This is a genomic window from Corynebacterium poyangense (assembly GCF_014522205.1).
In the GTDB taxonomy this organism is placed as follows: Bacteria; Actinomycetota; Actinomycetes; order Mycobacteriales; family Mycobacteriaceae; genus Corynebacterium; species Corynebacterium poyangense.
Window position 1 is genome coordinate 1,267,741 of sequence record NZ_CP046884.1, and the last position, 57,671, is coordinate 1,325,411.

The 57,671-nt window shown below is 52.1% G+C and carries 52 protein-coding genes, 1 tRNA gene, 2 pseudogenes and 1 riboswitch (2 of these 56 only partly in view); of the genes and pseudogenes, 25 read left to right on the top strand and 30 right to left on the bottom strand.

The window, feature by feature from the left end; translation table 11 throughout:
• From aspA to GP475_RS05970, 7 genes are all read right to left on the bottom strand, one after another.
• On the bottom strand, positions 1-947 hold the 5' portion of the coding sequence (gene aspA / locus GP475_RS05940; RefSeq protein ID WP_187975685.1) for an aspartate ammonia-lyase. It extends 607 nt beyond the left edge of the window; only the first 947 of its 1,554 coding nucleotides appear in the window; the start codon lies at positions 945-947; the stop codon falls past the left edge of the window.
• A gap of 80 nt (positions 948-1,027) precedes the next feature.
• Positions 1,028-1,873, bottom strand: coding sequence for an ATP phosphoribosyltransferase (gene hisG / locus GP475_RS05945; RefSeq protein ID WP_187975686.1), 846 nt, complete (start codon positions 1,871-1,873; stop codon positions 1,028-1,030).
• 53 nt (positions 1,874-1,926) lie between these two features.
• On the bottom strand, positions 1,927-2,199 hold the full coding sequence (locus GP475_RS05950; protein WP_187975687.1) for a phosphoribosyl-ATP diphosphatase: 273 nt from the start codon (positions 2,197-2,199) through the stop codon (positions 1,927-1,929).
• A 26-nt stretch (positions 2,200-2,225) separates the two neighbouring features.
• Positions 2,226-2,936 carry an HAD family hydrolase gene (locus GP475_RS05955; RefSeq protein WP_187975688.1) on the bottom strand — a complete coding sequence of 237 codons (711 nt, stop codon included), beginning with the start codon at positions 2,934-2,936 and terminating at the stop codon, positions 2,226-2,228.
• 47 nt (positions 2,937-2,983) lie between these two features.
• Positions 2,984-3,367 (bottom strand): hypothetical protein, encoded by a 384-nt coding sequence (locus tag GP475_RS05960; RefSeq protein ID WP_187975689.1) that lies wholly within the window; start codon positions 3,365-3,367, stop codon positions 2,984-2,986.
• Between the two features lie 43 nt (positions 3,368-3,410).
• Positions 3,411-4,652: a cysteine--1-D-myo-inosityl 2-amino-2-deoxy-alpha-D-glucopyranoside ligase gene (gene mshC / locus GP475_RS05965; RefSeq protein ID WP_187975690.1), complete on the bottom strand. Its 1,242-nt coding sequence runs from the start codon at positions 4,650-4,652 to the stop codon at positions 3,411-3,413.
• 70 nt (positions 4,653-4,722) lie between these two features.
• Positions 4,723-5,568 (bottom strand): undecaprenyl-diphosphate phosphatase, encoded by an 846-nt coding sequence (locus GP475_RS05970; protein ID WP_262485247.1) that lies wholly within the window; start codon positions 5,566-5,568, stop codon positions 4,723-4,725.
• Between the two features lie 18 nt (positions 5,569-5,586).
• On the opposite strand from GP475_RS05970, the gene GP475_RS05975 reads away from it, so the two are divergent.
• Genes GP475_RS05975 through GP475_RS05985 form a run of 3 tightly spaced genes read left to right on the top strand, consistent with a single transcriptional unit; the run spans position 5,587 to position 8,674 of the window.
• A complete protein-coding gene (locus GP475_RS05975) occupies positions 5,587-6,489 on the top strand; it encodes an aldo/keto reductase (RefSeq protein WP_224400365.1) in 903 nt (300 codons plus the stop codon).
• 19 nt (positions 6,490-6,508) lie between these two features.
• Complete coding sequence (locus GP475_RS05980) at positions 6,509-7,564, top strand: NHL repeat-containing protein (protein ID WP_187975693.1); 1,056 nt, start codon at positions 6,509-6,511, stop codon at positions 7,562-7,564.
• 12 nt (positions 7,565-7,576) lie between these two features.
• Positions 7,577-8,674 carry a quinone-dependent dihydroorotate dehydrogenase gene (locus GP475_RS05985; RefSeq protein WP_187975694.1) on the top strand — a complete coding sequence of 366 codons (1,098 nt, stop codon included), beginning with the start codon at positions 7,577-7,579 and terminating at the stop codon, positions 8,672-8,674.
• 4 nt (positions 8,675-8,678) lie between these two features.
• Here the strand turns inward: GP475_RS05985 and GP475_RS05990 are convergent, their stop codons facing one another.
• Genes GP475_RS05990 through GP475_RS12615 form a run of 4 tightly spaced genes read right to left on the bottom strand, consistent with a single transcriptional unit; the run spans position 8,679 to position 13,053 of the window.
• Entirely contained in the window at positions 8,679-9,074 is a 396-nt protein-coding gene (locus tag GP475_RS05990) for a YfhO family protein (RefSeq protein WP_224400367.1), read from the bottom strand.
• A gap of 39 nt (positions 9,075-9,113) precedes the next feature.
• Positions 9,114-9,653: a YbhB/YbcL family Raf kinase inhibitor-like protein gene (locus GP475_RS05995; protein WP_187975695.1), complete on the bottom strand. Its 540-nt coding sequence runs from the start codon at positions 9,651-9,653 to the stop codon at positions 9,114-9,116.
• 19 nt (positions 9,654-9,672) lie between these two features.
• Positions 9,673-11,475: an ABC transporter ATP-binding protein gene (locus GP475_RS06000; protein WP_187975696.1), complete on the bottom strand. Its 1,803-nt coding sequence runs from the start codon at positions 11,473-11,475 to the stop codon at positions 9,673-9,675.
• A 3-nt stretch (positions 11,476-11,478) separates the two neighbouring features.
• Positions 11,479-13,053 (bottom strand): ABC transporter transmembrane domain-containing protein, encoded by a 1,575-nt coding sequence (locus GP475_RS12615; protein WP_187975697.1) that lies wholly within the window; start codon positions 13,051-13,053, stop codon positions 11,479-11,481.
• Between the two features lie 191 nt (positions 13,054-13,244).
• Between GP475_RS12615 and GP475_RS06010 the strand changes: the two genes are divergently transcribed.
• Positions 13,245-13,334: transfer RNA gene (locus GP475_RS06010), tRNA-Leu, on the top strand.
• Positions 13,335-13,491: 157 nt separating this feature from the next.
• Here GP475_RS06010 and GP475_RS06015 read toward each other — a convergent pair.
• A complete protein-coding gene (locus tag GP475_RS06015; RefSeq protein WP_187975698.1) occupies positions 13,492-13,929 on the bottom strand; it encodes a cupin domain-containing protein in 438 nt (145 codons plus the stop codon).
• Between the two features lie 97 nt (positions 13,930-14,026).
• Here GP475_RS06015 and GP475_RS06020 point away from each other — a divergent pair, with 97 nt between their 5' ends.
• Positions 14,027-14,734, top strand: coding sequence for a TVP38/TMEM64 family protein (locus GP475_RS06020; protein WP_187975699.1), 708 nt, complete (start codon positions 14,027-14,029; stop codon positions 14,732-14,734).
• A gap of 43 nt (positions 14,735-14,777) precedes the next feature.
• Positions 14,778-15,350 (top strand): MarR family transcriptional regulator, encoded by a 573-nt coding sequence (locus GP475_RS06025; protein WP_187975818.1) that lies wholly within the window; start codon positions 14,778-14,780, stop codon positions 15,348-15,350.
• Here the strand turns inward: GP475_RS06025 and GP475_RS06030 are convergent.
• The 6 genes from GP475_RS06030 to GP475_RS06055 all read right to left on the bottom strand — a co-directional run bounded on the left by GP475_RS06030 (position 15,322) and on the right by GP475_RS06055 (position 21,687).
• The gene (locus GP475_RS06030) at positions 15,322-16,557 is read right to left on the bottom strand and encodes an SPFH domain-containing protein (RefSeq protein WP_187975700.1); all 1,236 of its coding nucleotides are present in this window, start codon (positions 16,555-16,557) and stop codon (positions 15,322-15,324) included. The genes GP475_RS06025 and GP475_RS06030 overlap by 29 nt on opposite strands.
• 3 nt (positions 16,558-16,560) lie before the next feature.
• Positions 16,561-16,986 (bottom strand): NfeD family protein, encoded by a 426-nt coding sequence (locus GP475_RS06035; protein WP_187975701.1) that lies wholly within the window; start codon positions 16,984-16,986, stop codon positions 16,561-16,563.
• A 22-nt stretch (positions 16,987-17,008) separates the two neighbouring features.
• Entirely contained in the window at positions 17,009-17,854 is an 846-nt protein-coding gene (locus GP475_RS06040; RefSeq protein ID WP_187975702.1) for a DUF3097 domain-containing protein, read from the bottom strand.
• A gap of 21 nt (positions 17,855-17,875) precedes the next feature.
• Entirely contained in the window at positions 17,876-18,961 is a 1,086-nt protein-coding gene (locus GP475_RS06045; RefSeq protein WP_187975703.1) for a ferrochelatase, read from the bottom strand.
• A 118-nt stretch (positions 18,962-19,079) separates the two neighbouring features.
• Complete coding sequence (locus tag GP475_RS06050) at positions 19,080-20,738, bottom strand: DIP1281 family NlpC/P60 protein (protein WP_187975704.1); 1,659 nt, start codon at positions 20,736-20,738, stop codon at positions 19,080-19,082.
• A 454-nt stretch (positions 20,739-21,192) separates the two neighbouring features.
• Positions 21,193-21,687, bottom strand: a complete 495-nt coding sequence (locus GP475_RS06055; RefSeq protein ID WP_187975705.1) for an Rv1476 family membrane protein — start codon at positions 21,685-21,687, stop codon at positions 21,193-21,195.
• Positions 21,688-21,979: 292 nt separating this feature from the next.
• Here GP475_RS06055 and can point away from each other — a divergent pair, with 292 nt between their 5' ends.
• The 5 genes from can to GP475_RS06080 all read left to right on the top strand — a co-directional run bounded on the left by can (position 21,980) and on the right by GP475_RS06080 (position 27,953).
• Positions 21,980-24,799, top strand: a complete 2,820-nt coding sequence (gene can / locus GP475_RS06060; RefSeq protein WP_223144682.1) for an aconitate hydratase — start codon at positions 21,980-21,982, stop codon at positions 24,797-24,799.
• A gap of 99 nt (positions 24,800-24,898) precedes the next feature.
• A complete protein-coding gene (locus GP475_RS06065; protein WP_187975707.1) occupies positions 24,899-25,468 on the top strand; it encodes a TetR/AcrR family transcriptional regulator in 570 nt (189 codons plus the stop codon).
• Positions 25,469-25,509: 41 nt separating this feature from the next.
• On the top strand, positions 25,510-26,274 hold the full coding sequence (locus GP475_RS06070; protein WP_187975708.1) for a glutamine amidotransferase: 765 nt from the start codon (positions 25,510-25,512) through the stop codon (positions 26,272-26,274).
• 36 nt (positions 26,275-26,310) lie between these two features.
• Positions 26,311-26,580 (top strand): ACT domain-containing protein, encoded by a 270-nt coding sequence (locus tag GP475_RS06075; RefSeq protein WP_187975709.1) that lies wholly within the window; start codon positions 26,311-26,313, stop codon positions 26,578-26,580.
• 8 nt (positions 26,581-26,588) lie between these two features.
• Complete coding sequence (locus GP475_RS06080) at positions 26,589-27,953, top strand: PFL family protein (protein WP_187975710.1); 1,365 nt, start codon at positions 26,589-26,591, stop codon at positions 27,951-27,953.
• Positions 27,954-27,971: 18 nt separating this feature from the next.
• Here GP475_RS06080 and GP475_RS06085 read toward each other — a convergent pair whose 3' ends face one another.
• Positions 27,972-28,781: a GDSL-type esterase/lipase family protein gene (locus GP475_RS06085; RefSeq protein WP_187975711.1), complete on the bottom strand. Its 810-nt coding sequence runs from the start codon at positions 28,779-28,781 to the stop codon at positions 27,972-27,974.
• A gap of 305 nt (positions 28,782-29,086) precedes the next feature.
• Positions 29,087-29,179: riboswitch (SAM riboswitch) on the top strand.
• A 5-nt stretch (positions 29,180-29,184) separates the two neighbouring features.
• On the opposite strand from GP475_RS06085, the gene GP475_RS06090 reads away from it, so the two are divergent.
• Complete coding sequence (locus GP475_RS06090; RefSeq protein ID WP_187975712.1) at positions 29,185-30,216, top strand: methylenetetrahydrofolate reductase; 1,032 nt, start codon at positions 29,185-29,187, stop codon at positions 30,214-30,216.
• Between the two features lie 43 nt (positions 30,217-30,259).
• Entirely contained in the window at positions 30,260-32,629 is a 2,370-nt protein-coding gene (gene metE, locus GP475_RS06095; RefSeq protein ID WP_223144683.1) for a 5-methyltetrahydropteroyltriglutamate--homocysteine S-methyltransferase, read from the top strand.
• On the opposite strand, the gene GP475_RS06100 is transcribed toward metE, so the two are convergent.
• A complete protein-coding gene (locus tag GP475_RS06100; RefSeq protein ID WP_187975713.1) occupies positions 32,602-34,233 on the bottom strand; it encodes an ABC-F family ATP-binding cassette domain-containing protein in 1,632 nt (543 codons plus the stop codon). The genes metE and GP475_RS06100 overlap by 28 nt on opposite strands.
• Before the next feature lie 175 nt (positions 34,234-34,408).
• On the opposite strand from GP475_RS06100, the gene GP475_RS06105 reads away from it, so the two are divergent.
• Entirely contained in the window at positions 34,409-35,818 is a 1,410-nt protein-coding gene (locus GP475_RS06105; protein ID WP_187975820.1) for an amino acid permease, read from the top strand.
• A gap of 100 nt (positions 35,819-35,918) precedes the next feature.
• On the opposite strand, the gene GP475_RS06110 is transcribed toward GP475_RS06105, so the two are convergent.
• Genes GP475_RS06110 through GP475_RS06140 form a run of 7 tightly spaced genes read right to left on the bottom strand, consistent with a single transcriptional unit; the run spans position 35,919 to position 42,194 of the window.
• On the bottom strand, positions 35,919-36,314 hold the full coding sequence (locus tag GP475_RS06110; RefSeq protein ID WP_187975714.1) for a metal-sulfur cluster assembly factor: 396 nt from the start codon (positions 36,312-36,314) through the stop codon (positions 35,919-35,921).
• A 4-nt stretch (positions 36,315-36,318) separates the two neighbouring features.
• Positions 36,319-36,771 carry a Fe-S cluster assembly sulfur transfer protein SufU gene (gene sufU, locus GP475_RS06115; protein WP_187975715.1) on the bottom strand — a complete coding sequence of 151 codons (453 nt, stop codon included), beginning with the start codon at positions 36,769-36,771 and terminating at the stop codon, positions 36,319-36,321.
• Complete coding sequence (locus GP475_RS06120) at positions 36,768-38,027, bottom strand: cysteine desulfurase (protein WP_224400375.1); 1,260 nt, start codon at positions 38,025-38,027, stop codon at positions 36,768-36,770. The genes sufU and GP475_RS06120 overlap by 4 nt, the downstream gene beginning before the upstream one ends.
• Positions 38,028-38,035: 8 nt before the next feature.
• Positions 38,036-38,791, bottom strand: a complete 756-nt coding sequence (sufC, locus tag GP475_RS06125; protein WP_187975717.1) for a Fe-S cluster assembly ATPase SufC — start codon at positions 38,789-38,791, stop codon at positions 38,036-38,038.
• Positions 38,792-38,840: 49 nt separating this feature from the next.
• Entirely contained in the window at positions 38,841-40,025 is a 1,185-nt protein-coding gene (gene sufD, locus GP475_RS06130; RefSeq protein WP_187975718.1) for a Fe-S cluster assembly protein SufD, read from the bottom strand.
• Positions 40,026-40,030: 5 nt separating this feature from the next.
• Complete coding sequence (gene sufB / locus GP475_RS06135; RefSeq protein ID WP_187975719.1) at positions 40,031-41,473, bottom strand: Fe-S cluster assembly protein SufB; 1,443 nt, start codon at positions 41,471-41,473, stop codon at positions 40,031-40,033.
• Between the two features lies 1 nt (position 41,474).
• A complete protein-coding gene (locus GP475_RS06140) occupies positions 41,475-42,194 on the bottom strand; it encodes a helix-turn-helix transcriptional regulator (RefSeq protein WP_187973581.1) in 720 nt (239 codons plus the stop codon).
• A gap of 159 nt (positions 42,195-42,353) precedes the next feature.
• On the opposite strand from GP475_RS06140, the gene mptB reads away from it, so the two are divergent.
• From mptB to GP475_RS06165, 5 genes are all read left to right on the top strand, one after another.
• On the top strand, positions 42,354-44,045 hold the full coding sequence (mptB, locus tag GP475_RS06145; RefSeq protein ID WP_187973582.1) for a polyprenol phosphomannose-dependent alpha 1,6 mannosyltransferase MptB: 1,692 nt from the start codon (positions 42,354-42,356) through the stop codon (positions 44,043-44,045).
• On the top strand, positions 44,017-45,000 hold the full coding sequence (locus GP475_RS06150) for an ABC transporter ATP-binding protein (RefSeq protein WP_187973583.1): 984 nt from the start codon (positions 44,017-44,019) through the stop codon (positions 44,998-45,000). The genes mptB and GP475_RS06150 overlap by 29 nt, the downstream gene beginning before the upstream one ends.
• Before the next feature lies 1 nt (position 45,001).
• Entirely contained in the window at positions 45,002-45,796 is a 795-nt protein-coding gene (locus GP475_RS06155) for an ABC transporter permease (protein WP_187973584.1), read from the top strand.
• Positions 45,797-45,938: 142 nt separating this feature from the next.
• Complete coding sequence (locus GP475_RS06160) at positions 45,939-46,919, top strand: COX15/CtaA family protein (protein WP_262485258.1); 981 nt, start codon at positions 45,939-45,941, stop codon at positions 46,917-46,919.
• A 21-nt stretch (positions 46,920-46,940) separates the two neighbouring features.
• Positions 46,941-47,924 carry a quinone oxidoreductase family protein gene (locus tag GP475_RS06165; protein WP_187973586.1) on the top strand — a complete coding sequence of 328 codons (984 nt, stop codon included), beginning with the start codon at positions 46,941-46,943 and terminating at the stop codon, positions 47,922-47,924.
• Here the strand turns inward: GP475_RS06165 and GP475_RS06170 are convergent.
• Complete coding sequence (locus tag GP475_RS06170) at positions 47,921-48,856, bottom strand: heme o synthase (RefSeq protein WP_187975821.1); 936 nt, start codon at positions 48,854-48,856, stop codon at positions 47,921-47,923. The genes GP475_RS06165 and GP475_RS06170 overlap by 4 nt on opposite strands.
• Before the next feature lie 281 nt (positions 48,857-49,137).
• Between GP475_RS06170 and tkt the strand changes: the two genes are divergently transcribed.
• The 6 genes and pseudogenes from tkt to GP475_RS06200 all read left to right on the top strand — a co-directional run bounded on the left by tkt (position 49,138) and on the right by GP475_RS06200 (position 56,557).
• Positions 49,138-51,231 carry a transketolase gene (gene tkt, locus GP475_RS06175; RefSeq protein ID WP_187973587.1) on the top strand — a complete coding sequence of 698 codons (2,094 nt, stop codon included), beginning with the start codon at positions 49,138-49,140 and terminating at the stop codon, positions 51,229-51,231.
• A 31-nt stretch (positions 51,232-51,262) separates the two neighbouring features.
• On the top strand, positions 51,263-52,345 hold the full coding sequence (gene tal / locus GP475_RS06180) for a transaldolase (protein WP_187973588.1): 1,083 nt from the start codon (positions 51,263-51,265) through the stop codon (positions 52,343-52,345).
• A gap of 151 nt (positions 52,346-52,496) precedes the next feature.
• On the top strand, positions 52,497-54,041 hold the full coding sequence (zwf, locus tag GP475_RS06185) for a glucose-6-phosphate dehydrogenase (RefSeq protein ID WP_262485143.1): 1,545 nt from the start codon (positions 52,497-52,499) through the stop codon (positions 54,039-54,041).
• 24 nt (positions 54,042-54,065) lie between these two features.
• Positions 54,066-54,992, top strand: a pseudogene (locus GP475_RS06190) (glucose-6-phosphate dehydrogenase assembly protein OpcA); the annotation flags it as partial.
• Positions 54,993-55,076: 84 nt separating this feature from the next.
• Positions 55,077-55,772: pseudogene (gene pgl / locus GP475_RS06195) on the top strand (6-phosphogluconolactonase); the annotation flags it as partial.
• A 71-nt stretch (positions 55,773-55,843) separates the two neighbouring features.
• The gene (locus GP475_RS06200) at positions 55,844-56,557 is read left to right on the top strand and encodes a hypothetical protein (protein ID WP_187973589.1); all 714 of its coding nucleotides are present in this window, start codon (positions 55,844-55,846) and stop codon (positions 56,555-56,557) included.
• Positions 56,558-56,575: 18 nt separating this feature from the next.
• On the opposite strand, the gene secG is transcribed toward GP475_RS06200, so the two are convergent.
• Together secG and ppc are read right to left on the bottom strand one after the other, a co-directional pair.
• On the bottom strand, positions 56,576-56,812 hold the full coding sequence (gene secG, locus GP475_RS06205; RefSeq protein WP_187973590.1) for a preprotein translocase subunit SecG: 237 nt from the start codon (positions 56,810-56,812) through the stop codon (positions 56,576-56,578).
• 89 nt (positions 56,813-56,901) lie between these two features.
• On the bottom strand, positions 56,902-57,671 hold the 3' portion of the coding sequence (gene ppc / locus GP475_RS06210; protein WP_187973591.1) for a phosphoenolpyruvate carboxylase. 1,996 nt of this gene lie beyond the right edge of the window; 770 of the gene's 2,766 nt are visible here — the last part of the coding sequence; its start codon lies beyond the right edge, outside the window — the gene reads right to left on this strand; its stop codon occupies positions 56,902-56,904.

Here is a 57,671-nt window from a genome sequence, read left to right on the forward strand (position 1 = left end):
GTATCGGAGGTTGCTTCGATGAGATCCCGGGCAGACTTAATTTCCAAACCAGTGACTTCACTCAACGCTGCGGTCACTTGATGACGGTAACCCGAGGGAGTGTTGACGCCGGTGCCAATGGCTGTGGCACCCAAATTAACCTCTAATAGCCGGTCACTGGCATTCCTGAGAACAGCTTGTTCTTCAGCCAAGTTGTGGGCGAAAGCAAGAAACTCATCCCCTAAGGACATGGGGACTGCATCTTGAAGCTGAGTCCGGCCCATCTTCAAAATGTCAACGAATTCATTCCCCTTTTCGCGGAAAGCCGACTGCAAGGCGTCGATTTCTTCAATCAGCACCTCCATTGCGGCATATAGCCCCAATCTAAAGCCGGTTGGGTAGGCGTCATTAGTGGATTGGCTCATGTTGACATCATCATTGGGGTTGATGACGTCATAATCGCCTTTCTCCTTCCTCAAATACTCCAACGCGAGGTTGGCAACCACCTCATTGGTATTCATATTTAAACTGGTGCCAGCGCCTCCTTGAAACACATCTAAGGGGAACTGGTCCATGCACCGGCCCTCTTCCAGAATCTGATCACACGCCCACGCAATAGCCTCCGCCTTTTCAGCCGGAAGGGTATGCAAGCGTCGATTCGCCAGCGCAGCGGCCTTCTTCACTTGAACCATGCCCCGGATAAACTCCGGGACCTGATTAATTGTTGTTCGAGAAATCTGGAAATTCTCAATCGCCCGCAAAGTATGGATACCGTAATAAGCATCCATTGGGACTTCTCGTTTACCGAGTAAATCCACTTCTACCCTCACATTGGGCTTTGTTGATTTTTCGGCAGCGCCGGCGGACTTCTTCGTGCGATCTTCCTGTGCGGACACCGGTTGTGCAGCCGGTTTTGTCTCTCGCTGGGAAGCGCCTTTCTTACCTTGGCTCTTCTTGGTCTTAGCCATGGAAACGGTCACCTCATTCTTGGAGATGGGTTAGTGGTTGTTACCGCCGCCCATATTAGTGTTGCCGTTTCCCCCGTGAATTAAATTCTGGCAATTCTTAGATCTGAGGCCAAAATAGCTTCTGCACCGATTTCTGAAAGCTGATCCATCACCGCATTAGCCTGCCCTTTTGGCACCATCACTCGCACGGCTACCCAACCATCAAGCGCTAGAGGCGACACCGTTGGACCGGACAAGCCGGGGGTAATAGTGGATGCTTCCGCCAATTTCTCACGAGCAATGTTGTAATCCAACATCAAGTAATGATGGGCATGAAGGATTCCCTCAATTCGACGCAGCAGAACTTTTTGCTCGTGATTGATCGTCATGCCTACCCGTCCAATAACAACCGCCTCTGAGGTGCACAGCGGTTCACCAAAGGGAGCTAGCCCCTGCTTTTTTAGAGTCCGGCCAGTAGAAACAACGTCTGCGATAGCATCAGCAACACCCAGGCGAATAGAAATCTCTACTGCCCCGTCCAGCCGAATCACCGTGGCCTCAATACCATTTTCACGCAGGTGGTCCCGCACCAGATTGGGGTACGACGTAGCGATCCGCTTGCCGGCAAGCTTCGCGACATCCCACTGTTCATCGTGTGGCGCAGCATAGCGGAAAGTAGAAGTCCCGAAATTCAGAGTCAATAACTCTTCGACCTGAGCCCGAGAATCAAGCGCCAAATCTCGACCGGTAATTCCCATATCTAAGTGGCCTTGAGCAACATAAATAGCGATGTCTTTGGGCCTTAAAAAGAAAAATTCGACGCCATTTTTCTCATCCACAACGTTCAAAGCCTTGGAATCACCGCGGCCGGTGTAGCCGGCTTCACGCAGAATCATGGTGGCGGTCTCGGACAATGAACCCTTATTCGGCACGGCAACGCGCAGCATAGCTAGTAAATTACCTCGTCAATAATGTGGGGTGATTGCTTCTTAAATACGTCTTATAGATAACGGTAAATATCTTCTGGTCGAAGATCCCTAGACACCATGAGCACCTGGGACCAGTAGATCAGTTGGGAAATTTCCTCAGCTAGGGCTTCCTTTGACTCATATTCGGCGGCCAGCCACACTTCCCCGGCTTCTTCGATGACCTTCTTACCTATATGGTGAATCCCTGAATCTAGGGCAGCCACAGTTCCAGAACCTTCTGGCCGGTTCTTGGCGCGTTCGGATAGTTCAGCAAAAAGGGAATCGAAGTTCTTCACCTGAAACATTATGACATGTCTGCCGCAAGCTCGCTCTAGTTGGTCGAGATTTGGGTAAACCAGCGAATGACGTCGGAGGCTGTGACTCCCTGAAACCCTCCGGCACGATCAGCGGGACACCCGTCGGCAATTCGGAGTTTTTCCAGTGAAACAGCACCCTGAGGTAGTTTCTCCACGCTGTCGCTGGGAACCGCAATGACTCGACATCCAGCTTCGAGTGCTGCAGTTATCCCAGTGAGCGAGTCTTCAAAAACCAAACACTGCTCAGGGTTCGCCTCAGCTAAATCCGCAGCTTTGAGATACATATCCGGATAAGGTTTTTGACGGGGAACTTCATCGCCGACAATGGAATCCACAAAGAAATGCTCACCTACGGCGGCGATAGAAGAATCCGCTATTGCTCGTTCGGTATTGGTGGTGACATACATTTTTATGTCCTGAGCCGCCAAATCCTCAAGCAGCTCCACTACTCCTGGCTGAGGTTCTAGGTCTGAGTGAAATAATTCTTGAACTCGGTGAAATAAGATTGTGCGTTGCTCGCGATAATCTGATTCCTGCAGGTCATACCCGGCATGTTCGGCGCAGATTTCCAAGGTGTTGTTGAAACTGCCACCGACAGTTTGTGCTCGTAGTTCTGGAGTAAGCCGTCGGCCTAGACGTTCACTTAACTCATAGGTAGCCACTCCCCATAGCGGCTCTGAGTCCACCATTGTCCCATCCATGTCCCAGAAAATTGCGGCAAGCATGGTTATTGATGGTAGCGGGAAAGGGTGGTTAGTCCCTAATCTGTTTTTTATTCATCAAAAAGGGGTAGCTGGCCAAGCGCGTCGCTATCTAATCCCGCCTCAAGAGCGGAATTCTTAAAGAAATCATTGAGCTGTTCAATTTCTTCTGGCTCAATAATCGCATTGGCATAATCTTCATTTATCCGTACGAGTTTATTAACCGCGGTGTTTATAGCACCACAAATAGCGTCGACGTCCGGCCGTCCTGCCAATGATTCCAAAGAAGATAGATATTCTTCTAAGGCTGAGCGCACCAGGGGTATCGCAGCAGGATCAAAGGGCTGATCCCAGTGTGTTTTTTCTTCTTCCCGCAGGTAACTCCCGGTAGCAAAAGTCGTGAGATCGCTAATAAATTCATCAACTGTCGGCTGGAAAGATTCTCGAATACTCATAAAGCTTTGTTGTCTCCGATCTTTAGCCCTTATGAGTAAAACACTACAGGTTGACACCCAATAATGCATCGACTGCGGAAGTTAACAATTCCTGGGCTTTGGGATTACTTTGACCGTCAGTTTGATGGCGTGCAGCCCAATCGTCGATCACCTGAAGAGCACCGGGAGAATCCAAGTCATCAGCAAGCCGGGTACGAACCTCGTGAATTACCTGTGCTATTTCAGAAGTGTCCCCAGGATGTTGAAGAGCGTTCCGCCAGGTCGATAACCTCTGTTCCGCCTCGGCAAGAACCTGAGCAGACCAATCCCGATCTCCACGATAGTGACGTGCATAGACTCCGAGCCGGATCGCGTTAGCTTCATGCCCAGCCTGGGTGAGCTTATGAACAAACACCAGGTTTCCCAGGGATTTGGACATTTTTACCCCATCTAGTGAGATCATTCCGGCATGAACGTAGTGTCCGGCCATTCGGGGTGTCCCTAGAGCAGATTCGGCATGTGCCGCAGAGAATTCATGGTGCGGGAATATCAAATCACTGCCGCCGCCTTGAATGGCGAAGTGAGGCCCCAGGCGGTTGGTGGCTATTGCGGAGCATTCCACATGCCAGCCTGGTCTACCTGCTCCGAAAGGAGCCTCCCAGGCCGGTTCCCCTGGGCGGTGAGCTCGCCACACCAACGCGTCTAAGGAATCTTTTTTCCCTGGCCGGTCTGGATCTCCGCCCCGCTCGGCAAAAAACTTTTCCATGAGTTCTCGGCTATAGCCGGATTCATATCCAAATTGACGAGTGGCGGAAATAGAGGCGTAAATATCGGGGTATGTAACATCATCGACGATGTACGCAGCACCACAATCCAGCAATTGTTGAACCATAGTGATTACTTCGTCAATAGCCTCCATCGCTCCGATGTAATGCTGGGGCGGAAGAACCCGGAGTTCCTCCATATCGGAACGGAAGAGATCTATTTGGCTGGTGCCTAATTCTTTCCAATCAACGCCATCTCTGGCTGCCCGCTCGAAAAGAGGGTCATCTACGTCGGTGATATTTTGGACATAATGAACGTCATGCCCATTATCGAGTAATTGTCGATAGATCAGGTCAAAAGCTAAATAGGTGGCAGCGTGACCAAGATGGGTGGAGTCATAAGGGGTAATCCCACAGACATACATTCCGGTAGGGTTACCACGTTCTACTTCTCTTTTTTCGTTATCCGCGGTATCAAAAAGCACCAGAGGAACAGGAGACCCAGGAACCTTGGGAACCGAAGGATAAGGCCAGGATTTCATGGCACCTACTTTAACTGTTGAGGAGGACACACAATTTCATAGCGGAAACTTGAGGCTAGTCATGCCTGTTTTAGATGGGATTGAGTGTTCCGGCGGCCAGCAAAATCATCACGATTATTCCAACTGGAATGCGATAGGCAGCAAACCAGGCGAAAGAATGATGAGAGACAAAGCGCAAGAGCCAGGCAATAGATGCATAACCAATCAGGAAAGCAATTATGGTTCCAACAGCCAATTGGGCCCCACTGGCTGCTTGACCGGCTTCGGGGGCAAGGGCGTCGGGTAAGGAAAATAGCCCAGATCCTAAGACTGCCGGGATGGCCAATAAGAAACTAAACCGAGCAGCAACTTCTCGATTTAGACCGCACAGTAACCCGGCTGAAATTGTTCCGCCGGACCGGGAGACTCCTGGGATAAGCGCTAGGCATTGCGCCAATCCCATGAGGACAGCATCTTTCATGGTCAGATCGTCGAAGTTTCGTTTCTTGGAACCCCAACGTTCTGCAATGATGAAAACCAGAGAGAAGAGGATGAGAACGGTAGCAGTAAGCCAGAGGTTACGCAGTGAATTGCGGATGATTTCTTTGAGAAGAACCCCGGCAACCACCACAGGAATGGTTCCGACAATGACCATCCACCCCATGCGATAGTCCAAGCCGCGTCGACTTTTATCAGTCAGGCCGGCAAACCACCTGACCATGATCCGCCAAATATCTTTAGCGAAGTACACCAGTACCGCTAACTCGGTACCCAGTTGAACCACCGCGGTAAAAGAAGCTCCGGCGTCGTGCCCCCATATCAATTCAGAGACAATTCGCAGATGCCCGGAGGAACTTACCGGTAGAAACTCAGTAAGTCCTTGAACTATAGAAAGAACAATCGTCTGTAGCCAGCTAACCTCGATCACCTTAGACACCCTACTACTCTGGAGACAATGGAGCGACGACAACTCGGCAACACCGGCCTCAGAGTCCCGGTTTTCGGTGTGGACACCTCGGCTTGGCCCCACCACATGACAGATGAGGAAGCCCGGAAAATAATTCATGGTTTTCTTGATATGGGTAGCGGCCTGGTCGATCTACCCAATAGAAACCCTGATTATCATTCAGAGACGCTTATCGGGGAGGAGCTTCGTCGTCGAACTTATTCCCGAGATGACCTGATTCTTTCTCTTGCTTCTGGTTACCGGCCGCACGCGCCCGCCGGATTCCGGATTGATTGCTCTCGACGTTCTCTTTTACAGCAACTCGATACTTCATTGCGTTGTTTGGGCACCGATTTCGTCGATATATGGACTATCGCCTATTGGGATGAACATACGCCCCTAACCGAATTGTGGGCGACGATGCACTACGTGCTTAACTCCGGACGGGCAAGATACGTCGCTGTCCACGGATTTCACGGTTGGCAACTGGCTCTTATCTCGGCTCAGACCTCAGAAAGTATTGCCTGCCAGTCGGAATACTCGTTGCTCCAACGCAATGCTGAAGCAGAGCTGTGGCCAGCAGCCCATTATTTACAGTCGGGAATGATCGCTACTCGTCCCCTAGCTCTGGGTGCGCTTGCCCAGCCCTGGAGAAAGCTATCTCCTCAGCCAGAAGCACATCCCTATCTCAATGACCGGGCCCACACCATCCTCGATGCCTTAGAAACGGCGGCCGAAGGACTTGGTTCTACCCTCGCTACAACCGCGTTAAGTTGGGTCAAGGATCAACCAGGAATGAGTACTTGCCTAGTTGGCGTCAGCAAAGAAGATCAGTTGATCTCAGTGCAAGAAGCAGGAGAGCAAAAACTGCCCAGACAAATCCTCGCCGCACTGGATGACGTGTCACAGTAGGCTGGTAGGCTCAACAAGCGTGAGTGTGGCTGGGATTCGTCGTCGGCGCCGCTACCTGGCGCCCCTTGTTTTATTTGCTGCCTGTGGGCTGGCTATGTCCGGTTGCCAACACCAAGCAGCGCAAGAGCTATCCGGGAAGATGGGCAATGCTACGGCAGTGGAGTCTCCACCTAATCCCCATCCCAGCGGAGAAGTTCTTCCTCTCCCTGAGGAATTAAAAGAAGTTCACGCTATGGACTACGCCGGGAATGTTCTTGCTGTCCAGGGACCACATCATGTGGGAATAGGTACCGTTGAACAATTCCGCCAAAATGACGCGGTGATTCTGCCCCTAGATAATTCCTGTGGAACTCTTCGCGGGTCCAGCGACCATCAAGTGTGGACCCTCGGGTGTGGAAATAGCGTGTGGAGTATCAATCCACAAGAACCGAACCGCGTCGATAAAATGCCGGTTGAGCATTCCACCACCACGGCTGTACAACTCAGTGACGGGACCATCGCTACGGGCAGTAATGATTCTCAGGACCTGTGGTTGTATCAGCGCGGGCAGAAAGCTCGAAAGATTTCCATGGATGGCAGTGCAGATTCATTAGTCGCCGTCACGGTTCCTGGTCATAGTGACGCGCTGGTTCGAGTGAATCGGCAGGAAACGACTATTCAAGATGTGCATTTTGCCGACAATGCTCAAGGTGGAACGCTGCGAGTAGGTCTTGGTGTGGGCCAGGTAGCAGCTGGGGAAAAGGGACTGTTGCTTGCCTCAGATACCACCGGGAACCGGTTGATGATTTACACCGGCGATGACGTAATCCGTTTACATCAAAGCTATCCCGTGGATGCTAGCCCGTGGGCCGTCGCCTGGGATAAAAGCCGTAATCTTGCGTGGATTGGGTCTACATCTGCTAATTCTGCCGTCGGATATGACATCCGTACCGGAGTTCCGGTAGCAAAAGCCCACATCTCCACCCTCCCCGATTCTCGTTCCTTAGTTGTGCTCGACGACGGCACCGTGGTTGCTGCTTCAGCCAGTGGACATGGATTGCAAGTTATTCATCAACCCCAACCCGCAGATCAGTAAAGGAGCCACCGCATGGTTTCGTTGCGTCGACAGGTTTACAACCTTGCGCTTAAAGGGATGTTTCGGATTCCGCCGGAGAGAATCCACGGCATGATTAGTGACTCTTTGCGGATTCTTCAGTTGATGCGTCCCGTTCATCGAGTTTTTAACCACATTGTTCCGGTTCGTGATCCTATTCTGAGCCAAGAGGTTTTTGGGGTCACGTTCCCCCGCCCCTTAGGGCTAGCTGCAGGGTTTGATAAAAATGCGGATTCTCCGGATGTCTGGTCTCCGGTGGGATTTGGTTATGCAGAACTAGGGACGGTGACTGCTTCTCCCCAGCCTGGTAACCCAGCGCCGCGGCTATTTCGGCTGCCAAAGGACAAAGCAATATTAAACCGAATGGGGTTTAATAATGATGGTGCTGCTGAGGTAGCTATGAACCTTCGACGACGCACCACTGAGGATGTTATCGGTATTAATATCGGTAAAACTAAGGTGGTCGATCCCGATGGTGCCGCTGATGATTATCGACGCTCGGCCATGCTCTTGGGTAGTCTTGCAGATTATCTCGTTATCAACGTATCTTCACCGAATACTCCCGGCCTCCGAGACCTCCAGGCGGTAGATTCTTTAAGGCCGATTATTCAAGCGGTCCAATCAGCGACCACCACCCCAATTTTGGTGAAAATAGCTCCTGATTTAGCAGATGAAGATATTGATGATATTGCGGACTTGGCTGTGGAACGAGGATTAGCTGGGATTGTTGCTACCAACACCACTATTTCTCGAGAAAATTTGCTGACTGATGCTAAAAAAGTCTCCAAGATGGGCGACGGAGGTATCTCTGGTCCACCGGTTGCGCAACGGTCCCTTGACGTCCTGAAACGCCTCTATGAGCGGGTAGGTGACCACCTGGTTCTCATCAGCGTCGGGGGGATTTCCACTCCCCAACAGGCGTGGGAAAGAATTGCGCATGGGGCGACGCTTCTACAGGGCTATACCGGACTTATCTACGGTGGTCCAGATTGGATTCGGTGGATCCACCAAGGAATCGCGCATCAACTGCGCGTGCACGGATTTGGCAATATCAGTGATGCCGTAGGTTGTGGTTTGGACTGGCGAGATTAATAAGCTAGCGCCGATGCACACTGCGCCGCAGGATTACGGCACACATCAAAGCCAATATCGCCCAGCCCAGCATCCACGTTTGGGCCGTTATGAACAAGGTGGATGACGGCAGAAAACGGCTGAGAATAACTAGCACCACCGCCCCGGTCAAGGCAATAACCTGGCTAACCCCCGGACGCTGATTACGTCGCACAGTGGCAAAAGCCCCTACTAAAGCGGCAGCGCACAAAATTAGCACCATCCGCGAGGTTATCTCTACTGGCGCTAACCACCCATGTTGAGCAATTTCCAGGACCAGGAAAATAACTAGGGCAAGCGCTATGGCAATAAAGGCCCCTCCCACTCGCAACGGGAGGGGAATGGACAGCTCAGATTCTTCGCCTCGACGTGGTCGTGTCATGGCTGAAAATCCTAACAGTCCCACGCTCATTTCTAAGAACTAGTTTTCATCCCACGCCCACAACACTGCTCTGCCCAGAGAATGGAAGTACAGATTAAAACCAAGAACAGTGGGTGTAGCATCCTCTGGGATGTCTAGTTCTTCGACGTCAACAGCGTGGACAGCATAGAGATAACGGTGTGGGCCATGTCCCTCAGGCGGTAAAGAACCATAATAGGCGCGTTCCCCGGAATCTCCTTTCAAAGTAACGACGCCTTCAATACCCAAATTCTCTTGGGATCCAGCTCCGGTAGGAAGCTCCGAAATATCAGCGGGAATATTAAACGCTGCCCAATGCCAATAGCCCGAAGTCGTCGGAGCATCAGGATCAAAACACGTGATGGCTAGGGATTTCGTTCCTTCGGGAAGATCAGACCATGATAACTGCGGAGATACTGACTCGGGTGCCCGCTGCGCTGGTGGTAGCTGTTCACCCTCGGTGATATCTGTGGAACTGAGCGGGAAAGAAGGCAAGTCCTTCAACGGAGCATAAGGGTCAGGACCAGGGAAACGGGAATCTTGTGCATAGGAATAACTCATGGTCCCGTTTTACCTGAATTTAGTGCCTCATGTCACCCTTCTGCCATCGACTAAAGAGCTCAGCATAGCGTCCCTGTGCATTAATTAACTCTTCATGACTTCCATCTTCGATGATTCGGCCTGCCTCCATAACCAAAATTCGGTCAGCCTCACGTGCCTGATCAAGACGATGAGCTACCACCAAACTTGTCCTACCATGGGCAGCCTTGCTGGCGGCTGCTTCCAGCAACCGAGCATGTTCACTCCCCGCTTCGCTGGTTGCCTCATCCATGATCAGAACCGGGGGGTTTCTTAAGAGCACCCGAGCTAAAGAGATGACTTGTACCACTTCAGGGGCTAGCTCATTAGAGCCGGCCCCTACTGGGGTATCTAGTCCCTGAGGAAGCCATCGATGCCACAATGGGCCGTTCGGGTCTAGACCTGCCTGAGACAAGGCATGAATAAGAGTGACGTCGCTCGCCCCCGGCAAAGCCATGTGGAGATCTTCGCGGAGAGTTCCAGCAAAAAGATGAACTTCTTGGCTAATAAGAGTGATATGGCTGGTGATCCACGCGTCATTGGCCTCGGTATTGATGTTGACTCCACCGACGGTGATGCTTCCTGCAGTGGGATACTGTAGGCCGGCGATAAGAACCGCCAAGGTGGATTTGCCGGCACCGCTTGACCCAACGAGGGCCGTCGTCGTGCCTCCCTGGAGGTTCAAGTTGAGGTTGGAAAGAACTTCAGCTCCTGAGGGGTAGGAAAATGAGAGGTCCTTGATGACAATATCGGGATTCTTTAGGGTAGCTGGAAGACCAACTCCATCTGGTTGGACAATGTCTTCAGATAGATTGGCTAGGGCAATGGCTCGTCCGGCGCTAGTAAAGGCACGCTGGAGCTCGGCGGAAAATTCAAGGAGCATGAAGATGCGGATTTCCAGACGAACTATAAGAACTACGGCAGTGGATGCTTCGCCAATACTGATCCAGCCGAGATAGGCCAGAAGTAAGCTGAGCCCCAGCACCATCATGAGCAAAGAAAAATAACTGAAGTAGCCGCGCCTAATCACCCAGAAGAAACTGGGGTTTGAGCGATACCACTGGTGAACTACCTGCCAGGAGGATTTTTCAGTCCGTTTTTCCGACCATTCTTCTAATCCCATCGCTTTAGTTGTTGATAGGCCGCGTATCGCATCGAGCAGAAAAGCATTACGTCGAGCTTCGGAGTCAGACATTCGGTTGGCTACTAAGGGAATAAATTGAACGATATTTTTTGACCAAATATAAACCGCCAAACCGAAAAGAAAGAACGGCAGGATATAAAATGGGCTAATAATACAGAGAGAAACAAGTGTAAACGGAAAAGCGAGAAGTGTGACAACAAGACGCTCTCCGGAATCACCCAGAGTTAGCACTGCATTATCAATATCTTTAGTTAATCGCGTGATAATGCTTCCAGTGCCTATTTGGTAGAGGCGAGGCACAGGAGTATGAAGAGTGCTATCGAGTGCTTTAACACGGAGCTCAGTGGCTATTCGAGTGAATTTTGAGCGAAAAATCCACGGGAGAATCGCTCCGCGCCCGATGTTATCGATGGCCAGTGTCACCGCCATCATGACGAGGTAGAACTGAAATTGGCCAGAATCCCCAATGTGGTCAATGAGCTTGCCCACAAAAAAGGAGCTTGAGACAATAGCTATTTGGATGAGGAAGATAATAAGGCTCAGCCCCAGCCACCACCACAACGTCGGGAAAGTCTCAAGGCTTTTAAGAAGCCTTATACTCTTTTTCAATCCAGCTGGCGGTAAGGAGTCATAGGCAAAGGCAGATTTTTTATTTTCCATACCCTAAAACTCCTTTATCTCATCAGCTATTGCACTCCATGCACGGGAATTACTAATCACCACCGTCGAAAGGTGTCCACGATATTCTTTTATTGCCTGGCAGACATTATCCAAGGTAATGGCATCTAGCCCTGTGGTTGGATCATCCAAAATTAACAGATCCGGATTAGCAGCGACTAACCGAGCAAGGGCGACCCGCTGTCGCTGCCCTCCAGATAGGTTGAAACCCGCCTCACCGAGTTGTCCGGAATAGGGGTCATGCCCCAAACGCGTCACAATGTCTTCGCAGGAGGCTACCGTGAGGGCCTCTCTTAGCCTCTCCTCCCCTAGCGTTCCGGTTGGATCTACGTTATCTGCCAGAGTTCCTTCAAAAACGTGAACCGCATGTGGCGCCCTAATCACTGTCATATTGGGTAATTGCGTTAATCGATCAGCGGCTTCATGGGCACGACGTTGGGCGTCGCTATCTTTAGCGCGCCATACAGATATTCCTGGAGGGGGTGCTTGTTCACCCGTTGTAATAGTGGTGTCTTGAGTGTTTAAACCCTGATCTAGAGCGATTATTCGCTCTGCTGAGGCCACTGCTAAAGCCAGACTATTAATAGTGTTGGATAGTGACATTCCCGTGACGAGTATTCCCGGGGGAACGATCATATACACAGTAAGAAGATCGCCCGTGGAGATTTCCTGGTTCATCCCAAGGTAGCTGGCCCAGACCACTAAAAAGATCGCGCCGATCACCCCGACAATCTGCCGGAGAATGCTGATGATGCTTTGAACTCTAATTTGACGAAGCTGGTATTTCTGGGTGTCTGCAGCAGCCGCAGAAAAACGTTTCATGGCGTTGTCGACGGTTCCAAGTCCCTTGACCACTCGTGCTCCTTGAGCCAGATCAGTTGCTAGCGATACTGATTTGGCTTCGACTTCACGGAAAGTTCGCATAGTCTGAGCTACCGGCCGTGAGGTGGCCGCAGAGACGACAACTACCAGAGCCACAGCTACGGGGGTGGCAATAGCAAGCCCAAGATGGATGGGGATCAGGACCAAGGTTATCCCGAGTATATAGCCCAACATGGAAATTGGGAACGTAATGCTTTGTTTTAGTTTGGCGATAGTACTTGAGTCTTTATCAAGGGTGCTGAGGATTTCTCCCGGCGAACGATCAATAGTTTTTTGAGTATGGAGACGATGAAGCAGAAAAAACCGCAGCGTGTGAACTAGGCGCGCTTCGCTGAGGGAACTCAGGCTTATAGCAAGGACTTCCAAATAGTAGCTCATCACGGCGGCGAGGAGGACGCCTAGGATAGGTAACCAAATCATCGAGGGTTGATCAGTTCCAAAGAATTGATCGATTATCGATCCTATCCATTTGGACCCCATTGCTGAGAACACGGAGGTAAGGATTCCTCCGAGTAGGATTCCTAACGCAGCCCAGCGAAAAGAAATCAATAACAGAAGACAGGTTTTTAGCGGACTACCCCATTGTTTATGCGCGAGAACTTCGGTGTCATGGGGAGGGTCCTGAGGGACAAAGCTCGACAACCGGATAGGTTGATGAGTAGGCGGTTGGATAGTCATCAGAACCTCCCTTGTGCCTTTTGGATAGAAAAACCTTCGATGGGACCACGTGGAAATCTATCATAGATTACCTGAATGTAATTTAGCGGATCGTAGGTTTTATGCACGATGACCTGGTGATTTGTTAAGTAATGCCCGAAAGGTTAAAGTGGTCAAGGTCCACGGCTGCAAGGTCGAAGACGTTCACCCTTGCCCGGGTGGCGGAAGTGGCAGACGCGCTAGCTTGAGGTGCTAGTGTCCTATTAACGGACGTGGGGGTTCAAGTCCCCCCTCGGGCACCAGATCATACCGGAGTTGTTCTTAAGAACACTCCGGTATCTGTGTTTTGCTTCGGTTATTCCCCGGGAGTTGGCATGAATGATGCATAGACGTCAACCCCGGGCACTCTTTTGGTGGTGATTGCCCGGGGTAAAACCTTAGTGATCCGCAACGCGACCTTTAATCATGCTGTTCATTGGGATCGTTATCGGCATCTTCCTTGGTCGCGTGAATGGTCCCGGGAACATGGTCTGGAGCGGCATAAATGGAATAAACTTTGAGCTCCTCGTTACCTTCATTAACGACGTTGTGCCACTTGCCAGCGGGAACAAAAATAGCCCAATCATCCTCAACTACTTGGTCAATGTCAAGGTTGTCTTCGGACTGTCCAATCATGACGTGGCCTTTTCCTGCTTCAACACGAAGGAATTGGTCATGATCCTCATGGACTTCGGCCCCAATTTCGCCACCTGCGGGAATGCTCATCACAGTCATCTGCAGGAATTTCCCGGTCCACAAGGTATCGCGGAAATTCTCGTTGTCCAAGGTAGCTTTCTCAATATCCAGCACATAGGGCTGAGGACCGTGATCAGTCCGGAGGTCTTTATTCTCAGTCATACCTATCTCCTAACTTTTCTCTCATGATCTAGATCGGCATCAACCTATTCGATAGCCGATCAAAGCAAAGCCCGATCATAGCGCTAAAATACCTCTGGTGAATCCAGGTTCGCTGTACGATTTCCTCCGATCACTATTTCGCGACAGTCGGCAAGCTATTGCCCGCTGGTCATTGGCCCGCAAGATAATAGTGGTCTCTATTATTGTGCTCGGAATCACCGCTACCTGCTTCTTCCATATCCCCTCCCTCGCCACATTACGACTCTGGGCAACACAGTGGGGACCAAGTTTTCCGCTCATTTTTTGGCTGAGCTACATCATCATCACTCAATTTCCCATTCCCCGTACACTGCTCACCCTATCCTCGGGAATCCTTTTTGGACCATTTGTGGGAATAGTCATTGCGCTCAGTGCTACGGCAACGTCCGCGGCACTATCACTGTCAATTGTCCGGGCACTCTTAGGCGACTGGATTGAACCTCGACTCACCCATCCCGCGGTAGCTACCATTAACGCCCGACTCCAACAACGTGGTTGGCTAGCGGTTACCTCTCTCCGGATGATTGCCGGAGTGCCCTTTTCCATCTTGAATTATGTTACTGCGCTCACATCTATTCCGCTTGTGCCCTTTATTATCGCTACATTTATTGGTTCAGCACCCGGCACCATTCTTACTGTCTTCCTGGGCGATACCTTAACTGGCTCAGCTGACCCGCGAATGGTTATTGCCACAACAATCTTAGCCATGTTAGGGCTCTGTGGCCTGATTCTGGACTCCCGAATGGCAGTCAAGGCTATAAAATAGACAATGTAGTTATTTAGTTCTGATTACGAGGAAAGGGCAGATGATGCTGGCCGTACATGCCCGATACCGAGGCCGTTCTTCACGTCGCGCTGATCTTGTTGCTCGATCAGCCCAGGCCTTAGCAACACTCCCCGGCGTCGGTACGTTCGACGTCCTCGGGGTGGAAGATATTTGCGCTGTTGTGGAATCGCCAGAATCTGTTTGTGATCTTGTCATGGCTCTTCTCTCCGATGGTGATTGGGCAATTGGGATAGGAGTGCTCCCAGAAAGTAACTCCGCTGCGACGACAAAATCAGTAGCTACCGGTTCTTTACCACGCCAAGCTCGGGCAGGAATAGTAAAAGCGACTGTCCAAGATCACCCCAAAGAGATTTCTACGGATATTGAAGCGGTATTTGCTCTATTGGGACAAGTGCTCCAGAAAAGAACAATGGAAGGGCGGGAAGCGACCTCCTTAGTCCGGAGAGGACTTAATCAAAATGAAGCAGCCGAAGCTTTGGGCATCTCTAAACAAGCAGTAAGCCAGCGTCTTCAGGCCGCCGGGTGGCAAGCTGAAACCGCTGGCTGGCAACTAGCCGTAAATTTACTTAAGCGTGCTGATCGTCCGAGTCCGTAAATCCTGGTTGCCCTAGTTGGGAGAACTCCTGATTATCGAAGGCCGGGGTAAACTCCTCAACCGGGGAGCTAGGCGCCGCTTTAGGTATCACCGGTGATTCAGGTTCTGGATCAACGGGTTTTTGAGCTACCGCATTGGCAGCCGCCACAGCTTTTGCGATCTCCGGATTAGTGTTTGCTCTAAACCACTCGTCGATATCGCCTTCCTCAGCTAGATCCTTAGTCTCCTGATCGACGCGTGATGGCTCATACCGGAAGATGCCGTCCTCGTCTTTTTTAGCAAAGGCTTTAGCAAACTGTTCCAAAGAATCGCCAAACTGGCTGGGGATCATCCACATGGTACTGGCATTGCCGTCGGCCAACTTCGGAAGCTTGTCAAGATATTGGAACGCAAGTACTTCCGGCGTGAGCTGGGAAGACTTGATCGCAGCATTGACCTTTTGGATTGCCCTCGCTTCACCTTGAGCCTCAAGATACCGCGAAGCTCGTTGACCTTCGGCACGTAGAATCATTGCCTGGCGCTCCGCCTCTGCCGCCAAAATAGCTGCGTGTTTCTCTCCCTCAGCAGAAAGAATTCTGGCTTGTTTTTCACCTTCAGCGGTCTTAATATCTGACTCTCGACGCCCTTCAGCGGTAAGAATCATCGCCCGCTTTTCCCGATCCGCCTTCATTTGCATCTCCATCGATTGCTGAATCGATGGCGGCGGATCAATGGCTTTAAGCTCCACGCGGCTAATCCGAAGCCCCCACTTACCCGTCGCTGCATCTAATTCACCACGCAACCTCCGATTAATTACTTCCCGAGAGGTGAGAGTTTCTTCTAGGGTCATACCACCGACCACGTCACGCAGCGTCGCAACGGAGATCTGTTCAACACCGACAATATAGTTGTCAACCCCATAAATGGCACGGGCGGCGTCGTTAATTTGGAACGTGACCACAATATCGATTGCCACAGTGAGGTTGTCTTGTGTGATGACAGCTTGTGGAGGGAAGGACACGACTCTTTCCCGGGTATCAACTTTGGCGCGAACCCGATCGATAAAGGGAACTAATAGGGTGATTCCCCCGGAGACCGTCCGGGTATAGCGACCTAATCTCTCGATAATGGCGGCTTCACCCTGGGGTATGAGTGCAATGGACTTTAAGACCAAAAGCACTATAAAAACAAGAGCAACCAGGATGAAAGAAAGCCCAAATATATCCATCAGTTAACTTTCCTTCCAAACAATAGCTGTTGAACCATCAATGCTGACGACGTTAACTACCTCTCCGGCAGAGAATGTGTGGGATGGGTTGAGGCTCCGGGCAGACCAAATGGAACCGTCAAGACGAACTTGGCCACCCAGCCCAACCTCCTCTAGTACTTCGGCATGTTGTCCCACCAACGCTTGCACAGAGGTGTCCAGGATCAGGGGACTTTGAGCTCGTTTTCTTAACAACGGACGCAAGAAGACAATAAGCCCTAGGGAGACCAGGGCAAAGATTAATAAGGCAAACCAAATGGAGGCCCCGAGGAATGATGCCCCTGCGGCTGCCAAGGCGCCTCCCGCCAACATGAGTAAGGTGAATTCTCCCGCAAGCAATTCAAGTCCAGCAAGAACAAAAGAAGCAATTAACCAAAGTAAAGCAGCCACGTGGTCTACAGTACCGGAGGAATCACGCTAAATCCTCCTTTGTTAGTTCCGGGACAGTAACAAAATCCACCAGTCTTTCTACCGCACCAATCAATGAAGAATCCAAATCCCGAAATGTTTTTACCGCGTTATAAACTCGGTGCCATCCTTCTTGAGGATGTGCCCATCCGAGACGTCGGCACACTCCAGCTTTCCAATCTTCCCCATAAGGAACATCGGGCCAGCCAGATATACCGATGCTTTGGGGTTTGACTGCTTGCCAAATATCGATGTAGGGATGCCCGGTTACTAAAACATCCTTTCCCACCTGCTGCGTTAACCGAGTCTCCTTGGAGCCTTGAATAAGATGGTCAGCTAAAACACCCACCCGACGCCCAGGCTCAGGACGAAATTCCGCTAACCGAGATGGAAGATGGTCAAGCCCCTCTAAATATTCGACGACTACGCCTTCAACACGCAGATCATGTCCCCAGACCTTTTCCACAATGGCGGCATCATGAACCCCCTCTACCCAAATCCGGGAGGGCCGAGCAACTTGGGTTTGGTAGTCATGGACATAACGAGACCCTGAATTGGAGTGAGTTCGTTGTGGTGGGGCTGATTCCACCCATCGCGTTAGCGTGACCGGTTTACCTTCGAAAAGGAAGGCTCCAGGTCTTAGCTTAAAAAGGCGTTGGTTTCGCCGTCGATCCTCTAAGCGGACGAAGTCTCCATCATAGGTGCGCTCACAGTTGATGATTTCTCCTACGTCGCCGGTTGCTCGCACTTCCACTACCAGACCGGGTTCAGCCGGAAGGGTGGGATATTGAACAGGCTTGCGTCGAGCATGGCCGGAAAAAATATCAGTGCTGTAGGGATCAGAATTCATGACAATGCAGTCTAGTAGTGACTAGCGCGGGCGCCTCATGAGGCAACAATCATGCTGGCAGGGCTGTCCGTCCGTGGTGTCACCGCGAAGACCGAGGGAGCTGAGGTGCTGCGGCGGAGTTCCGCTGATGATCTCATCGATCAGATCCGCTAAAAGCAGAGTAAATTCCTTGGTTGATCCGATGGTGTCTGCGCGCGACACCGCTACTCCGAGTTCCTGGGCGGCGGTCACTAACTCGGTGTCTAAATCCCAGATCACTTCCATATGATCCGAGAGGAAGCCGAGCGGGCAGACTACAACCTCGCGCAGAGGGTATTTTTCGTGACAATGGTGAACATGATCCACGATGTCAGGCTCTAGCCAGGGAATCTGGGGGCTTCCGGAGCGTGACTGCCAGGCCACATCGTAGTCGGTTACCCCTAATTCCTGAGCGATGAGGCGAGCAGACTCGTGGATCTGACGAGAATACAGGTGCGGTTCATCCTTTCCACCTGCAGCCTGATCAACGGCGGTAGGAATAGAGTGGGCACTAAAGATTAACCGGGTCAGGTGCGGATCAGTTTGTGCCGGACAGTCATGCCCCAGGTTCTGATAAGCGCCGCTAATGGCATCGACCTGAGCTTTAATAAAACGCGGGTGATCAAAGAATTGCCGGAGTTTCCGAAACTGGATATCCGCTAAACCGCAATCAGCTAAATGCTTTTTCATGCGAACAATATCGTCATCATATTGTCGGCAAGCGGAATATCCACCCCAGGCAGAGGTGGCAAAAACTAAAACTCGACGGACACCATCGCGCGCCATCTGTTCAGCAGCCTCTGTGGCAAATGGGTGCCAGTTACGATTCCCGAAGTAAATCGGCACATTTCTGCCGCGTTCGTGAAGTTCTTCTTCAAGGTGAGAAATAATCTCCTGATTAAGCTGATTAAGTGGACTCACCCCGTCGAAGTGGAAATAATGCTCTCCTACTTCCTCTAGCCGCTCGCGAGGGATTCCCCGTCCCCGAGTAACGTTTTCCAAGAAAGGAATAACATCATCGGGGCCTTCGGGACCGCCAAAAGATAACAGAAGCAAAGCATCATAATCGGTGCTGGGGCTGTGAGTCATGACTTCAACATATCATCCTTTAGTTTGAGCCTTAGAAAAGGTGAAACCCGACGCACAGCGGGGGAACCGTAACCCCTGTGCGTCGGGTAGTCTCTCAAATTTGTTAAGGATGCGGCGGTTAAATCAAGCGAACCGCGTAAGGACTCATGCCTGCATATCGGACTGAAGAAACCTGCACTACAGATCCTGATTGAGGTGCCTCAATCATCTGACCGTTACCTAAGTAGATAGCAACGTGGTATTCCGCATTGGGACCCCAGAAGAGGAGATCGCCTCGCTGGATTTCGTTGATATTCACTTTCGTGCCGTATTGGTACTGATAACCGGTATAGTGCGGCAGGGCAATTCCGATGCCAGCGTAGGCGTACAACACTAGCCCAGAGCAGTCGAAGCCAATCTTGTTGTAGTCCCCATAGGAATCTGCCACTCCGCCGTCCCGGATACCTTGAGACGGTCCTGTCGCAGTTCCGCCACCCCAGGCATAAGGAACCCCAAGCTGAGACATTGCCCGGTTGATCACCGTTTCAATTTTTTGATCTCGCGAACCCTGAGCAGCGCCAGCAGTATTTCCGGCCGCTTCGGACACAGAGTCCAAGGTTGGGACTTGACCTAAGGGCACCTCGGTGCCATTAACATTGGGGTTTTGCTCCCCAGCATTATGCACCGCAGAGATCGTGGCATTAGCCGCGTCTTCGCCCTGAGGGTATGGATTCTCCGTCTGATTATGAGCCGCACTAGCTGCCGCAATCAACGCGGCAGCTGCTTGAGCCGCTTGATTAGCTTTAGCCTTACGTTCAGCTTCTTTCTGCTCCTCGGAGCGTCGTGCTTCCTCGGCTTCCTTTTCCCGACGTTCCCGATCCGCCTCAGCCTTGGCCTGACGGGCAGCATCTTCTGCTTGACGACGCTGTTCAGCTGCCTGACGTGCTGCTTCTTCGGCAGCAGCACGTTCTTGCTCGGCCTGCTGATAAGCCTCATACTCTTTGCGCTGCTGATGAAGCTCATCCGCTTTTTCCCGATTACCATCGAGCTCAGCCTGAGCTAAATCGCGCTGCTGCATCAGGTCCTGACGTCGAGCATTTTCTGCAGCAAGTTGGCCGGAAGTCTCCTGAATCCGAGACTCTGCAGCATCTTTGGCCGCAGCCGCCTCGGATTCTCGCTGTTCCGCCAAATCACGAGCAGCACGCAACCGCGATTCCTCGTTGGCATGTTCCGTACGCGCTTGATCTAATGCGGAAATGGCTTGCTGCTGTTCTTCGGCGTTGGTCCGCAGATAGGTTTGACGATCTAAAGCGTCACGCGCTGCATCATCGCTAGCAGCAGCTTCGATTCCGCCGGTGTTGCTATGTCGATATGCCGTACGAGAAATCTCATCTAGCTTCTTTTGTGCGTCTTCAATTTCTCGTTGGGTGGTATTAAGCCGGTCTCGAGCAGATCGAACCCCCTGCCGTGCCTGTTCCGCCGTGGCTTGAGCATCATGCAAGTCAACAAGGGCTTTGTTTACTCCTTCACGGAGTTCGCCCATGTGCAACTCAACTTTATTGATTTCATCTTGCACCTGAGCAATGGCTCCAGCCAGACCTGCCACATTTCCTTGACTGTTGCGGATCGCATCCAGCGCATTCTGAATATCAGTGTTGCTGGGGTTTGTTGGGGCAGCGTTCGCTACACCAGGGTGAACAAAACTAGCTGTGCTGCTCAACATGGCAGCGCACAAAACGGTCGCCACAGTCGATCGTGTCACCAAACGTCCGTGGCGGCGGGGAGTGGAGTTAAACATCCCGAGCGACTCCTTTTCCTTCAAATAGTCAAGTCTTTTTCCTTGACTATTTGTCGGTAATACGGTTCCAAGAATCCGGCATCGAATCGATCGCATCACTGGGTATCCTGCCCGGCCTGCTTCCCCACACGCCCGCAGAATGAGGTTCCGCCACAGTCAACTATAAATCCTTGACTTATTGTGGTGACTGTAGAGGTTTATGTGATTGTTACCGACTCACGAGCCGACAATTGCACCATAGGCTACTTAAACCCCATTTGCTTAATTAATATCTCTAGTAACATCAGTTACATTGCGTCACTTTGACATCATTTAGCTAGATGACCTGCTGGGATACGCTAATAAAATTGAGAATGTGATCCTTAACACATTTTTTGTTAGATAGGGTGGCGCTGACCCCGTAGCGCTTTGTGGATATGCTAAGGCCGTCGGCAAGCCTGGATGGTTGACACGCCTACCTGATGAAAGCTGTACGCGCGGCGCGCCACGCAGCCACAAAGACGGCGCCGACCACAATTGCGGCAATAAGACTAAACATTCCCCACGGCGCGGAATAGTTATCCAGGTCTGCAATAAAGGCGTGGAGTTGCCCGGGATAAGCGACTGGGTCAAGGTTCTGGGCTAGATTATTTCGCCCAATCTCCAGTTCGGCCCGATGGTGCGTCTTACTCACCACATCGACGATCGTGGGCGATCTCAGAACAATTGTGTCAAGGTCGGAGTCGTTCAGTAAATCAATTCCAAGGTTACGAAGTCCCCCGGCTTCGCTGGGATCATGATTAACAATGACTATTCCAAGAGAGCCAAAACCGTCATTTTCCGCCTCAACGGCGATCTGACTGAGCTTTCCCTCTTGGTCTACAAATGGGCTATCGCCAAGGTGAGGTGATTCGATAGCGACGTGGCCCTCAGCTAGTTGCTGGGCAAGATCGCTCTGGAGGGCATCCATGACTAAACCCCTTAACCTGGTATGTCGACGTTAAATCTCATTGGAACCACCTCTTGGCCCTCCCCCCAATTTAGGGCATTCAACGATCTTTTGCCGACACGACACGGAGGGTACATGGGTAAATTCGCCAACAGAACGATCGTACTGTTAAGATGGCCGAGGTGCTTGGGGTTCTCAACTACCATGAATTATGTAGGAACCCCCTGCGTTCTTTAAATCTGTGCGAAATCACAGCCGGTTTCGCTTACATGCAGAGAACTCACCCATAAAACAATAGGAAGTGGAGCTCACTGTGACTGAAAGCAAGAACTCCTTTGACGCCAAGCGCACGCTCGAAGTTGGCGACCGTACATATGAGTACTTCGCACTCGACGTTGTGCCCGGCATGGAAAAATTGCCTTATTCTCTCAAGGTACTTGGCGAAAACCTGCTGCGTACCGAAGACGGCTTAAATGTCACCGAAGATCATATTAAAGCCATTGCTAATTGGGATCCTGACGCCGAACCGGATACCGAAATTCAATTCACCCCGGCTCGGGTGCTGATGCAGGACTTTACCGGTGTACCTTGCGTTGTGGACTTAGCAACCATGCGTGAAGCGGTGAAGACCCTTGGTGGCGATCCAGACCAGGTTAATCCCCTTGCTCCCGCAGAAATGGTGATTGACCACTCGGTCATCACGGAATCATTTGGTCGCCCTGATTCTTTGGCGAAGAATGTTGAAATTGAATACCAGCGCAATGAAGAGCGTTATCAGTTCCTGCGCTGGGGCGCAGAGAACTTTTCTAATTTCCGAGTAGTTCCGCCCGGAACCGGTATTGTTCACCAGGTCAATATCGAGTACCTCTCGCGCGTTGTTTTTGATAACGATGGTCTCGCTTACCCCGACACCTGTATTGGTACCGACTCCCACACCACTATGGAAAACGGTCTCGGTATTTTGGGTTGGGGCGTTGGCGGTATTGAGGCAGAGGCCGCGATGCTCGGCCAGCCCGTATCTATGCTGATTCCTCGGGTCGTCGGATTTAAACTCACCGGTGAAATTCCCGCCGGCGTCACCGCTACTGACGTGGTACTCACCATCACCGAGATGCTGCGTGAGCATGGCGTGGTGCAGAAGTTCGTAGAATTCTACGGATCTGGTGTGAAGTCTGTTCCGCAGGCTAACCGTGCCACCATTGGCAACATGTCACCGGAGTTCGGCTCTACCTGTGCGATCTTCCCGATCGACGAAGAAACCATCAACTACCTGACCCTAACCGGCCGTTCCCAAGAAGATGTCGAACGCGTCGAGGCTTATGCCAAAGCCCAGGGCATGTGGCTCGCTGAGGACACCCCAGAGGCTCAGTACTCCGAATATCTCGAGCTGGATCTTTCTACAGTTCAGCCTTCGATTGCAGGCCCCAAGCGCCCTCAGGATCGGATTCTTTTGAGCAATTCCAAGGCTCAGTTCCGGGAAGATCTCAAGGTCTTCACCAATGATCCAGTGTGCGAGGATGACTCCCAGGCTGCAGCCAAGATGGGCGCTGAAGGCGGAGCAACTGCCGTCGAAGCCCACGAAGACATTGATAACTACAATGCTTCTTTTGCTGGACACGGAGAATCCGCAGCCGTCGGCGCAAAGGGTCGTCCCTCGAAGCCGGTTACTGTTCAGTCCCCACGTGGTGGTGAGTACACCATCGACCACGGCATGGTCGCCATCGCATCGATTACCTCGTGTACCAACACCTCTAATCCTTCCGTGATGGTTGGTGCTGGACTGGTTGCCCGTAAAGCCAATGAAAAGGGTCTGAAAGCTAAGCCCTGGGTCAAGACCATTTGTGCTCCTGGCTCCCAGGTGGTTGACGGTTATTTCCAGCGGGCAGATCTGTGGAAAGACCTAGAAGCTCTGGGATTCTATTTGGCTGGCTTCGGCTGTACTTCATGCATTGGCAACTCCGGTCCTTTGCCAGATGAAATCTCGGATGCCATTAATGACAACGACATTACGGCCACGGCTGTACTGTCCGGTAACCGCAACTTTGAAGGCCGCATCTCTCCCGACGTGAAGATGAATTACCTGGCCTCGCCCATGCTGGTCATCGCATACGCCATTGCTGGCACCATGGACATTGATTTCGACTCTCAGCCCATTGGTCAAGATTCTGAAGGTAATGATGTCTATCTGAAAGACATCTGGCCTTCTGCCGAAGAAATCGAGCAGACGATCAATGACTCAATCTCTCGTGAGATGTACGTAGAGGACTATGCCGATGTCTTCAAGGGCGACGAGCAATGGCAGAACCTCGATGTTCCTAAGGGTAAGACTTTCGAATGGGATGAAAACTCTACTTACATCCGGAAGGCTCCTTACTTCGAAGGAATGCAGTTAGAGCCCGCACCGGTTGAGGACATCAAGGGTGCTCGTGTTCTTGCTAAGCTCGGCGACTCGGTCACCACTGACCACATCTCCCCTGCGTCGGCTATTAAGCCCGGCACTCCTGCGGCACAGTACCTTGATGCTGCTGGAGTGGAGCGCCAGGACTATAACTCCCTCGGTTCCCGACGTGGTAACCACGAGGTGATGGTTCGCGGTACCTTCGCTAATATTCGACTGCAAAATCAGTTGGTCGATCAAGCCGGCGGATATACTCTGGACTTCACTCAGGACGGTGCTCCGCAGTCCTTCATCTATGATGCCGCGATGAACTACCAAGAAGCTGGAATCCCCTTGGTTGTTCTGGGTGGTAAGGAATATGGAACCGGGTCCTCGCGTGACTGGGCCGCCAAGGGTACCAATCTTTTGGGTGTGCGCGCCGTCATTACCGAGTCCTTCGAGCGTATTCACCGCTCTAACCTCATTGGTATGGGCGTCATCCCGCTGCAGTTCCCAGCTGGTGAGTCTCATGAATCCCTTGGCCTTGATGGACACGAAACCTTCGATATTGAAGGCATTACTGAGTTCAACAAGGACGGCTACATCCCCAATACGGTGCACGTTGTAGCAAAGAAAGAAACCGGGGATCAAGTAGAGTTTGACGCCGTCGTGCGCATCGACACACCCGGTGAAGCTCTCTACTACCGCCACGGCGGTATCCTCCAGTACGTTCTGCGCCAGATGGTGAAATCCTAAAGCGTAAACGTCTTGAGGTCTAAGGGGTCATAGCCGCACACCCAGCGGTGTGGCCCCTTTTTCCTTTCCCGTTCCTGTTGAACAATTGAGGACAATCACATGCCGATAGTCAGTGACACCGAGTTAACTCGTCGCCGCCAAGAAATCTTGGAAGGCGCTCGGCGCTGCTTCGCTGAACATGGATACGAAGGCGCTACGGTCCGACGCCTAGAAGAATCGACGGGAAAATCCCGGGGCGCAATCTTTCATCATTTCGGAGATAAGGAAAACCTTTTTCTTGCTTTAGCAAGAGAAGACGCTGCTCGCCAAGCTGAGGTCGTGGCAAAAGAAGGCCTTGTCCAAGTAATGCGAGATATGCTGAATCATCCCGAGCGTTATGACTGGCTTTCTACCCGATTAGAAATTACCCGCCTATTAAGAACTGATCCCGCTTTTAAAGCCAGGTGGCAGGAACACCAGGCGGTTTTGGACAAAGCTGTCACCCAGCGTCTTCAACAAAATGCGGCGGCTGATCGGATGCGCAGCGACGTTCCCATGTCGGTACTTCATACCTTTCTGGAAACCGTCATGGAAGGTTTTATTACTCTGCTAGCATCTGGAGGCTCGACTCAAGGCTTGGAAAAGGTTCTGGATTTGGTCGAAGAAACCGTACGCGGTCATTCCTCGTAGAAAACTGTACTTTACAGATTGAGCATTCTAGACTAAGCGGTATGGTTTCATTACTGCTGATTTCTTCTCGCCAAGACCCGGCGGCTTGCGCTTCCGAATTTCATGATGTTGTCCGCACCGCCGGGATTAGTAGTGGTGAATTATCGCACCAAATTGTTGATTCCACCCTCGTCACGCTCAGAGACCTCAACTCCTATGACGGGATTATTGTTGGCGGGAGTGCGTTGAATGTTACTGACACTACTCACTCCCCTTATCAACAACATGTGCATCGTGAATTAGAACAGTTATTGACTCTCGATATACCCACTTTATTTATTTGCTTTGGAAACACCTATTTAGCTGATTTAACCGGTGGTTCGGTTACTAGAGACTATGGTGAGCCAGCCGGAAAAACATGGGTAGAATTAACCGAATCTGGGAAAAAGGATTTGTTAACTGCGCATCTTCCGCAACAGTTTTCAGCATATACCGGGCATAAAGAAGCTGTGAAAGAAGTAGGGCGCGGTGTTGACATATTAGCTACCGGACCTCAATGTCCGGTTCAAATGGTTCGGGCTAATGATAGCACCTGGGCATGCCAATTTCATCCCGATTTAGACCATGAGGGCATGTGCGCACGTATGGGCTTTAACCTTACTGGTGGGTATTTTTCTCCGGAGGATTTTGACACCATCACTGCTGAACTGGCCAGTGTGTCAACCTCCGCAGCTAATTCGATTATGAAGAGATTTGTGGAAATCGCGCAGGAGTGGACGCCTGGCACCTCCACCATCCCCCGTTCTTCACGAATAGGTGCACGCTAACCCCATCATCTCTTCGGTGGGGGTTAGAATATCTGCATGTTTGCCATTATGACTGTTACCGGCGCTGATCACACGGGCATTATTGCGGCTGTATCTTCTGCCCTTGCAGAACTGGATGTCAATATCCACAATGTCTCTCAAACCCTGATGGAAGAATGGTTCACCATGATTCTGAGGGTAGGTTTCGACGAAAATAAAACAGATCTTACTCATATCCAAGAACGAATGCAGCAGGTAGAAAAATCTGAAAATCTCGTTATTCGGATTCAATCCGAAGCTCTTTTTAGTGCTGTTAATGAAATATAAGGTTATCGATGAGTCTTACTCTTAATGCTGGGCATATTTTAGACACAATTGAGATGATTGAAAAATATCGTCTCGATATTCGTACGGTGACAATGGGTATATCACTGCTTAGTTGTACCAGATCAACGATGGAAGAAACCTGCCAGGCCGTTTATCAACGGGTAACTCAACAAGCTTCACGACTTGTGGAAGTCTGTGAAAGCATTGAAAGGGAACTAGGGATACCGATTGTTAATAAGCGGATATCCGTTACGCCCGTGTCCTTAATAATTGGTGGATTATCGGGAAATCCGACTGAGATTGCGCAAACCCTTGATAAAGCTGCATCTGAGGTTGGAGTGAACTTTATTGGTGGCTATTCCGCTCTCGTTGAAAAGGGAGCCACTGAAGCAGATCAACGTCTCATCGAGTCTTTACCTGAAGCCCTCAGCACCACTAATGTTGTCTGCGCTTCAGTTAATATCGGGTCTTCGCGCGCCGGCCTTAACATGAATGCCGCATCTGACCTGGGACGAGTTATTTCTCACGCGGCCCGAATCACCGCAGCAGAAAACTCCATCGCGTGCGCGAAATTGGTGGTTTTTGCCAATGCTGTCGGTGATAACCCCTTCATGGCAGGAGCCTTTCACGGTATCGAAGAGCCAGATTGTGTTATATCCGTTGGGGTATCGGGTCCTGGCGTTGTGGACCGCGCCTTAGGCAACCTTGAGGATGCCAGTCTAGATCAGGTGGCAGAGGAAATTAAGAAAGCTGCATTCAAAATCACCCGCTGTGGTCAACTCGTGGGGACGATGGCAGCTGAACGGTTAGGAGTTCCCTTCGGAATAGTTGATCTATCTCTTGCTCCTACCGCAGAACTAGGCGATTCCGTCGCACATATCCTAGAACATATGGGGCTAGACCAAGTAGGTACTCACGGTACAACTGCCGCCTTGGCACTGCTTAATGACGCAGTCAAAAAGGGCGGCATGATGGCGTGTTCACGAGTGGGAGGTCTATCCGGTTCCTTTATCCCCGTGTCAGAAGACCGAGGCATGATTGATGCCGTGCGAGCTGGTTCAATAAGCATTGACAAACTCGAAGCCATGACGGCCATCTGTTCGGTAGGCCTGGACATGATTGCGATTCCCGGTGATACTCCACCAGAAACTATTGCCGGAATGATTGCTGATGAAGCTGCTATCGGCATTATGAATCATAAAACCACCGCCGTTCGCGTCATCCCTGTGCCTGGCACAGTTGCGGGTGATGAAGTGAACTTTGGTGGTCTACTAGGCTATGCCCCAGTTATCCCGGTAAATAAGGTATCCAACCGTGCCTTTATCCACCGGGGTGGTTTTATCCCTGCTCCTGTGCATGGCTTCCGTAACTAAAAGCCATGCCCTGCTCAGCTAGGATTGGGCAATAATCTGGCCAACTCGCTCATTGCCCAGAGCAGTCATGTGCACCGGCATATTTCGGTGTTGCCCAAGATCAATAAGCCCGCCGAACCAGCGCTCTCCATCCGGAGCGCACATGCTGTGTCCTACTGACGCAGGTTTGAGATCCACAAATTGAGTGTGAGTACGATCTGCGACATTGCGCAGCATATCATCTGAAAGCCACTCAATATAAGTGATGAAATCAAAGAACTCACGGCTATGGATATTATTACCCATTTGCGCTAAACAGGTGTGGTGGTCATCGGTGATACTGCTGTATCCAACAATCTTAATTTTGGCTTGGGGAGCAGCCGCCCGGATCCGTTCTACCTGGGCAGATGCACCATCGACCACATAGTTACGGATATCATTTTCGGTTACACCACTCATCAGCGGGCCGTACGTGTTATTAAAGCCGATGTTGACCAGCACCACCCGGGTATCTGGACCTAAAGCACCGTCCGCAATTGCCCGATCAACTTCTTTATCAAAACGATTTTCACCACCAAAGACTGTCGCTCCGGCGCAGGAGTAGTCCTGGGGTTCTAACCCCATGTTCCAAGCTGCATGCTTGGCAAAACCCCAGGGATCGGTGGGACACGGGTTAGCGTTGGGGTCAATGCGTGATTGTGCTTCTGCTTCGAGCGTCGGGTTCGCCATGATGGAATCCCCGAAGGACACCAGGTTTCCGGGGGCTGCATTGGCCACTCCCGGAGTCAAACACAATCCCATAGCAGCGGTTATTGCCAGAACCGCAGTTTTTAGGGGACGCATATTCATAAGACTTTGCCTTACTGCCGGTGTGTCGTCTCATCGACGTACTGCCCCACACCGGGCTTCCTCGGTCGGTTGATTCGGTTGGTGGTGAGCAATCCTCAAAAAACGACGTTAGTTTTCATTTGAGAACAGTTCACGCTCTGTAAGTTTATCGAAGAAATTTTTCACCGTGTTACATTTTCTTTCAAAAAAATTTAGCTTTTTTAGCTGTTTTAAAAGAAACATTAATTTCATGGCGTGACCTGGGAAAATAAAATAGACATCTCTGTCCATTATCGCCGAACCGCTTAATGCAATAGGATCGGAACAACCTATTCAGAGCGGCCGAGAGATCCGGCTCATTGACGCCGCAGCAACCCCCGAAGCCTCGGAAGGGTGCTTCCGCCGGAAGTCAATAGGGAGAATTGTGTCCACCGCTCATCTTTATCAGGATTACCAGCCGGGAGTACCTTCTACTCATCCGACGGTGTCTTTTGAGTTGTATCCGCCCCGCGCTCAAGCGAGAACCTCCAGCGTATGGACGGGCATCAACCGGCTCATTGACGCAGCACCAGATTATGTGTCGGTAACCTTTGGCGCCGGTGGCGCTAAGGGCGATAGTCGCGACCGTTCGGTCCAAGTGCTGATGAATGTCTTAGATCAGCGACGAAAGCTCCCAGCAGTTGCTCATTTAACTTGTCTAGGGTCAACCCGCGGAGACATGGCAATGATTATTCGCCTACTGCTCCGTGCTGGTATTCGAGATTTCCTTGCTTTGCGCGGAGATCCTCCCAGCAAGGATCTACCTCTTTCCACTGAGGTAGAAACCATGACTCGGGCGGTGGACTTGGTTTACCTCATTCGAGAAATAGAGGCTGAGGTCCTTGATCCTGATAGACCAGAAGACCGGGTGTCTATCGCCGTCGCAGCTTATCCGGCCAGTAGCGGACAAGCTCGGGCTAATGACATTGCTGCCTTATTGGAGAAGCAACGCGCCGGGGCAGATTACGCTATTACACAGGTGTTTTATGACCCTGCGCAGTATGACTCCATGGTCAGAGAATTGACTTTAGCTGGTGGACGCTTACCGCTTATCCCAGGGATTATGCCCTTAAATGATTTACGCAGATTAGAAGCTTTGGAACGTCTTTCTGGAGTCCCAGTACCTCAAAGAATTGTTGATATTCACCGCAATCCTGATGATTCCCTGAGAGTGTGGCAATCACTTAAAGCCACAATTGAACTGATCGCCGGCGTTTTGGAAGCTGGTGCCCCTGGGATTCACCTGTACACCTTTAACCGCCCGCGGCCTGTCTTAGATGTTGTGGAGTACCTCCGAGGAGGTGGCTACCTCAACCGATATGGAAGCACCGGTGGCACCTCACGAATGCCCTTGCCACCGGACGTCGATGTAGAACTTGTGGGCTTAGCATTGCGACGTTTAACCCCCGGCGTGTAGCACTCCATAATCCGAACCCTTGATGAAAGGACCTAGCTTAACCATGTCGACCACGACCTTCCCGACTGCAAGTATTTTAGGCTATCCCCGCATTGGTGAACACCGGGAATTGAAATTTGCCCTGGAGAAATTCTGGAAGTCTAGCCCGGAAGATCGCGACTCTTATGCCGCTGAGCTGCATAACACCGCAGATGCGTTAAGTAAAAAACGCAATGATACTCTTTCCAGTTTGGGATTGGATCAAGAAGCCAGTATTCCTGAGGACTTCTGTTACTATGACCAGATTTTGGATTTAGTGTGCGCCTTGGGAGCAACTCCCGATAGGTTCGCGGCTGAGCGAGACATCCTTGCACACCACTCCCCCGAATCTGCGGAGGCACTGGCCGCACAATTTACTATTGCCCGAGGCGAAGGCGACCGTGCAGCCCTCGGATTGACCAAGTGGTTTGACTCAAACTACCATTATCTTGTCCCGGAAATTGGTCCAGAAACTCAGTTCGAATTCCTGGGATCTCAACGCCTGGCGGGCGTCGAACACTATCCTCATATGCGCCCGGTTCTTGTTGGGCCAGTCACCTTTCTCCTGCTCTCTCGTGCTAGTGAAAGCGCACCGGATGACTTTCATCCGCTCTCACGGCTAGACGATGTCCTGGGTGCCTACGAAGACTATATTGCCGCTTTAAGCTCCGTGGGAGTGAGCTGGATTCAATGTGACGAACCTGCCTTAGTATCTGACCGCTGGAGCATCCCTCGGAAAGACATTTTAGCTGCGGTGAAGCGGGCGTATCAGGGCCTAGCTGCAACGGCTAAACCTCGCCTGGTAGTTGCCTTATCCTATGGTCACGCAGCCGATGCTGTGGATGTCCTAGCTGAAACGCCGGTAGCTGCGGTCCATATTGATACTGTTCGGGGGCGCTGGCCTTCCGCTGAGGAAGCGCAGCGCTGGTCTCAGTCGTGGCGGGACCGTACACTGGTAATTGGTGCTGTTTCTGGCCGCAATATTTGGCGAGCTGATTTATCTGGGATCTTTAACAATCTTGAGCACCTCAAGGAAAATCTTCACGAGGATGTCCATCTTGCGGTCAGTACCTCTACCTCTTTGCAGCATGTTCCCTACGATGTTTCTTTGGAAACATCTCTTGATCCAGATATTCGTTCCTGGTTAGCTTTTGCCCACCAAAAAGTTGAAGAAGTAGCGATATTAGCGCGGGGACTCAATGAAGGTAAGGCAGCTATTGCCTCACAGTTGGAAGAAAACCAGGCCATTTTGGCGGCTCGACGCGCCCACCCCGGCGTACATCGCGCCGATATTCGGCAGCGTACCGCGGCGATTAATGAAGCTGATCGACACCGTGCCCCCTATCCAGAGCGGCTAGCCGCTCAAGAAAAGGCTTTGAATCTTCCGCCTTTACCCACCACTACTATCGGCTCTTTTCCGCAGACGTCGGATATTCGTCAAGCTCGAGCTGCACACCGTCGCGGCGACTTAAGCACGGAGGACTATAAGGCAGCGATGCGGAAGGAAATTCACCACGTCATTAGAGCACAGGAAGAAGTCGGTCTCGATGTTTTAGTGCATGGAGAGGCCGAACGTAATGATATGGTGCAGTATTTTGCGGAGCATTTCGACGGTTTTCTTACCACTACCCACGGCTGGGTTCAATCCTATGGTTCTCGGTGTACCCGCCCCTCAATTTTGTGGGGCGACGTCTCCCGACCCGCACCAGTGACCGTGGAATGGTCAGGATACGCAGCCTCGCTGACAGATCATGTTCTCAAAGGGATGCTGACCGGGCCGGTCACAATCATGGCGTGGTCTTTTGTTCGCGAGGATATTCCGTGGTCAGAGGTGGCAGATCAACTTGGCTTAGTATTGCGTGATGAAATTAAGGACCTGGAAGAAGCCGGCGTAGGTGTGATCCAAGTAGATGAACCTGCTATTCGCGAACTTCTTCCTCTCCGCAGTTCCGAGGAAGGAGAATATTTACGCTGGTCAGTAGGGGCATTCCGGCTCGCTACTGGCGGTGCACGTCCGGAAACCTCCATCCATACTCACCTGTGTTACTCAGATTTTGCCACGGTGGTTGATGCTATTGACCGCCTCGATGCAGACGTCACGAGTATCGAAGCATCACGCTCCAAGATGGCCGTCTTACCGGCGATAGCCGAGCAGGGATTTGAACGCCAACTAGGTCCAGGTGTGTGGGATATCCATTCCCCGAGGGTTCCATCTGTAGCAGAAATCGGCGGGCTTATCCGTCGCGCTACCCACGCCCTGGATCCTCGACAAGTGTGGGTTAATCCGGATTGCGGCCTAAAAACCAGGGGGTGGGAAGAAACCACTGCAACGCTGAAGAACCTCGTTGAGGCTACTCGGCTAGCTCGTCAGGCCAGTTCCACCAACTCTAGGTAATCATCTGACCATAAATCTTCGGTGCCGTCGGGGAGCACAATTACGCGTTCTGGCTGGAGGGCTTTGACGGCACCGGGATCATGGGTAACTAACACCACGGCTCCGCGATAGGTACGGATAGCATCAAGTACCTGCTCCCGGGACACTGGATCAAGGTTGTTGGTGGGCTCATCCAGCAGTAGCACATTTGCCTGGGAACTGACTAGACACGCCAAAGCTAAGCGTGTCTTTTCACCCCCGGACAGTGTTCCGGCCCGTTGTGCCAACTGCTCCCCGGAAAACATAAATGCGCCTAACACGCCGCGAAGATCTTGTTCCCCAGCGTCCGGACATGCCTGAATTGCGTTTTCCCACACTGAGGCAGAGGAATCTAGAGTGTCATGCTCCTGGGCGAAATATCCAATTCTTAGCCCATGCCCACTGACAATTCCTCCTTCCCCATCGGAACGTTCAACCCCGGCCAATAATTTCAAGAGGGTGGTTTTGCCGGCACCGTTGAAACCTAGAACCACCACCCGCGATCCACGGTCAATGGCTAAATCAACTCCAGCGAAGACTTCCAAGGATCCATACATCTTCATTAAACCGGTGGCGTTGAGCGGAGTTTTGCCGCACGGTGCGGGTTCGGGGAAAGAGATATGAGCGACGCGATCAGCTTGTCGAACCTCGTCAAGATTATTCATTAAGCGTTCAGCACGAGCAGCCATTTGTTTCGCAGCTTTAGCTTTGGTCGCTTTCGCTCCCAACTTTTCCGCTTGTTGTTTTAAAGCTGAGGCCTTCTTTTCAGCATTAATCCGCTCACGTCGGCGCCGCGCTTCGTCCGTAGCACGGGCTTTTTGATAACGCTCAAAATCCATGTTGTACACATCGGCTTCGCTTCGAACAGCATCAAGAAACCAAATCTTATTGCATACCGCTTTGAGCAAGTTAACGTCGTGGGAAATCACCACCAAACCGCCCTCGTGCTTTTCCAAGAAGCCGCGTAACCAGGTAATTGAATCAGCATCAAGGTGGTTGGTGGGTTCATCGAGCAATAACGTAGTACGCGATTTTCCAGAACCAGCTGAAGCGGCAAAAAGAATTTGCGCTAGTTCCACCCGGCGGCGCTGACCACCGGATAAGGTGTGCAAAGGTTGATCCAATATGCGAGCTTCAAGCCCTAAGTTTTCACAGATTTGGGCTGCTTCTGCATGGGCTTCATATCCGCCTAGCTGATGGTATTGCTCCTCAAGACGCGAGTATTTCTTGATGGCGCTATCTCGGCGGCGCGGATCAGTCGTCGTTTCCATGATTTCTTGCTGACGATCCATACTGCTGCGCAATTTGTCTAAACCACGAGCTGAAAGCACCCGATCTCGGGCGCTGATCGTGATATCACCTTCCCGAGAGTCCTGCGGTAGATATCCCACATCCCCCGATGTCGTCACCGAGCCACCATAGGGCTTCGTTTCTCCCGCCAAGATACGCATGGTGGTCGTTTTTCCGGCACCGTTACGCCCTACCAACCCAATCCGATCACCTGGTTGGATACGCAGATGATGTCCGGGGGCGTGGAGCAAGGTCCGCGCCCCCACTCGAACCTCGAGATCATGGGTGACAATCATGGCTGGACAGTATAGCGACTGCTCACCTCGACCCGGCGATCGGGACAATATATGAAGCTGCGATTAAAGTGGTGAAGAACTGCTTAATTTTTTCTACACCTCAGGAGTTGCCGTGTCTGATCAACCCTCCACCGGGCCAACCCTTCGACGCAGTCTCCGAGCGCGCCACCTCAATATGATCGCCATCGGCGGCGCCATTGGCACAGGTCTTTTTGTCGCCAGTGGTGCCACCATCTCCGACGCCGGCCCCGGCGGAGCATTAGTGGCCTATGCTCTCGTCGGCATCATGGTGTGGCTAGTGATGCAATCTCTCGGTGAAATGGCCGCATTCCTTCCGGTAGCCGGTTCCTTCCAAGAATATGGAACCCGTTTCGTCTCCCCGTCCTTCGGCTTTGCGATGGGGTGGAATTATTGGTTTAACTGGGCAATCACCGTGGCTGCGGAACTCGTCGCCGCTGCTTTAGTGATGAAATACTGGCTCCCTGATGTGCCGTCAATCATCTGGTCAGCGTTGTTTCTAGCTCTTCTCTTTGGACTCAACGCCTTATCTGCGCGGGCCTATGGTGAAGGCGAGTTTTGGTTCGCTGCCATTAAAGTCACCACTGTTGTAGTCTTCCTCGTCATCGGAGTCGCGATGATCCTGGGAATCTTGGGAGGGCATGACGTCGGCGCCCACAACTGGACCACCGGTGACGCCCCCTTCGTCCATGGCGGACTTGGAATCTTGGCCGTATTCTTAGCCGCCGGATACTCTTTCCAAGGAACCGAACTCGTCGGCGTTGCCGCCGGTGAAGCTGAGAACCCGGAGGAAAATATCCCTCGAGCTATTCGAACAATTTTCTGGCGAATCCTGCTCTTTTATATCGGTGCCATCGCCGTCATCGGATTCCTCATCCCCTACACTGATCCGAACCTGTTGAATTCCTCCGAAGAAAACATCGCTATTTCTCCCTTTACTCTGGTATTTCACCGCGCTGGTATTGCCTTCGCGGCGGCATTGATGAACACCGTCATTTTGACCTCAGTACTATCCGCTGGAAACTCCGGGCTTTTTGCCTCAACCCGAATGCTTTTTGCCTTATCGCATCAAGGCCATGCACCGAAATTCTTCGGAAAACTCAACTCTCGGCATATCCCCATGCGCGCTCTTATTGCGACTACCTGCATCGGGATGGCCGGATTTATCACCAGCTTAGTGGGCGACGGTGCGGCTTATGAGTTCCTGCTCACCCTTTCTGCCCTCGCTGGTTTCATCACCTGGATGGGGATTTCCTGGTCTCATTATTGCTTCCGCAAAGCATTAGCAGCTCAGCATCATGACCTCAACGAACTGCCTTACCGATCTAGATTCTTCCCACTAGGAGCTATCATCGCTTTGCTGTTGTGCTTGGCGGTAGTAGTTGGCCAAGCCTACGAGCCCATGACTACCGGCGAAGGACTCTTTAGCGTTCTTGCCCCATACGCTGGGATTCCATGTTTCCTCGCCTTGTGGATCGGACACAAAATCAAAACAAGGTCACCCGCTGTTGATCCTGCTCATGCAGATCTAAGTCGGGATATGGCAAATCTCCCAGAGAACATCTAAACCGGGTGTCAGAGAGAGGAAAAGACTAATCACTGAAGCCCACGACACGGTGGCTTCAGTGCTTTTGGGCCGGACCCGGCTGAATATCAATCTCGGCGGATTACACCGAAAACCCGAGGGCGCGCAATTGCTCTCGACCTTCTTCGGTGATCATATGTGGTCCCCAGGCTGGCACCCACACCCAGTTAATAGTTAAGGAGTTCGCCGCACCATTACCCACCACCGCACTATGGGCTTGGTCTTCAATAACATCGGTCAGCGGACAAGCGGGGGATGTCAGTGTCATATTAACGACGGCGTCGTTCTCCCCCTCCATCCAGATGTCGTAGACCAACCCTAAATCCACCACATTGATACCCAATTCTGGGTCAATGACGTCGCGCAGGTACTCTTCCACGTCATAGGCTTGAGCGACCTGTTCAGCGGATTGCTCTGGTTTTTCCGGGACCGGACCAAAAGGATTTTCCGTCTGCGGTGCTGAAGGATTGTCCTCCATCTGTCTATTTCTCCTTTTCCTCTAAGGCTTGGGCAGTTGCCGCCTGAAACGCTTTCCACCCTAAAAGAGCACACTTTACTCGTGCCGGAAATTGAGCCACCCCAGCAAAGGCAACTCCATCACCGATTAGCTCTGGATCACCTTCTTCCTCACCTCGGGAGGTGATCATTTTTTCAAACGCAGCCAATTTTTCCATGGCTTCCTCAACGCTAAGCCCAATGATCTCTTCAGCCATCACGGAGGTTGAGGCTTGGCTTATGGAACACCCTTCGGCATCGTAGGACACGTCTTCAACCATGCTGCCATCTTCAGAGAGATGCACTCTCAAGGTGATTTCATCACCACATGAGGGGTTGACGTGAAAAACCTCGGCGTCGTAGGGGTCGCGCAGGCCCGCGTGCTGCGGATGCTTATAGTGATCCAAGATCACTTCCTGGTACATTGACTCGATTTTCATTTTCTCACCCCAAAGAACTCTTGGGCATAGATAATCGCCTCAACGAGACGGTCGATTTCCGACTCTGTGGTGTAGAGGTAGAAGGAGGCTCGAGCAGTAGATTGAGCTTTGAGACAGCGATGCAAAGGCCACGCACAATGGTGCCCAACCCGGACGCACACACCTTTACTATCCAACATCTGACCAAGATCATGCGGGTGAATCCCATCCACAACAAAACTAATAGCTCCGCCACGCTGAACCATGTCAGTAGGCCCAAGGATGTTTATTCCTGGTATCGCCATTAACTTTTCCAGGGCATAGGCCGTGATGTGTTCCTCATGAGCAGCGATGTTGTGCATACCGATTTCCTGAAGAAACCTCACGGCTTCGCCCAATCCGACAACTTGGCTATTCATCTGAGTGCCAGCTTCGAAGCGCTGAGGTGGCGGAGCAAACGTCGAACCTTCCATGCGAACTACCTCGATCATGGATCCACCGGTAAGAAAAGGCGGAAGCGTTTTGAGGATGTCAGCTTTGCCAAACAGAACTCCCACCCCGGTAGGGCCACACATCTTATGACCGGAGAATGCGGCGAAATCCACATCAAGGCTGTGAAAATCAACTGGCTGGTGCGGAACAGATTGGCAGGCGTCGAGCACAGTTAATGCGCCGACCTCCCGCGCCCGACGAACAATCTCCCCGACATCGCTGATAGCTCCGGTAACATTGGATTGGTGCGTAAAAGCTACAACCTTGACCGCGCTATCTAATTCCAGAGAATCCAGATCTATTCGACCATCTTCGGTAGCCCGATACCACCTTAGAGTTGCCCCGGTACGACGGCACAATTCCTGCCAGGGAACTAAATTTGCATGGTGCTCTAGTTCGGTGACAACCACTGTGTCGCCCTCGCCTACCTGAAGATCACCAGAGCGGTCATCACCCAGCACGAAAGCTACTGCATTTAAGGCCTCGGTAGCATTCTTCGTGAAACTAATTTCCTCATCACGCGCACCCACAAAAGCTGCAATATCTGCTCGAGCCTGTTCATAGGCGTCGGTTGCCTCTTCCGCAATCTGGTAAGCCCCGCGGTGAACAGGGGCGTTGGTGTGCAGAACAAAGTGTTCCTCAGCACGCCATACCCGCTCCGGGCGCTGACTGGTTGCCCCGGAATCCAGGTAGGCAACCGGCATATTATCTCTTACGGTGCGGGAGAGAATAGGAAACTGTGCACGGATCTGGTCTAGATCCAAGGCTTGGGTGGGTGTAGTCACGCTGAACCTCATAGGAATTTTTCGTAGCCCTCAGCTTCAAGCTGATCAGCTAACTCTGGACCACCGGTGGTGACAACTCGGCCATCGGCAAAAACATGAACTTTGTCTGGACGCACGTAGTTCAGGATTCGCTTGTAGTGGGTAATCATGAGGATTCCGCCGCCGGTTTGTTCCTGATAGTTATTAATGCCTTCGGAGACAATACGCAGCGCATCGACATCAAGACCAGAGTCGGTTTCATCCATAATGGCGAACTTGGGCTTAAGAATGTCGAGTTGGAGTACCTCGTGGCGCTTCTTTTCGCCTCCGGAAAAGCCTTCGTTGACGGAACGCTCACCAAAAGAGGCATCAATGGCGAGCTTTTCGCGGGCTTCTCGCACCTCCTTGACCCAATCACGCAGCTTAGGAGCTTCCCCACGCACCGCAGTGGCCGCGGACCGCAGGAAATTCGACATAGAAACCCCGGGGATCTCGGTGGGATATTGCATGGCAATAAATAGCCCAGCCCGCGCCCGCTCATCTACTTCAAGGTCGAGGATATTTTCCCCGTCAAGAAGCACTTCTCCTTCGGTGATTTCATAACGAGGGTGTCCACCAATGGTGTACGCCAAGGTGGATTTCCCGGAACCATTAGGACCCATAATGGCATGAGTTTCACCTGAGCTAATGGTGAGGTTAACCCCTTTGAGAATTTCTTTGGGCTGAGACGCCTCGTCGGTAGGAACCACACGGGCATGAAGATTTTTAATCTCGAGAGTGCTCATTTATTTCACAATTCTTTCTTTAGTTCGATGAGTCAGCAATACCGGCAAGTTAAAGAGAAACACCTTCAAGCTCAGCGGCGATGCGGTTTTCGAAGTCCTCCCGAATGTCATCAACGGCAATCCGGTTAATGACCTCAGAGAAGAAGCCGCGCACGATTAACCGTCGGGCAATATTTTCGGGAATACCCCGTGCCATGAGGTAGAACAAGTGCTCATCGTCGAAACGTCCGACGGTAGCGGCATGTCCAGCACCAGCGATCTCACCGGTTTCGATTTCCAGATTTGGCACCGCATCAGCACGAGCACCCTCGGTGAGTACTAAATTGCGGTTGACTTCATAGGTGTCCGTACCCTGCGCATTTGCGCGAATTAACACGTCTCCAACCCAGGCATTCCGTGCATCGGGTAACGCAGACTCCGGATCACCTTGGAGGGCACCCTTATACAAAACATTGGACCGACAATTAGGCACCGAATGATCCACTAACAAACGTTGCTCAAAATACTGTCCATCATCGGCGAAGTAAACACCGGTTAGCTCTGCATCAGCCCCAGGAGCAGTGAATTTAACCCTGGGTACTACCCGTACCACTTCCCCGCCGAAAATCCCCACGTTGTGACGCAAGACGGAATCCCGACCGAGGACAGCGACCTGAGAATTAAGGTGCAAGGCGTCGTTGTCCCAATCGAGATCAGTAATCAAGGTCAGGCGGGCATTGTCCCCGAGGATGATTTCAATATTGTCTGCGTGTGTTCCTGAACCTCGATACCGAAGATCAATCACAGCTTCAGCCCCGGAAGCTAGTTCTAATACGCTGATTCCAAAAGAGGTGTTATCTGCTCCCGTGCCTTGGATAGTTACCCGAATGGGTTCTTTGATGACAGCATCGCGATGAACCAGCAGATAGTCCGCTTTGGGTGCGGTGCTCCAGACCTGAGCGCCAACTCGATCCACAGCTCCTCCGGTGCGTCCGACGCGCGCATCATCGCGGGCGATGCGTTCCACCGTTACTTGCTGTTCAGCCCCAGCCGGAACTTCCACGCTGAAGTTCTGTTCCACTGGTGAACTAAATGAGCCATTGTGTAAGCCGCGGAGTCGTCGCAGCGGGATAAAGCGCCAAACTTCATCCCGACCCTTGGGGACATCAAAATCCTCAACATTAAAGGAGGTAAACAAGTCTCCCTTATTGTTGTGGGGAGTTCCTGATGAAACGGTAGTGGCAGTTTCAGCCATTATTTTTAACCCACCGATCCTTCCATCTGCAGTTCAATAAGCCGGTTAAGCTCAAGGGCATATTCCATGGGCAGTTCCTTGGCGATAGGTTCGACGAATCCACGCACGATCATGGCCATCGCTTCGTCCTCAGCAATACCGCGACTCATCAAATAGAAAAGCTGTTCTTCAGAAACCTGAGATACCGTTGCTTCATGCCCCAAGGACACATGGTCATTACGAATGTCGTTATAGGGATAGGTGTCTGAGCGGGAGATATTGTCTACCAGGAGGGCGTCACATTCGACGTTAGCGGTGGAATGATGCGCGTTGGGATTAATCTGCACCAACCCTCGATAGGCAGTACGCCCACCTCCGCGTGATACTGACTTCGACACAATATTGGACGACGTATGCGGCGCCATGTGCTGCATTTTAGCTCCGGTGTCCTGGAACTGCCCCTCACCAGCGAAAGCTACTGAGAGAACCTCACCTTTCGCGTAGGGGGCGGTGAGCCAGACCGCAGGGTATTTCATCGTGACTTTGGAACCGATATTTCCATCAACCCATTCCATCGTCGCCCCAGCCTCACACTTAGTCCGCTTGGTCACCAGGTTATAGACGTTATTAGACCAATTCTGAATAGTGGTATAGCGACAACGCCCACCCTTTTTCACAATGATTTCCACCACTGCGGAGTGCAAAGAATCTGACTTATAAATCGGTGCAGTACATCCCTCGACGTAATGCACATAAGCATCCTCATCCACGATGATCAAGGTGCGCTCAAATTGGCCCATATTCTCAGTGTTAATCCGGAAATAGGCCTGAAGCGGAATATCAACGTGCACTCCGGGCGGAACGTAAATAAAGGAACCACCCGACCACACTGCGGAATTCAACGCGGCGAATTTATTATCACCAGCAGGGATGACCGTTCCGAAGTACTCCCGAAACAGGTCCTCGTGTTCTTTCAGAGCAGTGTCGGTATCAAGGAAAATGACTCCCTTGCTTTCCAAATCCTCCCGGATTTGGTGGTACACAACCTCAGACTCATATTGAGCTGCCACTCCGGCTACTAAACGCTGCTTTTCCGCTTCCGGAATACCTAGCTTGTCGTAGGTGTTCTTAATGTCTTCCGGCAGATCATCCCAGGTTTGGGCTTGCTGTTCAGTAGATCGAACGAAGTATTTGATGTTGTCAAAATCAATACCGGAAAGATCAGCACCCCAGGTCGGCACGGGCTTACGCTCAAAAATACTTAAGGCCTTGAGCCGCTGATTCAGCATCCATTCTGGCTCATTTTTCTTGGCCGAAATATCGCGTACTACTGCTTCATCCAAACCCCGACGTGCAGAAGCACCCGCAGCGTCAGAGTCATGCCACCCGTAGCTATAGGCACCGATAGACTCGATGATTTCCTCATCTGTCTTTGGCCCTACGACATCCGGATTCCGGGTCTGGGTCATGTCAGCTCCTTTCTTTAGGAGTGTGGTCAATGGGTGTCAACGGGATATTGGTGGTACAGATACCATGCCCCTCGGCAATAGAGGCTAACGTTTGGATGTGTCGTCCGGTGAGTTCAGCGACAATCTCATGTTCTGCTTCGCAGATTTCCGGAAATTCAGCGGCTACCTGAGAAATCGGGCAATGGTGCTGACAAATCTGCACCCCACCGGCAGCTTTGTTCAACGTGGCTGCATAGCCGTGCTCGCAAAAAGCGTCGACGACAGCTTGTGCAACTTGTTCGGGATTCTGACCTGAGAACTTCTCGGGGTCAATATCCGCGATGATGTCAGCAACCCGTTGTCGAGCAAATTCCCGCACCGCGTCAGGTCCACCGGTTTGCGCTAAAGCCCGAAGTGCCGCGGCAGCAAGCATGTCATAAGAATGGCCAAAGTACTCGCGTCCGCGATCAGTTAACCGAAATTTCTTGGCTGGACGTCCGCGTTGAGGACCTCCTGCCGGCGCAGAGCTAGAACGACGTCGCCGTCGGGTCTCTACCGACTCAGCAAGTCCTTCCTCCACCAAAATGTCCAGGTGCCGTCGGACACCTGCGGCCGCTAAGCCGAGATGCTCGCCCACGTCTGCAACTGTTACTAGGCCCCGATGCAGCAGCGTCAGCATAATTTCCTTGCGCGTCTCACCGTCCACAGAACGGGTTTCGGTTTTCCGCGGTGAAGAATTCATGACAGCTACACCTCCTTAAACGTAGGTCTCCCATTAATGTCACAAACTGAGTTCACATCTTTTGACAACACTAGTGTGTCATAAATATTCCTTTTCGCCCAACACGCTGATAGAGGTGCAGATCATTCGGGTCAACCACACGGCCTAAACTGGGGTACTGTGCCAAGAAGAACGCCACTAGCGCTGCAAAAGCTCAAAGCCACTCTCCCCGCTTTGGGGTTAGCTGGCTCTCGTTCGGCATTTCTCCACCAAGAATCTGCCCAATCCGAACCACGTGTTTCCCCGGTACGTCCAGCCCGGATAGCTGGTTTTCTCCGGTGGCGCTGGATTGGAACAGTCGGTTCCCTCTTGATCGGGCTAGGTGGCCTCGGGGCCGGGGCCCTCCCCGTCGTCGACAACCCCTACGCCTTGTTCCCCGGCGGGGCGATGCTAGCTCGGATGCTGCAAACCTCAAGCATGATGGTCTTTTTAGGGGTTGCACTGTTAGTTTTTGCCTGGGTCGCTATCGCCCCCTATTGCGGAATTTCTTTCCACAGTAAAATCCAGCCCCTTGGCGTTATTCCTCTTCCCCTCTTCTTCAGCACTTTCCTTGCCTGGACTTTACCGCTCTTTTTTACCGCGCCACTTTTTACCCAAGATATTTATTCCTACTTAGCCAACGGAACCATTGTGGTGCAGGGAATGGACCCCTATTCCGCCGGACCAGTTGATCTGCTCGGCACCGACCACCACCTTGCCCGCTCAGTTCCCTTTATTTGGGCCCATTCGCCTTCCCCCTATGGGCCAGTGGCCCTAGGCCTCGCGGGTCTGATCTCTTTTATCACCCACGATTCCATTGTTTTTGGAGTGTTGTGCCACCGGTTGATTTCCATCCTCAGTTTGGTGCTGGCTTCTTGGGCACTACATTCCATTAGTCGCCGTTGCGGAGTATCACCTGTCACCGCGCTGTGGCTTTCTATCCTTAATCCCTTAACATTGCTCCACCTCATTGCCGGGATTCACAACGAATCACTCATGCTGGGTTTACTCCTTGCCGGCGTAGAACTGGCATTGAGAGCAATTGATCGCCACAGCAACGGGTCATCGTTAGTATCTGCACTTTTGCTTCTCGTGGCTGCTGGAGTTCTCATCTCCTGCGCCGGCATGGTGAAAGTCTCCGCCTTTTTAGGACTCGGCTTTGTCGGTATGTGTTGGGCACGGCACATACGTTCGTCGTTTCAGAGGTTTCGACGCCCCGGTGTCCCAGCAATCCTCTGCGCAGCAGCCCTCCAAGTAGTCGTGCTCTTAGCCACCGTATCCGCAGTAACGATGATCTCCGGAATCAGCACTGGTTGGATCACCGGCCAAGGCGGCGCAGTAGCTATTCGAAGCTGGTTATCTGCCACCACCGAGCTAGGCGTGATCGCTGGATGGTTTGGAATGCTTCTTGGTTTAGGGGATCACACGGAATCAATTTTGCTCATCACCAGAGCGGTTGGTATTGCCATCGCCGGAGCTTTCGCTGTCCGTATGCTCTTGGCCACCTATCGAGGCAGAATTCATGTCGCAGGTGCCTTAGGGGTTTCCCTCGTCATCATCGTCTTATTCTTCCCGGTGGTTCACCCCTGGTATGCCCTGTGGGCAATCCTCCCCCTGGCAGCCTGGGCAAACCGAACGTTCTTCCATGCCGCCGTTACCCTGTATTCCGGCTTCATCAGTTTTGTGGTCCTTCCCCGCGGGCTTGGTCTTCCCCCAATAACCGTCGTCCAAATCTACCTCGGCTTTATCCTGTTGAGCCTGGCAGTTTTCTTCTTTGGGCGGTGGTTACTGACTCGGCCCCAAAATGTGGCCTACACTATCCCCCGTGACTAATTCTGATTCTGAGCCTCAATCCTCGGCTCTAGTTCTTCACGATGTCGTGAAGCGCTTTGGCACTAAAGTGGCGGTGTCAGGCCTTAGTTTTCGCGTTGCCCACGGTGAGGTGGTGGCACTTCTTGGCCCCAACGGTGCTGGAAAGACAACCACCATCGAGATGTGCGAGGGATTCCAGAAACCGACCTCCGGGACGATTTCGGTACTGGGAATAGACCCAGCGAAAGAACCGGACACCTTGCGCAGCCGAATCGGCATCATGCTTCAAGGCGGAGGATCCTACTCTGGTATCCAGGTGGCTGAGATGCTGAGGCTTTCTGCCTCTTATCATGACAATCCCCTCGACCCGGAGTGGCTCATTGATGTTGTTGGGCTCAGAGACCAGGCCAAGACCACTTGGCGTCGCCTCTCTGGCGGACAGCAGCAACGATTATCCCTAGCTTTAGCCATTATCGGCCGGCCGGAACTAGTGTTTTTAGATGAACCTACCGCCGGAATGGACGCCCAATCCCGGCTGATGGTATGGCAATTAGTGGATAATCTTCGCCGTGACGGTGTGACCATCATCGTCACCACTCATCTTATGGACGAAGCCGAAGCTCTTGCTGATCGAGTCATTATCATTGACCAAGGCCACATCGTGGCTGAGGGGACTCCTGCTGAATTGACTACTCAACGCAGTATCGGTGGTTCACAAATCAGCGTTGTCACTGACTCTCCACTCGACACCGCGGTCATCGAAGAAGAACTTCACCGCCATGGTTTCCCGTCAGCATCTATTCTCAGTTCTCGTCCACTGACGTACCAAATTCATGCGCAAGTGTCCCCAGAACTTATCGCGCTGTGCTCTCGGTGCGCGGCGGAGCAAAAAGTTCTGATCCGAGAGCTAAAGGCAGGTCACCGCAGTTTAGAAGATGTATTTTTGGAAATTACCGGAAGAGAGATGAGGAAGTAATATGTCCGCTGATTCGCAACCGTCCTTCTCCCCTTCCGCATTCCCGCAAGGAACATTCCGACCCAACCCGAAACGAGCCAGCATCGGCACGATGTTGCGAGCCCAGGGATGGATTGAAACTAAACTCTTCGTCCGGCACAGTGAACAGCAGATTTTAAGTCTTGTTATTCCGCTGGGCCTCCTAGTAGTCATGTCTCGGCTGCCAATTATTGGTGATCCCCACCCGCTAGAACAATTAGTGCCCATGATCCTGGCTGTGGCCGCCACCAGCTCTGGATTTACTGGACCCGCAATCTCCTTAGCTTTTGATCGACGATACGGCGCGCTCAAAAGAACTGGTGCCTCTGGTGTACCGTCCTGGGTCATCATCGTCGGCAAAATCATTGCTGTCATAGTCATGAGTCTTCTTCAAGTCCTCATCATTTCTGCGGTGGCTTTCTGGCTTAGCTGGCGTCCCAGCGTGTGGGGACTAGGTCTTAGCTTTCCCATTCTCATCCTCGGAGTGGCAGCTTTTACCGCCATGGGTCTATTAATGGGTGGAACCTTAAGCTCAGAATTAGTCCTTGGGCTCGCTAATTTAATATGGGTCCTTCTCTTAGGCGCAGCTGGATTTGTCTTAGTCAATCTGGGGTTATCCAACGCCGGCTGGTGGAATATCATTCCCTCAGTCGCACTAGCCAGCGGCGTTGACCTTGCTCTTTTAGGACGCCTTCCGATCACCCAGATGATCATCTTGCTGGTATGGGCAATCATCGCTATTGGCGCTGCTCAGCGCTGGTTTAAATTCAGCAGCTAGCATCAATATCTCCCCACCAGCCCACATTTCAGTCGGCAACCACCACAACTGCCGGCTATCGGAGGGGGTGATCTATCCCATGTGCTCAACACGGGCAGTAATTCCGCGTTCACCATGTGGGGTGACTAGGGTAGAATTCGTGATTACTTCCACCCGACCAGATTCTGTTTCCCCTAAAAAGCGTAGGGCTATACCTACAATTCACACCCAGCGAATTCTTGCTCTAATTTTGCTTATTTGCCAGGCGGGCATCACCTTCACCGGTGCTATCGTTCGCGTCACTGCTTCTGGTTTGGGCTGCCCCACCTGGCCTGAGTGCCAACCCGGCTCCTTAGTTCCCGTTGCCGGCACCACACCTGCTCTCCATCAGGCCATAGAGTTTGGCAACCGGTTACTGACCTTTGTTCTGGTGGCTGCCTGCGTTGCCGTACTCATCACCCTCATCAAGGCTAAGCGACGCTTAGAACTTCTCATCCTAGGCTGGATTTCTATTGGCGGTATCATCCTCCAGGCCGTCATCGGCGGGATCTCCGTGCACCTCCAACTTCGCTGGTGGTCAGTGGCCATCCACTTCCTACCGTCCATGGCGTTGGTGTGGGTAGCCGCCCTCCTCTTTGTTCGACTCAAACAACCCGATGATGGCATCCCCGAACGCACCTTCCCCGGCGCAATTCGTGCCCTGGCCTTAATTTCTGCAGTTGCCCTAAGCATCGTCCTCATTACCGGCACGATGGTCACTGGCGCCGGCGTTCATTCCGGTGATGACCAGATCGGCATGAGCGGTCGCCTTGCGGTTGACATCGATATGATGGCCCATATCCACGCCTACTGCATGTACACCTATTTATTCCTGACAATCATCATGGTGTTTCTGCTGCACCGCTACAAAGCGCCCACCGAATCCAAGATCATAAGCTATTGGCTAATAGGCATGATTGTTCTCCAGGCTGCAATCGGAATCATGCAGTATAACCTGCAAGTTCCTCGTTGGTCAGTGCCTATTCACGTCCTCATGAGCTCTGTGGTGGTTATTTTCTCTGCATTTCTTTATGCCTCCGGTTATCGGGTCGCGGGAGGAATCGCTACCCGCACGGGATCACCCGAAGCTGAGCGAATTCACTAGAGTCATGATTAATCTGGAGGCATGAAAGCAATCCAGATCTCTAAGACCGGAGGACCAGAAGTCCTCACCTTCACTGACAATGTCCCTGCCCCCAGCCCGACTGAGAATAATGTTCTCATTGAAGTCCTCGTGGCGGGGGTTAATTATATTGACACCTATTTCCGGGAAGGGATTTATCCCACATCTCTTCCGTTTATTCCAGGTAAGGAAGGCGTCGGGCGGGTTGTGGCTGACCCCTCCGGTTCCATTGCCGAGGGAACTCTAGTTGCCTGGTGTGGCCCATTGGGTTCCTATGCTCAATATGCGTCGGTCCCGAAAGACAAGTTGGTGGCAGTTCCAGAGGGAACTGATCTTCATGTAGCCGCTTCAATGTTGCTTCAAGGAATCACCGCCCATTACCTATGCTACGGGGTAAAAGACCTTCAGCCAGGAGATTCTTGCCTCATTACTGCAGGTGCTGGCGGAGTTGGTCTGATCTTGACCCAGATGGCCAAGGCAAAAGGAGCAACGGTTATCTCCCTAGTTTCCACTGACTATAAAGCGGAGCTCGCGCGCCAAGCCGGAGCCGATGAGGTGATCTTCTATGACGACAAGTTCGCCCAGTCAGTCCGAAAACTCAACGGCGGACAGGGGGTTGACATCGTCTATGACGGAGTTGGCAAAGCCACCTTTGATGAATCCTTAGCGTGCATTCGCCCACGGGGAATAATGTGTCTTTTTGGAGCCGCATCCGGGCCAGTTGAGCCAATTGATCCCCAAATTCTCAACACCCACGGTTCGCTTTTCCTGACTCGCCCCTCCCTTGATGGTTGGACCAGTCAGCCAGACGAGTTTCGGATGAGAGCTCAAGCAGTAACTCAATTAGTGTCCGACGGTACTGTGAAGATTCGCATCGGCGCGGTTTACCCCCTTGCTGAAGCAGAACAAGCTCACCGGGATTTGCAGGCTCGCAAAACTACTGGCTCGGTGGTGTTAGAGGTTCCACGCGAGGAAGAGAATTGCTAAGGAAGCGGGATAGCTGACCAACCCCACAGGTGATACAGAGGAGTCAGCCCGAGTACGGCATCAACTGCCAGTGCGAGGAAGATCAGAGCCAAGTAGTTATTGGAGAGAATGAAGAGCTTTAACGGCTTAACTTTCCCTCCAGCCACTACCCCGCGGTGCAATGTGATGGCCATGATGAGAAACCACAATCCGGCAGCTACTGCAACAATGGTGTAGATCCAGGAGGTCGCGGGGATGAGCAGAAAAGTAACGATTACCGTCGCGACTGTGTACCACACAATTTGTTTGGTTACCTCAGCTGGTTTTCGAACAACCGGCAGCATCGGCACGCCGGCGCGTTCATAGTCTTCGCGGTATTTCATGGCGAGGGCCCAGGTGTGAGGTGGGGTCCAGAAAAAGATGATGAGGAACATTACGACGGCCTGCCACCACTGCGCTGGGCTGTCGTCGGGCATGTTATCAACAATGACGGCCCATCCGACGAGAACCGGCATGCATCCTGCTGCTCCGCCCCACACAATATTCATGGCGGTGCGACGTTTGAGCCACTTGGTGTAGACGAAGATGTAGAACACGATTGTGATCATGACGAAGATGGCTGCAGTCAAGGAATGACACAGCAACCAGAGCCAGAAGAAGCTAAGGATGGTTAACACCCACGCGAAAATAGCGGCTTGGCCAGTGGTAACGCTCTTTCGTACCAGCGGTCGGGCTCTGGTTCGCCCCATTTGCTGGTCAATGTCTGAATCAGCCACCATATTGAAGGTATTAGCGGCTGCCGCACCCATCCATCCACCTAAAAGTGTCCCGAGAATGAGTAAAATGTTAGTTTCCCCACGTTCAGCCTGAAGCATGGCGGGAATGGTGGCCACCAGAAGAAGCTCAATCACCCTCGGCTTTGTCAACGCGATGTAGGCCTTGATGGTGTCCAAGGGGATAATCCTCCAACGAAGAATCTGGTGGTCATAGTGCATAGTGGCAAAGAAGATGCGCTCGATAGGTATTTTTACCCGGTTGGGTAGAAAACCCGTGGCCACACCATGGTAGTCCGGAATGCCGCCGGGCCGATAACCGAGGCTAAATATTTACCCCCGGCGGTGTTGACGTCGAGTGCCGCTAAAAACACTACAGTAGAGACTGTATATCTGCGGCACCGGCTTCCCGTGTCCGCGATCTGTTTTTGCTAAGTCAAGAAGAAGTGAGGTTAAAAGCTGTGACATTGGCACCTGATTTAAAGGCCTTAACTGAACCGCACTACCCGGACAACTGGACTGACCTCGATACTCGAGCAGTAGACACCCTTCGGGTATTAGCCGCTGACGCTGTTCAAAAGTGTGGGTCAGGGCACCCTGGCACGGCTATGAGCCTCGCCCCCCTGGCTTATACCTTGTATCAGCGCACCATGGTTCACGATCCGTGCGATACTAATTGGGCTGGTCGTGACCGCTTCATTCTGTCCTGTGGACACTCCTCCCTCACCCAATACCTGCAGCTTTTCTTTGGCGGATTTGGGCTGGAACTCGAAGACATCAAACAGCTCCGCACCTGGGGCTCTCTTACTCCTGGCCATCCTGAGTATCGCCACACCAAAGGGGTAGAGATCACCACCGGGCCACTAGGCCAAGGATTAGCCTCTGCTGTGGGTATGGCTATGGCGGCGCGACGTGAGCGCGGCCTCTTTGATCCTGATGCCGCAGCCGGGGAGTCACCGTTTGATCACTATATTTATGTCATCGCCTCAGATGGCGACGTTCAAGAAGGGGTGACGGCGGAAGCCTCCTCCTTAGCTGGCACCCAAAAGCTGGGTAATCTTATTGTCTTTTGGGATGACAACCGGATTTCTATTGAGGACAACACCCAAATTGCGTTTACGGAGGACGTTGTCGCGCGATATCAGGCCTACGGTTGGCAGACCTTAGAAGTAGAGGGCGGAAATAATGTCGCCGGTATTGAGGCGGCTATTGCTCAGGCTCAGGCAGATACTGAGCGTCCTACCTTTATTCGGCTGCGCACCGTGATTGCTTATCCAGCTCCCACCATGATGAACACCGGAGCGTCCCATGGGGCAGCCTTAGGTGAGCAGGAAGTAGCTGCTATCAAAGAAGTCTTAGGCTTTGATCCTGACAAGACTTTTGACGTCGCTGATGACGTGCTGGCTCACACCCGTGCACTGCAGAAGCGGGGTTCTCAAGCTCACGCCGAATGGCAACAAAAATACGACGCCTGGGCTGAATCTCATCCCGAGCAGGCGGCTTTACACCAACGACTGGAAGCTCGTGAACTTCCCGAGAATTTTGCAGACGAGCTCCCCTCGTGGGATCCAGATCCCAAGGGTGTGGCAACTCGCAAAGCCTCTGAAGCGGTTCTCCAGGTTTTAGCTAAGACCTTGCCGGAGCTGTGGGGCGGTTCTGCGGATCTGGCGGGTTCCAACAATACGGTGATCAAAGGAGAAGCCTCCTTTGGTCCAGAAAGTATCTCAACAGATACTTGGTCAGCACATCCTTATGGCCGTAACCTCCATTTCGGTATCCGAGAACACGCCATGGGCGCCATTATGAATGGCATTGCTTTACACGGTGGCACCCGCCCTTATGGTGGAACCTTCCTCATTTTCTCCGAATACATGCGCCCAGCCGTACGGCTAGCTGCACTCCAAGGCACCGACGCCTACTATGTGTGGACTCATGACTCCATTGGTTTAGGCGAAGATGGTCCTACCCATCAACCGGTAGAACAGCTCACTGCTTTGCGAGCTATTCCTAATCTGTCGATTTTGCGGCCGGCAGACGCTAATGAAACCGCGGCCGCCTGGAAACACGCTTTGCTCTATAAAGAAGGCCCTAAAGGTCTGGCGCTAACCCGGCAGAATCTTCCAGTGCTCGAAGGCACTAAGGAAAAGGCAGATGACGGTGTTGCTCGCGGCGCCTATGTCCTCGTTGAAGGCTCACAACCAACCCCAGACGTCATCATTATGGCTACTGGATCTGAGGTCCAACTTGCGGTGGATGCTGCAGCTCAATTGGAAGCTGAAGGAACGGCTACTCGTGTAGTGTCCGTCCCCTGCCTAGATTGGTTTGAGGAACAAGACCAGTCATACATCGAGGAGGTTCTTCCGCCTTCGGTCACAGCTCGCGTATCTGTGGAAGCAGGATTAGCAACCCCGTGGTATCGCTGGCTAGGTACCCAGGGGCGTGCAGTATCCTTGGAGCACTTTGGTGCTTCGGCTGACTACCAGACTCTCTTCGACAAATTCGGGATTACCACTGAAGCAGTTGTTGCTGCAGCACATGAATCCCTTAATGCCTAAGTGCTAGCCCTCATATCAAAGGAGTAACCCTATGACCCACGCAATTGGGCAGCTTGCTGACCTTGGAACATCCACCTGGTTGGATGACCTTTCCAGGGAAAGAATCAGCACCGGAAACCTCACTGAGCTCATCGCCAACAAGGGTATCGTCGGCGTAACCACCAACCCAGCTATTTTTGCTGCTGCGATGAGTGCCGGCACCGCCTATGATGAGCAAATCGCCGAACTAAAAAAGGCTGCTGCAACCGTCGACGAGGCAGTTTATGCTATGTCTATTGATGATGTTCGTGACGCCTGCGATGCCTTTGCTGAGATTTATCATCAAACTCACGGTTTCGACGGTCGGGTCAGCATTGAAGTTGACCCGCGCTTATCAGCAGATCGGGACGCAACCTTAGCGCAAGCTCGGGAGTTATGGAGGAAGGTTGACCGTCCCAATGTCATGATTAAGATTCCGGCCACCGAGGGCTCGATGCCTGCTATTGCTGACGCGCTGGCTGAAGGAATCAGCGTCAACGTGACATTGATTTTCTCGGTGGCTCGTTATCGCGAAGTCCTCAACACCTATAAGGAAGGAATTCGACGAGCAGTAGACAATGGTATTGATCCGGCAACGATCCACTCCGTGGCATCATTCTTCGTCTCTCGCCTTGATACTGAGGTAGACCGACGCCTAGAAGAAATCGGAACGGAGGAAGCTTTAGCCCTACGCGGCAAAGCTGGGGTAGCAAATGCTCGTCGCGCCTATGCCGTCTTCCGCCAGGCTTTCACCGAAGGTGAATTACCTCAAGGGGCTAATATTCAACGACCGCTCTGGGCTTCCACGGGTGTTAAGAACCCCAACTACCCAGCTACCCTTTACGTCACGGAATTGGCTGGACCCGATACGGTGAACACCATGCCTGAGTCCACCATTGACGCAGTGCTGGAGCTAGATGAATTAAAGGGCGAAACCCTCACTGGTCATGAAGCTGAGGATGAGAAGGTTTTTTCCGATCTCCTCCACGTCGGCGTCGACACCGAAGATGTTTTTGCAGTTCTCGAGCAAGAGGGTGTGGATAAATTCGTCACCGCATGGTCAGAGTTATTAGAATCAATGGCCAGCCAGCTATAAAGCTACGGCGTCCGGGCTTAGTGAGTCCCGGATAAAACACTCGGAGCTGAAGTTTTCCTCGCGAAAATTCCTCAGCTCCGCTTTTTTAGGTAATCTCAATACACGTCCCGTTGAGCTAGTAACGAATCCTATATGTTGTGAGGAGCCCTCCTTGACAGAGTTGAATGTGGAACCGCAGTGGACTAACCCCCTGCGCGATCCTCAAGATAAACGTCTCCCGCGCATCGCCGGACCTTCCGGGATGGTGCTTTTTGGTATCACCGGAGACCTCGCTCGGAAAAAACTCCTCCCCGCCTTTTATGACCTAGCTAACCGAGGGCTGCTTCCCCCCGGCTTCAGTTTGGTCGGTTACGGACGCCGTGACTGGTCTGCCGAGCAATTCCGAGACTACGTTTTCCAAGCAGTCAAAGAGCGCGCACGCACCCCCTTCCACGACAAAGTCTGGGAACGCTTCGCCGACGGTTTAGTTTTTGTATCCGGCAACTTTGATGATGACGAAGCCTTTGATCGCCTCGCTGAGAAAGTCGCCGACATCGACCGCACCCGTGGCACCAGTGGAAACTGGGCGTTTTACCTATCCATTCCACCGGGATTTTTCGCCGACGTCTGCCATCAGTTACAACGCTCAGGACTCTCCCACGCCGATGACAACGCGTGGCGTCGAGTCATTATCGAAAAACCTTTTGGGCATGACCAGAAGACGGCGCAGCACCTCAACAAGGTGGTGAACTCGGTGTTCCCGGAAGAATCCGTGTACCGAATTGACCACTACCTTGGCAAAGAAACAGTCCAAAATATATTGGCTCTACGCTTCGCCAACCAGCTTTTTGAGCCCTTGTGGAACGCTCGATTCATTGACCATGTCCAGATCACCATGGCAGAAGACATCGGTCTTGGCGGAAGAGCCGGATACTACGACGGTATCGGCGCAGCACGAGATGTCATTCAAAATCATTTGATCCAGTTGCTCGCCTTAATCGCCATGGAAGAACCCGTGAGCTTCTCACCGGCAGAATTGCAGGCGGAAAAGGTGAAAATCCTCCGAGCCACCCGCGCCGTCGAACCCTTTGAACTCACGACCGCCAGGGGTCAATATAGCGCCGGCTGGCAAGGTTCGGAACAGGTCTGCGGCCTCCGCGAAGAAAAAGGTTTTGACCCGGCCTCAACCACCGAGACTTTTGCCGCCTGCACCTTGGAGATTTCTTCTCGTCGGTGGGCTGGAGTTCCGTTTTACCTTCGCACGGGGAAACGTTTAGGTCGCCGCGTTACTGAAATCGCTGTGGTCTTTAAACGACCTCCTCATCAACCCTTCGGGCCAGAAGAAACATCCGCTTTAGGTAACAACGCCGTGGTTATCCGAGTCCAACCTGATGAAGGCGTACTCATGCGCTTTGGATCTAAGGTTCCTGGTTCAGCGATGGAAGTTCGAGACGTAAATATGGACTTTTCCTACGCAGAGGCTTTTACGGAACAATCCCCGGAAGCATATGAGCGACTCATCTTGGATGCTCTCTTAGATGAATCCAGTCTCTTCCCCACTAACGAGGAAGTTGAATTGAGTTGGGCTATTTTAGATCCGATCCTGCATTATTGGGCTGAGTCTGGAACACCAGAAGATTATCCCGCTGGTACCTGGGGTCCAGCAACTGCCGACCGCATGTTATCCCGAAGTGGCCGTACATGGCGTCGACCCTAGCCTTCCGGCGGAAAGATGAGAGACATGATTATTGACCTTCCCCACACCACCACCCGGAAAATTGCTGAAGCCCTCAATTCCATGCGCGAGCGCTCCGCTCAAACTACTGGGCGGGTCCTCACCTTGATCGTGGTAGCCGACGCCACTGATGATTTAGAACGTATCCGACGCGCCGTGACTGATGCTTCCCAAGAGCATCCGGCTCGAGTGCTGATTTTAGTGACCGAACATGACCGCAATGGAAACCAATTAGATGCCGAGCTTCTTATTGGCGGTGACGCTGGAGCGTCAGAAATTATCATCATGCACCTGCGCGGGGATATTGCTCATCACCCAGCAGCCGTCGTAACCCCCTTATTATTGCCCGACACCCCCATTGCCGCGTGGTGGCCGGAGCAAGCCCCAACAATTCCTTCTGAACATCCCATCGGCAAAATCGCCCAACGGCGAATCACCGATTCACCCAAACACCCCGACAACGCTCCCTCTCCCCTTCCAGCCCGTAGAGCTCATCATCGAGCCGGAGATACCGACATGATGTGGGCCAGAATCACCGCCTGGCGTGCTCTCGTTGCTTCCGCTTTGGAACTGCCACCCCATGAACCTATTCAACGAGTCCGAGTTTGCGGTCCAGCTACTCACCCCAGTGTGGATATCGCCGCAGGTTGGCTAGCAACCCGCTTGAATGTGGAAGTCATCAGGGAGCACTCGGAATGCATTAAACCCGGATCATTTATGATCACCACCCTCGTGCTAGAACGAGAAAGTGGAGATGTCACGCTCAAGGTGATTGATAAGCACACTATTAAACTGCAGGTGCCTGGTCGCCCTGATTCCTTAGTGGCGCTATCACGACGTTCAATAGCGGATTGCCTGGCCGAGGAATTACGTCACCTTGCTCCAGACAAGGCTTATACTGCAGCTCTGGAGGGGCTAGATAAAGTGACCTACGACTGCCCACATTCCGCTCTTCCTCACGGTGAAAACGTCCCTCACAGTGGGCTCAATGTCGAACACGTCGCTGACCAAGATGATCTCACCCGTCGAGCAGCTCGTCGCCTCACCCAGATTATCCAGGATATTCAATCTTCCCCTACCGGTGGTGCGCACCACGACGGGATAGCCCGAATTGTTCTCACCGGCGGGGGAACTGGTATCGGTGTGTTAAAACAATTAGCCTCGTTCGGTGCTGACATTGACCACCATAAAGTAGAAATCTTCTTCGGTGATGAGCGCAATGTTCCGGTCAGTGACCCAGAGTCCAACGAGGGGCAAGCTCGACGCGCACTGTTGGATCACTGGCAGGTTCCCGAGGATTGTATCCACGGTTATGGTTTAACCGGCGGGGACATGATGGACGCAGTGACAAACTATCGTCGGATTTTAAAGGAACGTGCTCCTCGAGGATTTGATGTTCATCTTTTGGGTATGGGCGAAGAAGGGCATATTAACTCCTTATTCCCCCACTCGGCGGCTTTGCATGAGTCTATCGAGCAGGTGGTCCCTGTTTATGATTCCCCTAAACCCCCGGCAGAACGAGTTACGTTGACCACTGTCGCACTAGAGAAGGCGGATCGTATTTGGCTGCTTGTGTCCGGATCCGCTAAAGCAGAGGCCGCTCACCAGGTTATTAATCATGGAGATCCTCAAGAATGGCCGGCAGCCGGGATTAGTGGACGGATCGAAACTACCTTGTATCTCAGTGAAGATGCCTCCGCTAATAGTTCTTAGCTGGAGATGCAAACGAGTATCCTGCTAGTGGAAGGAAATCGCCTCTAGCCGGTGTTGAGGAGCCCACTCCTATGTCTCGACGGTTTATCAACTCAGTTATTAGCTCAGGCATGATCCTGCTGAGCTTCAGCGGTTTTACTGCCCATGCGTATCAGGTCCATGCAGATACTTCGGCTGACCAATGCGTCGTTGATACCCAGGCGGATTCGGCTATTTCCGAGTTTTGGAAACACCTGGACACCTGGACTGCAGACGCCCGGATATCTGCGATTGACCAGCAAGATCCTGGACTGGGAGAGCTCATTCGACAGTGGACGCCCGGACAATCTGCCGAAGAGATTCAAAATCGACTCAACGCCTTAGGCCAAAACGACAATTTTGGTATGTTATTGGATCTGCGGGACGGGCAAAACACTAGTTTGAGTGAGTCTGATCCTCAGGCAAGCGCAAAAACCCGCTACACCGAGGACGAAGCGCGAAAAGCTGCAGATGCTATCGGTGACGATCCGGCAGCAGATGCCGAAGCTAAATTATCGGAGATGGCTGCCCGGGGAACGGCATTGGATAAAACTCGCTTGGAACAGTTTCAGGCTCACCGAGAGGAATATAACCAGGCGCAGCAGGAATTTCATGACCAGTTGCTGCAGTGCGCCGATGAGTTGAAAAAATCCAGGCCGGTACCGACCTGGATCTGGGTTGTTGGTGGATTAGCTGTGTTGGCTATCTTAGCCACAGCAGCTCGGGCCTTTGTTAATTCTCGACGCCCCAGCCGCCATTATCGCTAGTCCAGCGTCGTTTGCGGCCTAGTTTCCGTAGGCCTGCAAGAGATTTAATGCGACGATACAGACTAACCAGATTAATGCGGTTAATACGGTGTAGCGGTTCAGGTTCTTTTCCACCACGGTGGAACCAGAGAGGTTAGATTGCACTCCACCACCAAATAAGCTGGATAGGCCACCTCCCTTGCCTTTGTGGAGGAGAACGAACACCGTCATAATGACAGCCGCTAAGACCAGAATGATTTGCAGCGCCAGAATCAAAAGACGTCCTTTGTCAACATTTACGGTTAGGTACTTGCCAAAGTGTACACCACCTCCGATCAGGACGGTGGCGACACTAGGCGATAATACTAACCGGAGTTGCGAAGAGCAGTGGCTAGCCCGTTCATGGTGAGTTGGATGCCCAAGGACACTTTGTCAGTATGATCCCCAGCCCGATAGCGACGCATCATTTCCACTTGAATCACATTTAGTGGCAAAAGATAAGGGAAACGGGAGCGCACTGACCGGGCCAAAGCCGGGTTATCAGCCAATAACTCTTGGTGCCCGGTGACGTGCAAGAACATCTCTTTGGTTAACTCAAATTCCTCACGCAATTGCTGATGTATGCGTCGAGCCACCTCACGATCATCAATAAGTTGAGCATAAAGCTCAGCAATATCCATTTCAGCCTTTGCCATGACCTGAGCCATATTCGACAACACCGAGGTGAAAAATGGCCATACCTTGGAAAGGTGACGAAGTTCTGCCAGACGTTCCTCTGGGTGATCGCTGGATTCAATCCATTCCTTTAACGCAGTTCCCACGCCGTACCATCCCGGCAACATCACCCGAGATTGAGACCAACTTAAGACCCACGGGATTGCCCGAAGATCGTCAATACTGCGGGTTTGTTTGCGAGAGGAAGGACGCGAACCGATGTTTAAGGATCCGATCTCTCGCAGCGGAGTTGACTGCATGAAATACTCAAGAAACCCTGGATCTTGATGCGCTAGAGCAGCATACTTCCGTTGGCTCAGGGCCGCAATTTCCGTCATGATCTGTTGTGCTCGATCAGCGTTATCTAATTGTTCTACTTCCAACACACTCGCTTCGAGAGTCGCTGATACTAGCGCTTCGA

Bases quoted from the DNA above. Each gene is read 5' to 3' on its own strand.
- GP475_RS05990 (WP_224400367.1), bottom strand. From the start codon at position 9,074: ATGACACGACCACGTCGAGGCGAAGAATCTGAGCTGTCCATTCCCCTC.
- GP475_RS06150 (WP_187973583.1), top strand. From the start codon at position 44,017: ATGTGGCCTACACTATCCCCCGTGACTAATTCTGATTCTGAGCCTCAA.
- GP475_RS06000 (WP_187975696.1), bottom strand. From the start codon at position 11,475: ATGGAAAATAAAAAATCTGCCTTTGCCTATGACTCCTTACCGCCAGCT.
- sufU (WP_187975715.1), bottom strand. From the start codon at position 36,771: ATGAAAATCGAGTCAATGTACCAGGAAGTGATCTTGGATCACTATAAG.
- GP475_RS06015 (WP_187975698.1), bottom strand. From the start codon at position 13,929: ATGACTGAGAATAAAGACCTCCGGACTGATCACGGTCCTCAGCCCTAT.
- GP475_RS06200 (WP_187973589.1), top strand. From the start codon at position 55,844: ATGTCTCGACGGTTTATCAACTCAGTTATTAGCTCAGGCATGATCCTG.
- GP475_RS06040 (WP_187975702.1), bottom strand. From the start codon at position 17,854: ATGAATTCTGATCCCTACAGCACTGATATTTTTTCCGGCCATGCTCGA.
- hisG (WP_187975686.1), bottom strand. From the start codon at position 1,873: ATGCTGCGCGTTGCCGTGCCGAATAAGGGTTCATTGTCCGAGACCGCC.
- sufB (WP_187975719.1), bottom strand. From the start codon at position 41,473: ATGACCCAGACCCGGAATCCGGATGTCGTAGGGCCAAAGACAGATGAG.
- GP475_RS06085 (WP_187975711.1), bottom strand. From the start codon at position 28,781: ATGAATATGCGTCCCCTAAAAACTGCGGTTCTGGCAATAACCGCTGCT.
- GP475_RS06025 (WP_187975818.1), top strand. From the start codon at position 14,778: ATGCTGGCCGTACATGCCCGATACCGAGGCCGTTCTTCACGTCGCGCT.
- GP475_RS06070 (WP_187975708.1), top strand. From the start codon at position 25,510: ATGGTTTCATTACTGCTGATTTCTTCTCGCCAAGACCCGGCGGCTTGC.
- GP475_RS06110 (WP_187975714.1), bottom strand. From the start codon at position 36,314: ATGGAGGACAATCCTTCAGCACCGCAGACGGAAAATCCTTTTGGTCCG.
- GP475_RS06055 (WP_187975705.1), bottom strand. From the start codon at position 21,687: ATGGATGCCCTCCAGAGCGATCTTGCCCAGCAACTAGCTGAGGGCCAC.
- GP475_RS05985 (WP_187975694.1), top strand. From the start codon at position 7,577: ATGGTTTCGTTGCGTCGACAGGTTTACAACCTTGCGCTTAAAGGGATG.
- GP475_RS05975 (WP_224400365.1), top strand. From the start codon at position 5,587: ATGGAGCGACGACAACTCGGCAACACCGGCCTCAGAGTCCCGGTTTTC.
- GP475_RS06050 (WP_187975704.1), bottom strand. From the start codon at position 20,738: ATGTTTAACTCCACTCCCCGCCGCCACGGACGTTTGGTGACACGATCG.
- GP475_RS06165 (WP_187973586.1), top strand. From the start codon at position 46,941: ATGAAAGCAATCCAGATCTCTAAGACCGGAGGACCAGAAGTCCTCACC.
- GP475_RS06065 (WP_187975707.1), top strand. From the start codon at position 24,899: ATGCCGATAGTCAGTGACACCGAGTTAACTCGTCGCCGCCAAGAAATC.
- GP475_RS06155 (WP_187973584.1), top strand. From the start codon at position 45,002: ATGTCCGCTGATTCGCAACCGTCCTTCTCCCCTTCCGCATTCCCGCAA.
- GP475_RS05955 (WP_187975688.1), bottom strand. From the start codon at position 2,936: ATGCTTGCCGCAATTTTCTGGGACATGGATGGGACAATGGTGGACTCA.
- GP475_RS06100 (WP_187975713.1), bottom strand. From the start codon at position 34,233: ATGATTGTCACCCATGATCTCGAGGTTCGAGTGGGGGCGCGGACCTTG.
- GP475_RS05995 (WP_187975695.1), bottom strand. From the start codon at position 9,653: ATGAGTTATTCCTATGCACAAGATTCCCGTTTCCCTGGTCCTGACCCT.
- GP475_RS06030 (WP_187975700.1), bottom strand. From the start codon at position 16,557: ATGGATATATTTGGGCTTTCTTTCATCCTGGTTGCTCTTGTTTTTATA.
- GP475_RS06140 (WP_187973581.1), bottom strand. From the start codon at position 42,194: ATGAATTCTTCACCGCGGAAAACCGAAACCCGTTCTGTGGACGGTGAG.
- GP475_RS05960 (WP_187975689.1), bottom strand. From the start codon at position 3,367: ATGAGTATTCGAGAATCTTTCCAGCCGACAGTTGATGAATTTATTAGC.
- GP475_RS12615 (WP_187975697.1), bottom strand. From the start codon at position 13,053: ATGACTATCCAACCGCCTACTCATCAACCTATCCGGTTGTCGAGCTTT.
- GP475_RS06075 (WP_187975709.1), top strand. From the start codon at position 26,311: ATGTTTGCCATTATGACTGTTACCGGCGCTGATCACACGGGCATTATT.
- tal (WP_187973588.1), top strand. From the start codon at position 51,263: ATGACCCACGCAATTGGGCAGCTTGCTGACCTTGGAACATCCACCTGG.
- sufD (WP_187975718.1), bottom strand. From the start codon at position 40,025: ATGGCTGAAACTGCCACTACCGTTTCATCAGGAACTCCCCACAACAAT.
- GP475_RS06105 (WP_187975820.1), top strand. From the start codon at position 34,409: ATGATCGCCATCGGCGGCGCCATTGGCACAGGTCTTTTTGTCGCCAGT.
- metE (WP_223144683.1), top strand. From the start codon at position 30,260: ATGTCGACCACGACCTTCCCGACTGCAAGTATTTTAGGCTATCCCCGC.
- sufC (WP_187975717.1), bottom strand. From the start codon at position 38,791: ATGAGCACTCTCGAGATTAAAAATCTTCATGCCCGTGTGGTTCCTACC.
- GP475_RS06080 (WP_187975710.1), top strand. From the start codon at position 26,589: ATGAGTCTTACTCTTAATGCTGGGCATATTTTAGACACAATTGAGATG.
- mshC (WP_187975690.1), bottom strand. From the start codon at position 4,652: ATGAAATCCTGGCCTTATCCTTCGGTTCCCAAGGTTCCTGGGTCTCCT.
- GP475_RS06045 (WP_187975703.1), bottom strand. From the start codon at position 18,961: ATGACTCACAGCCCCAGCACCGATTATGATGCTTTGCTTCTGTTATCT.
- GP475_RS05950 (WP_187975687.1), bottom strand. From the start codon at position 2,199: ATGTTTCAGGTGAAGAACTTCGATTCCCTTTTTGCTGAACTATCCGAA.